43 protein-coding genes (1 of these 43 running past the window's edge) are annotated in these 57671 nt (G+C 40.5%); 31 read left to right on the top strand and 12 right to left on the bottom strand.

Going from position 1 to position 57671, the window contains the following annotated elements; all coding sequences use genetic code 11:
- The 6 genes from HMJ38_RS21115 to HMJ38_RS21090 all read left to right on the top strand — a co-directional run.
- A protein-coding gene (locus tag HMJ38_RS21115; RefSeq protein ID WP_194976428.1) for a class I SAM-dependent methyltransferase crosses the window boundary here: on the top strand, positions 1 to 827 show its 3' portion. 364 nt of this gene lie to the left of the window's left edge; the window shows 827 of its 1191 coding nt (coding positions 365-1191); the start codon falls outside the window, past its left edge; it ends in the stop codon at positions 825 to 827.
- A 228-nt stretch (positions 828 to 1055) separates the two neighbouring features.
- Positions 1056 to 1490: a nucleotidyltransferase substrate binding protein gene (locus HMJ38_RS21110; RefSeq protein WP_194976427.1), complete on the top strand. Its 435-nt coding sequence runs from the start codon at positions 1056 to 1058 to the stop codon at positions 1488 to 1490.
- The gene (locus tag HMJ38_RS21105) at positions 1487 to 1828 is read left to right on the top strand and encodes a nucleotidyltransferase domain-containing protein (protein WP_194976426.1); all 342 of its coding nucleotides are present in this window, start codon (positions 1487 to 1489) and stop codon (positions 1826 to 1828) included. The genes HMJ38_RS21110 and HMJ38_RS21105 overlap by 4 nt, the downstream gene beginning before the upstream one ends.
- Positions 1829 to 1857: 29 nt before the next feature.
- Positions 1858 to 2328 carry a hypothetical protein gene (locus tag HMJ38_RS21100; protein WP_194976425.1) on the top strand — a complete coding sequence of 157 codons (471 nt, stop codon included), beginning with the start codon at positions 1858 to 1860 and terminating at the stop codon, positions 2326 to 2328.
- Positions 2329 to 2727: 399 nt separating this feature from the next.
- Complete coding sequence (locus tag HMJ38_RS21095; RefSeq protein WP_194976424.1) at positions 2728 to 2967, top strand: hypothetical protein; 240 nt, start codon at positions 2728 to 2730, stop codon at positions 2965 to 2967.
- Between the two features lie 6 nt (positions 2968 to 2973).
- On the top strand, positions 2974 to 3378 hold the full coding sequence (locus HMJ38_RS21090) for a putative toxin-antitoxin system toxin component, PIN family (protein ID WP_194976423.1): 405 nt from the start codon (positions 2974 to 2976) through the stop codon (positions 3376 to 3378).
- Between the two features lie 151 nt (positions 3379 to 3529).
- Here the strand turns inward: HMJ38_RS21090 and thrC are convergent, their stop codons facing one another.
- From thrC to thrA, 3 genes are all read right to left on the bottom strand, one after another.
- Positions 3530 to 4849 carry a threonine synthase gene (thrC, locus tag HMJ38_RS21085; RefSeq protein ID WP_194976446.1) on the bottom strand — a complete coding sequence of 440 codons (1320 nt, stop codon included), beginning with the start codon at positions 4847 to 4849 and terminating at the stop codon, positions 3530 to 3532.
- A gap of 404 nt (positions 4850 to 5253) precedes the next feature.
- Positions 5254 to 6186, bottom strand: coding sequence for a homoserine kinase (locus HMJ38_RS21080; RefSeq protein ID WP_194976422.1), 933 nt, complete (start codon positions 6184 to 6186; stop codon positions 5254 to 5256).
- Positions 6186 to 8639: a bifunctional aspartate kinase/homoserine dehydrogenase I gene (gene thrA, locus HMJ38_RS21075; RefSeq protein WP_194976421.1), complete on the bottom strand. Its 2454-nt coding sequence runs from the start codon at positions 8637 to 8639 to the stop codon at positions 6186 to 6188. The genes HMJ38_RS21080 and thrA overlap by 1 nt, the downstream gene beginning before the upstream one ends.
- 577 nt (positions 8640 to 9216) lie before the next feature.
- Here thrA and HMJ38_RS21070 point away from each other — a divergent pair.
- The gene (locus HMJ38_RS21070; RefSeq protein WP_194976420.1) at positions 9217 to 9639 is read left to right on the top strand and encodes an META domain-containing protein; all 423 of its coding nucleotides are present in this window, start codon (positions 9217 to 9219) and stop codon (positions 9637 to 9639) included.
- Between the two features lie 174 nt (positions 9640 to 9813).
- Here HMJ38_RS21070 and HMJ38_RS21065 read toward each other — a convergent pair whose 3' ends face one another.
- The 5 genes from HMJ38_RS21065 to HMJ38_RS21045 all read right to left on the bottom strand — a co-directional run bounded on the left by HMJ38_RS21065 (position 9814) and on the right by HMJ38_RS21045 (position 15312).
- On the bottom strand, positions 9814 to 10416 hold the full coding sequence (locus tag HMJ38_RS21065; protein ID WP_194976419.1) for a DUF2179 domain-containing protein: 603 nt from the start codon (positions 10414 to 10416) through the stop codon (positions 9814 to 9816).
- 89 nt (positions 10417 to 10505) lie between these two features.
- Positions 10506 to 11696 (bottom strand): CynX/NimT family MFS transporter, encoded by a 1191-nt coding sequence (locus HMJ38_RS21060; RefSeq protein WP_228780188.1) that lies wholly within the window; start codon positions 11694 to 11696, stop codon positions 10506 to 10508.
- A gap of 198 nt (positions 11697 to 11894) precedes the next feature.
- Positions 11895 to 12929 (bottom strand): ferrochelatase, encoded by a 1035-nt coding sequence (gene hemH / locus HMJ38_RS21055; protein ID WP_194976418.1) that lies wholly within the window; start codon positions 12927 to 12929, stop codon positions 11895 to 11897.
- A 240-nt stretch (positions 12930 to 13169) separates the two neighbouring features.
- The gene (locus HMJ38_RS21050) at positions 13170 to 14471 is read right to left on the bottom strand and encodes a cation:proton antiporter (protein WP_228780187.1); all 1302 of its coding nucleotides are present in this window, start codon (positions 14469 to 14471) and stop codon (positions 13170 to 13172) included.
- A gap of 10 nt (positions 14472 to 14481) precedes the next feature.
- The gene (locus tag HMJ38_RS21045) at positions 14482 to 15312 is read right to left on the bottom strand and encodes a universal stress protein (protein WP_194976417.1); all 831 of its coding nucleotides are present in this window, start codon (positions 15310 to 15312) and stop codon (positions 14482 to 14484) included.
- 245 nt (positions 15313 to 15557) lie between these two features.
- Between HMJ38_RS21045 and HMJ38_RS21040 the strand changes: the two genes are divergently transcribed.
- Both HMJ38_RS21040 and HMJ38_RS21035 read left to right on the top strand, forming a co-directional pair.
- On the top strand, positions 15558 to 17174 hold the full coding sequence (locus HMJ38_RS21040; protein WP_194976416.1) for a M14 family zinc carboxypeptidase: 1617 nt from the start codon (positions 15558 to 15560) through the stop codon (positions 17172 to 17174).
- Positions 17175 to 17186: 12 nt separating this feature from the next.
- Entirely contained in the window at positions 17187 to 18935 is a 1749-nt protein-coding gene (locus HMJ38_RS21035) for a M14 family metallopeptidase (RefSeq protein ID WP_194976415.1), read from the top strand.
- 194 nt (positions 18936 to 19129) lie between these two features.
- On the opposite strand, the gene HMJ38_RS21030 is transcribed toward HMJ38_RS21035, so the two are convergent.
- The 3 genes from HMJ38_RS21030 to rbfA all read right to left on the bottom strand — a co-directional run bounded on the left by HMJ38_RS21030 (position 19130) and on the right by rbfA (position 23441).
- Positions 19130 to 21193, bottom strand: coding sequence for a S9 family peptidase (locus HMJ38_RS21030; protein ID WP_194976414.1), 2064 nt, complete (start codon positions 21191 to 21193; stop codon positions 19130 to 19132).
- A gap of 627 nt (positions 21194 to 21820) precedes the next feature.
- Entirely contained in the window at positions 21821 to 23044 is a 1224-nt protein-coding gene (locus tag HMJ38_RS21025) for an FtsX-like permease family protein (RefSeq protein WP_228780186.1), read from the bottom strand.
- A 16-nt stretch (positions 23045 to 23060) separates the two neighbouring features.
- Positions 23061 to 23441: a 30S ribosome-binding factor RbfA gene (rbfA, locus tag HMJ38_RS21020; RefSeq protein WP_194976413.1), complete on the bottom strand. Its 381-nt coding sequence runs from the start codon at positions 23439 to 23441 to the stop codon at positions 23061 to 23063.
- A gap of 53 nt (positions 23442 to 23494) precedes the next feature.
- On the opposite strand from rbfA, the gene HMJ38_RS21015 reads away from it, so the two are divergent.
- The 21 genes from HMJ38_RS21015 to HMJ38_RS20915 all read left to right on the top strand — a co-directional run bounded on the left by HMJ38_RS21015 (position 23495) and on the right by HMJ38_RS20915 (position 56812).
- Entirely contained in the window at positions 23495 to 24934 is a 1440-nt protein-coding gene (locus tag HMJ38_RS21015; protein ID WP_317174579.1) for a hypothetical protein, read from the top strand.
- A 199-nt stretch (positions 24935 to 25133) separates the two neighbouring features.
- Complete coding sequence (locus tag HMJ38_RS21010) at positions 25134 to 26540, top strand: tetratricopeptide repeat protein (protein ID WP_194976412.1); 1407 nt, start codon at positions 25134 to 25136, stop codon at positions 26538 to 26540.
- A gap of 244 nt (positions 26541 to 26784) precedes the next feature.
- Positions 26785 to 27396, top strand: coding sequence for a DUF4255 domain-containing protein (locus HMJ38_RS21005; protein WP_194976411.1), 612 nt, complete (start codon positions 26785 to 26787; stop codon positions 27394 to 27396).
- A complete protein-coding gene (locus HMJ38_RS21000; RefSeq protein ID WP_194976410.1) occupies positions 27393 to 28523 on the top strand; it encodes a hypothetical protein in 1131 nt (376 codons plus the stop codon). Before HMJ38_RS21005 ends, HMJ38_RS21000 begins: the two co-directional genes overlap by 4 nt.
- Before the next feature lie 16 nt (positions 28524 to 28539).
- Positions 28540 to 30282, top strand: coding sequence for a phage tail sheath family protein (locus HMJ38_RS20995; RefSeq protein WP_228780185.1), 1743 nt, complete (start codon positions 28540 to 28542; stop codon positions 30280 to 30282).
- Between the two features lie 26 nt (positions 30283 to 30308).
- Positions 30309 to 31751: a phage tail sheath family protein gene (locus HMJ38_RS20990; RefSeq protein WP_194976409.1), complete on the top strand. Its 1443-nt coding sequence runs from the start codon at positions 30309 to 30311 to the stop codon at positions 31749 to 31751.
- 48 nt (positions 31752 to 31799) lie between these two features.
- Complete coding sequence (locus HMJ38_RS20985) at positions 31800 to 32228, top strand: phage tail protein (RefSeq protein ID WP_317174580.1); 429 nt, start codon at positions 31800 to 31802, stop codon at positions 32226 to 32228.
- Between the two features lie 11 nt (positions 32229 to 32239).
- Positions 32240 to 32707, top strand: coding sequence for a phage tail protein (locus tag HMJ38_RS20980; RefSeq protein WP_194976407.1), 468 nt, complete (start codon positions 32240 to 32242; stop codon positions 32705 to 32707).
- 7 nt (positions 32708 to 32714) lie between these two features.
- Positions 32715 to 32870 carry a DUF5908 family protein gene (locus HMJ38_RS20975; protein ID WP_194976406.1) on the top strand — a complete coding sequence of 52 codons (156 nt, stop codon included), beginning with the start codon at positions 32715 to 32717 and terminating at the stop codon, positions 32868 to 32870.
- Between the two features lie 3 nt (positions 32871 to 32873).
- Positions 32874 to 33665 carry a CIS tube protein gene (locus HMJ38_RS20970; protein WP_194976405.1) on the top strand — a complete coding sequence of 264 codons (792 nt, stop codon included), beginning with the start codon at positions 32874 to 32876 and terminating at the stop codon, positions 33663 to 33665.
- Positions 33666 to 33671: 6 nt separating this feature from the next.
- A complete protein-coding gene (gene vgrG, locus HMJ38_RS20965; RefSeq protein WP_194976404.1) occupies positions 33672 to 35438 on the top strand; it encodes a type VI secretion system tip protein VgrG in 1767 nt (588 codons plus the stop codon).
- 5 nt (positions 35439 to 35443) lie between these two features.
- A complete protein-coding gene (locus HMJ38_RS20960; protein WP_194976403.1) occupies positions 35444 to 35734 on the top strand; it encodes a PAAR domain-containing protein in 291 nt (96 codons plus the stop codon).
- 2 nt (positions 35735 to 35736) lie between these two features.
- On the top strand, positions 35737 to 36144 hold the full coding sequence (locus HMJ38_RS20955) for a GPW/gp25 family protein (protein ID WP_194976402.1): 408 nt from the start codon (positions 35737 to 35739) through the stop codon (positions 36142 to 36144).
- Complete coding sequence (locus tag HMJ38_RS20950; RefSeq protein ID WP_194976401.1) at positions 36141 to 39563, top strand: baseplate J/gp47 family protein; 3423 nt, start codon at positions 36141 to 36143, stop codon at positions 39561 to 39563. Before HMJ38_RS20955 ends, HMJ38_RS20950 begins: the two co-directional genes overlap by 4 nt.
- Before the next feature lie 4 nt (positions 39564 to 39567).
- Positions 39568 to 43746, top strand: a complete 4179-nt coding sequence (locus HMJ38_RS20945) for a hypothetical protein (protein WP_194976400.1) — start codon at positions 39568 to 39570, stop codon at positions 43744 to 43746.
- 13 nt (positions 43747 to 43759) lie between these two features.
- On the top strand, positions 43760 to 47755 hold the full coding sequence (locus HMJ38_RS20940; protein WP_194976399.1) for an Ig-like domain-containing protein: 3996 nt from the start codon (positions 43760 to 43762) through the stop codon (positions 47753 to 47755).
- Positions 47755 to 49404 (top strand): contractile injection system tape measure protein, encoded by a 1650-nt coding sequence (locus HMJ38_RS20935; RefSeq protein WP_194976398.1) that lies wholly within the window; start codon positions 47755 to 47757, stop codon positions 49402 to 49404. Before HMJ38_RS20940 ends, HMJ38_RS20935 begins: the two co-directional genes overlap by 1 nt.
- The gene (locus tag HMJ38_RS20930) at positions 49398 to 50744 is read left to right on the top strand and encodes an ATP-binding protein (protein ID WP_194976397.1); all 1347 of its coding nucleotides are present in this window, start codon (positions 49398 to 49400) and stop codon (positions 50742 to 50744) included. The genes HMJ38_RS20935 and HMJ38_RS20930 overlap by 7 nt, the downstream gene beginning before the upstream one ends.
- An 8-nt stretch (positions 50745 to 50752) precedes the next feature.
- Positions 50753 to 52036: an eCIS core domain-containing protein gene (locus HMJ38_RS20925; protein WP_194976396.1), complete on the top strand. Its 1284-nt coding sequence runs from the start codon at positions 50753 to 50755 to the stop codon at positions 52034 to 52036.
- Positions 52037 to 52045: 9 nt separating this feature from the next.
- Positions 52046 to 55762 carry an eCIS core domain-containing protein gene (locus tag HMJ38_RS20920; RefSeq protein ID WP_194976395.1) on the top strand — a complete coding sequence of 1239 codons (3717 nt, stop codon included), beginning with the start codon at positions 52046 to 52048 and terminating at the stop codon, positions 55760 to 55762.
- Positions 55763 to 55819: 57 nt separating this feature from the next.
- Positions 55820 to 56812 carry an SH3 domain-containing protein gene (locus HMJ38_RS20915; protein ID WP_194976394.1) on the top strand — a complete coding sequence of 331 codons (993 nt, stop codon included), beginning with the start codon at positions 55820 to 55822 and terminating at the stop codon, positions 56810 to 56812.
- A 67-nt stretch (positions 56813 to 56879) separates the two neighbouring features.
- Here HMJ38_RS20915 and HMJ38_RS20910 read toward each other — a convergent pair whose 3' ends face one another.
- A complete protein-coding gene (locus HMJ38_RS20910) occupies positions 56880 to 57188 on the bottom strand; it encodes a DUF302 domain-containing protein (protein ID WP_194976393.1) in 309 nt (102 codons plus the stop codon).
- Positions 57189 to 57361: 173 nt separating this feature from the next.
- On the opposite strand from HMJ38_RS20910, the gene HMJ38_RS20905 reads away from it, so the two are divergent.
- Positions 57362 to 57671 (top strand): transposase (locus HMJ38_RS20905; protein WP_228780184.1); only part of this gene is annotated, 310 nt, incomplete at its 3' end.

Here is a 57671-nt window from a genome sequence, read left to right as displayed (position 1 = left end):
AACTGTCAGCAATAGTAGAGTACAACTTTAATCTGCTTCAGTCCGATAAATTTGAAATCATTCGAGGTGATTCTCTGGAATTCCTTTCAAAGTCAGACAAAACTTTTGATCTGATATTTGTGGACCCTGCCAGAAGGGGAAATCACAACCAAAAACTGTATAAACTCGCAGATTGCGAACCCGATATTGTCAGCCAATGGGAGCTTTTGAAATCCAAAGGCAAATCAATTATGGTCAAGGCCTCTCCCATGTTGGATATCAAGCAGGCAATCAACGAAATCCCGGATATACAACAAATATGGGTGGTTTCTGTTAGGAATGAAGTAAAGGAGATATTGCTTTATCGGGAAGAAGGAAAGGTAAGTAAGGAAAGGATTGTTCATGCGGTCGATTTGCAGTCAGTTGGTCCAAAGGAATTTTCTTTTACCTATGAAGAGGAGGAATTGAGTGAAAGCATATTTGGGGAAGTCGGAAAATACCTGATCGAACCCTATTCTTCGATTTTGAAAGCCGGGGCTTTCAGAAGTTTTGGAAAAAGATTTGGATTAAAAAAACTGCATCCCAATTCACATTTATATACCTGCACAGATTTACCCGAAGAAATCCCCGGAAGGATTCTCAGAGTAATCCAAGAAATCAACAATCCCAAGAAAGAACTGAAACAACTCTTTTCAACAGGTAAAGTCAATGTCATTACCCGAAATTACGCTTTATCATCCGATGAACTTAAGAAAAAATACAGGCTTAAGGATGGCGGAGAGAAGTTTTTAATCGGGACGAAGGTGGGGGAGAAGTTTAGGCTTTTTTGTTGCCGTTTAATCGGTTAGGGTTGCTTTGCCCTTGTCAGTATCTCCACTGACGACCCTCAATTTTATCACTAACGCCGTTGTCAGTGTCTCCACTGACGACCTCCTTTTTTACTCAAACCTCCGTTTTCATTCTAACCTTAAAATGAAGTGAGTGAAGACACTCACTTCGGCGCCGGGTCTTACTGAAAGTTGGGTAGAAATTTACATTGATGCTGGTATCTCCTTATATTTATCAAAAACAATCAAATGACTGAAGACATTCGTTGGGAGCAAAGATTCTCAAACTTCAATAAAGCCTTGAATAAACTTTCCCAAGCCGTTGCACTGGCAGGTAAAGAAGAACTTTCAGAATTGGAAGTAGAAGGATTGATACAACGATTTGAGTACACTTATGAATTGGCTTGGAAAACTCTACAGGATTTGATCAAGCAGCAAGGCCTTACTGACATTAACGGTCCTGGACAAGTTTTGACCCAAGCATTTCAAATGGGTCTTATTAATAATGCAGAGAGTTGGAGAAGATTAAAAAAAAGCAGGGAACTCACATCACATACTTATGATAGTGAAACTGCCCAAATCATTGCTGAAGCTATCATCAATGAATATTTTGAGCTGTTTAAGTTTCTTCAGGAGAAATTGGAAAATCAAAGAAGCGGTAGAACTGGAAATTTATTCTCATGAAAACAGGATTATCAAAGGAAGTATGGAATGAAATCACAGAGGTTTTTGAAAAGTTTACCAAAATTAATCAGGTTATCCTTTTTGGGTCACGGGCTATGGGTAATTTCAGGGAAGGCTCAGATATTGACCTGGCAGTAAAAGGAGATCATATTGTACTGAAAGATCTATTGGATATCGAAGTAGCCTTGGAGGACTTGGAATTAATTTACAAAATCGACTTGGTGGATTTCAACAAAATCAACAATCCCGAACTTCAAGCCCATATTGATAGGGTGGGAATGGTTGTATATTCCAAGAAAACGAATGAAATTGGTGCGACTACGATTAAAACCTCTTGATATCAATAATCCAATAAACTATTTTGCTCATGAAAAAGATTCAATATTTGTTCCTTTTAAGCATTGTTCTTCATGGTTGTTCCGTCTCAAACTCTAAGTCTTTGGAAACTCAGACTCCAGAAATAATTAACGAACGCTTTTTTGAACTTTATAGCTCTAAAGGATCCAGTGAAGCTTTAGAGTTTATTTTTTCGACCAATAAATGGATAGATGAAAATCAGACCTCTGAAGTAAAAAATAAACTAAATGATTTAACAAAGCAGTTGGGGCAATATCAAGGAAATGACCTTATTTTCAAAAGAAGCATCGGTGAAAATTATATTTTATTTTCATTTATTGTAAAATATGACCGACAACCTATCAGGTATTTGTTCATTTATTACAAACCAAAGGATAAGTGGCAGTTACAAAATTTCCAATATGATGTCAATTTAGAAACTGAATTAATAGAAGCTGCCAATGCATACAGACTTACTGAGAATTTGCCCGGAAATGAATAAGGAAATTTTTCTTAAAGGCTAAAAAATCAAAAATCATCCCGGATTTCCTTTGCCATTGTCAGTGACGCCGTTGTCAGTGTCTCCACTGACGACCTCCTTTTTTACTCAAACCTCCGTTTTCATTCTAACCTTAAAATGAAGTGAGTGAAGACACTCACTTCGGCAAGAAAACTTCCGCAACTTGCATATAGGGGGATATTCAAATTTGATTATCCTTTAATTCAACTATAATAAAGCCCAAAAAGGTAGTTTCTCAGTTTACTCTTCTGAAATCTTAAGGGATTTTGCGGAGGAGTTTTCAAGGGATAAGTTTGATCCATATATTAGGCTAGACCAAAGGATACTGGCATTGGAAAAAATTTTGCTTAAATTTAAGGGTTGTGACTTAAATCTATTATCATGAAAGTTTTACTCAATATATCCGAAGATGAAATATGGGAGGCTTTACCTGCTGACTGTAGAATAAGTATAGCTGGCAAAGCAGTTAATGCGATATTAAGGGGGGAACTTTATCCTAGTGGCACAGAGCAAATTGAGCTTGCAATCACACTTGCGGAACGGGGAGTAGATGAAAATGTAATCAGCAAAATAACCCGCCTAAAACCAGAAATTTTTGAAGCTTTCATTTCTAAAAAATAATATTCTTTGCTCTTCGTTTTTGATACAAATGTACTTGTTAGTGCTTGTTTGAAGCCTTTGAATATCCCTGCTTTAGCATTAAACCATGCTCAGGAAATTGGACAAATAGTCTTTACAGATGTAACATTGTCTGAATTAAAAGAAGTAATTAGCAGGCCTTTCATTGAAAAGTATCTAACAAAAAATCAAAGCAAATATCGCCTTCAGCAAATTGTAGAGAATGCCTTGATTGTTGAATATTTACCTATTTTAGGTGTCGATTGCCGTGATGAAAAGGATATTAAGTTCTTAGAAGTGGCAATTTCCTCAAAGGTGAAATGTGTTGTTTCAGGTGATAAAGACTTACTCATATTACACCCTTTCCGTGGCATTCCCATCCTGAATGCGGCAGATTTTCTGAAAAGTTTCTGATATCCCTATTTTAGTCGGAACAGTATTATTATTCAAACCCAAGCCTCGCCGATCCTCCTTATATTTATCATACCCATGAAATTGTTCTAAACCCGAAATGAAGTGAGTGAAGATACTCACTTAGGCGTTTTTTTAAATTTATTGACTTAATCTATCTGTGACCATCAGCGAAATCTGTGGTTAAAAACACCCTAAACTCCCCAAAATCATTCCCCATCTCCAAAACCTGCTTTTCACCCTTCATAAACTTCCTCAATCTTTCCGGAATCGGCAAGTCAATGCCCAAGGTTTCATCGACCACGGATTTGAATTTGGCAGGATGGGCGGTTTCAAGAAAAATACCGACATATTCTCCGGGATTCATTTTCATAAAATTTCTCAAACCCAAATATCCCACAGCACCATGGGGATCCATGATATAGCCTGATGCATCTCTGACTTTTATCATGGCATTTTGGGTATCCTGGTCATCAAAGTAAAAACCCTTTACTTTTTCACGGAACTGTTTTTCATCATTGCCATAAAGTGCCAATAGCCTGTAAAAGTTGCTTGGATTACCCACGTCCATGCTATTGCTGATGGTACCGATAGAAGGCTTGGATGCAAAAGGACTTCCTTCCAGGAAGTTTGGTACTACCTTATTAATATTGGTGGAGGCTATAAATTGGGCGATGGGCAAACCCATTCTTTCAGCCAATATCCCTGCTCCTAGGTTACCGAAATTGCCACTGGGAACAGAAACCGCAATTTTCCTATCTGATTTTGGAAGTCTTGATATGGCATAGAAATAATAAAGGCATTGCGGAATCCATCTGGCAACATTGATGGAATTGGCGGAGGTCAACAACATCTTTTCATTGAGTTCTTTATCCAAAAAGGCCTGCTTCACCAATGTCTGACAATCATCAAAAACACCATCCACTTCAATAGAAGTTACATTTTCACCCAAAGTGGTAAACTGCTTTTCCTGCAATTCGCTGACCTTCCCTTTGGGATAAAGCACAATGACTTCCACACCATCTACTTTGAAAAACCCATTGGCCACTGCACTCCCTGTATCCCCTGATGTAGCGACTAAGACCCGAACTTTCCTACTTTCCCCCTCCATCAATATCGACATCAATTTGGAACAAAACCTCGCTCCAAAATCCTTGAAAGCCAGTGTCGGCCCATGGAATAATTCAAGGCTATAAATACCATCTTCAACCTCTACCAATGGCGCATCAAATGCCAAGGTATGATCCACCAATTCCTTGATTTGCTCTTTACTCAATTCATCTCCGAAAAGAGTCCCAATCACCTCATAACCTATTTCCTTAAAGGTCATTTCAGGTAACCTATCAAAAAACTCTTTGGACATCACCGGAATATCAACAGGCATATACAATCCCTGATCCGGTGCAAGTCCTTTGACCACAGCTTCTTTGAGGGTGACGATATGGTTGGGGTTGTTGGTGCTGTAGAAGTTCATAGCGGTTGGGTTAGGATTGGAAAATTGTCTTTCTATAATTAATATCTGTTCTAATTTCTTGGCTCCTCGAGATTTGAACATTTTGTAAATGTTCAGAATTGGTAACGACATTAAGAAGGGTTGCAGACCTCTCCTGACGTCGAGGTGACAAGGTACAGTCCTGATATAGATTCGAATGATTTTTGTAGTTCTAAACCATCAATTTCAAAATCTGTCATTAGTAGGCAGGCATTGATTCTGTTTTCACCTAATTCTTGTTTCTTGGCTCTTCTTTCTCTTCTCTTGGTTCTTGGCTCTTGACTCCCCGATAAAAGCATCGGGACAAGCTTTGGCTCTAAAATCTCGCTTCTCGCTTCTTGTGTCTTAAGTCTTGCGTCTTGTGTCTCAAATCTCAAATCTCACCCCTACCCCAAAACAAACGCCCCCCTATTATTCACCTCCGAAACATAGACATCTGCTCCCAATCCGATGGTGTGGAAGACTTCTTTGGCTTTTTCTCCGGCTTCAAGGGCTATTTCTCCATTTGGAGATAGGACGAAGATGGTAGGCCCGGAACCTGATATCCCGGAACCCAAAGCACCTATTGACTTGATTGCATCCCTTAATTCATAGAAGCCCGGTATCAAAAGTGCCCGGGAAGGTTCAGCGATGACATCTTTCAATGACCTGCTGATCAAGCCAAAATCACTGGTATATAAACCTGCAATAAATCCTGCGATATTTCCGGATTGGACCGTTGATTCCTTTAATGAAATCTGTTTTCTCAATACACTTCTGGAATCAGATGTTCTCAGTTCGATATGCGGATGGACTAAGGTACAATAGATTCCTTTTGGAACTGGCAACTTCACAATGTCCAAAGGCTCATAGCCCCTTATCAACACAAAACCACCCAATATCGAAGGAGCCACGTTGTCGGCATGTGCGGATCCGCAGGCTATTCTCTCTGCCTCCATGGCAAAAGGAACCAATTCCTCTTTGGTAAATGGATCGCCCAACAGTATATTGGCTGCTATCAAAGCCGCCGCTGCACTTGCAGCCGAGGAACCCATCCCCGAACCCAATGCCAACCCTTTTTCCAAATAAATATCAATACCCTGTGAGGATCGTAATCGGTCCAATAATGCCTGAATGGCTACCGAACAGGTATTTTTCTCAGACTCCATTGGCAACTTTCCTCCATCTCCTGTAATTCCAGTGACACAAATTTTCTCTTGTTCATTGAAAGTAACAGTAACTTTGTCCCCCATGCCATCTATGGCAAACCCGAGGATATCAAAGCCACATGAAACATTGGCGACAGTAGCAGGCGCAAAGGCTGTGATGGATCTTGACATTATCTGGAAATATTACCTATTCGTATCACATCGGCAAAAACACCCGCAGCAGTCACATCTGCCCCGGCACCAGGACCACGGATGATCATTGGATAATCATGGTAACGTTCGGTAGTAAACAAGATCATGTTATCAGAGCCCTTAAGGGTATAAAAAGGATGACTGCTATCCAAAGAGTTCAATCCCACTTTCGCTTTTCCGTTTTCCAATGTTGCCATAAACCTGAGTTTTTCACCTTTGGCTTTGGCTTCTTCCAAGATCCCGGCAAATTCTTCATCATGTGTCTTGAGCTTTTCCATAAAATCATCCACATTTTCTATATCCAAGCAATCCTCAGGAACCATGCTTTGGATGGAGATATTATCAAAATGCAGGTCCTGTTCAGCTTCCCTGCCGAGGATGAGTATTTTCCGGCCCACATCCATCCCACTAAGGTCATCTCTCGGATCCGGTTCGGTGTAACCTTTTTCTTTGGCTATTCTGACCACTTCACTGAATGGCGCTCCTTTCTCCAGTTCACTGAATATATAATTCATGGATCCGCTAAGTACGGCCTCAATTTTAAGGACCTTATCTCCACTGAGCATCAAATCCTGCAGGGTACTGATTACAGGAAGGCCAGCGGCCACATTTGTTTCATATAAGAACTTTACCCCTCGCTTGTACGCCAGTTTTTTCAATGCCTTGTAATTTTCAAGGAAACTGGAGTTTGCCTTTTTATTTGGAGTTACGATAGCTATTTTGGCTTCAAGCACATGTTCGTAAATTTCCGCCAATTCTTGACTTGCCGTACAATCCACAAAAACCGTATTTGAAAAATTCATTTCATCCATTTGAGAAATGAATTTTTTAAGATCCATGGGTTTGGCTCCTTTAGCATCTTCAGGTGCCGGGCAATTGTGCAAGTCAAAGCCATCTTCATCAAATGCCATAAACCTTGAATTAGCAATCCCATGGATTTGAATATCCAGATCATTTTCTTTTTGCAATTTTTTTCTTTGTAGGGAGATCATTTTGATCAATGCCTTTCCGATCAACCCAACACCTACTAAAAACACATGCAGCACCTTGTTTTCTGAAAGAAAAAAGGCTTCATGGAGTGCATTGAGCGCTTTCTGCAAATCAGCTTGAGACACCACTACCGAAATGTTCAATTCTGAGCTGCCCTGTGCAATCGCATAGACGTTGACATTGTTTCGACCCAAAGCCTGGAACATCCTGCCACTTGCACCGGGATTGTGTTTCATGTTTTCACCGACAGCTGCTACTACTGCCATGTTGGAAACGACGACCACCGGATCCATTTCTGAGTTTTTAATTTCATAGATAAACTCCTTTTCTATGGCTTCTTTGGCTAGTGGTACCTCTATGGTTTTGATGGCCACACAGATACTGTGCTCCGAAGAGGCTTGGGATATCAGTACCACATTGATACCTGCATCTGCCAATGCTCCAAATATCCTTCTGCTTAATCCAACAACCTCAATCAAACCTGCACCTTCAATATTCAAAAGAGAAATCCCTGACATGGAAGAAATCCCTTTTATCAATTTGCCGCTCGGTGTATCATTATTGATCAAGGTGCCGGGATGCTCGGGTGCGAAAGTATTTTTGATATATATAGGTATCCCCTTCCGCATGGCAGGCTGCATGGTGGCCGGGAAAATTACTTTAGCACCAAAATGAGACAACTCCATTGCCTCACTGTAGGTGAGTTGTGGGATCGTAAAAGCCGAATACACCAACCTTGGATCAGAAGTCATCACGCCGGAAACATCAGTCCATATCTCAAGACATTCCGCATTGAGGGCAGAAGCAAAGATGGCTGCTGTGTAATCTGAGCCACTTCTTCCCAAAGTAGTCGTTTCTCCTTTTTCAGTGGAAGCTATAAAACCTGTAATGACTTTGAGTCCTTCATGCTGATGAAAATAATCCTGAATCAGATCATTGGTGACCGGGAAATCCACCTTGGCATTACCATATCTATTATTGGTTCGGATTACCTCTCTCGCATCCAAGAAATGTGCAGGTAAACCTTCTACTTTTAAGACCTCAGCAAGAATAAAGGCTGATAGTCTTTCCCCAAAACTCCCCACATAATCCAAACTCTTGAGCGAACATTCTTTGATCAAATAAATCCCATGAAATAAATCCTCAAGTTCATTGAAGCGCACTTTCACATAGGTAAGCACAGTGGATTGTTGTTGAATTGGAATCATTTTTCTAACCAGGTCGTAATGCCTGTTTTCAAGAACCTTGATTTCCTCTACATAGGATTTATCACCTTCTTTGGCTTTATGAGCACTTTGAAGTAAAACTTCCGTGACACCTCCCAATGCAGAAAACACCACTGCAATTTCTTCCTGTTGAAACTGGTTTTTCAAAATCTGAAAAACCTTTTGGATATTTTCCTGATTGGCTACTGATGATCCTCCGAATTTTAAGATTTTCATAAAAATTGGTTTTTCTTTTTGGGATATATAATATTTTTCATCGATCCGATCCGGACCTTATGGCAAAGGGTCTATATGTAGGTTGAAGACGGGAATTAACCCGTAATGGTGGTAGAAAAAAAAGTGGTATTGGAAATACCAAAGGCACAGCTTTCAACAGCAAAGGTGCTGAAGAAGTTTTTGATAATGGTGTCATTGGCTGTGAAAAACATAGTCTGTTTTTTTGATGGAACAATCTTAAGGACAATTTCCCGAAAAGCAAAAATGTTTTTGTTGTTTTTTCAAGGTAATTGTCTATTTATTATCATTTAAACAAATGAGTTGGTAAAATTTTAATGCTTTATTAAGAATCAGGTCAAAATATTATTTGGGACAGCGCTCTAAATATAGATGGAATATAAAATATTGATATCAATTACCTATTTCCGTAAACAAAATGTCACCGAGGGGGTTGAAATTCTACAATAAGATTATGATTTGATTAAACAATTGTTTCGATTAAAAATGTAATGTTTTAAATTTTATATTTACTTTAACTTATCATTTTATCCAAAAAGTAACTTAAACAAATTTGATTATGAAAAAATTATCTAGCATTCTGATTCTTACCCTAATTTTAAGTTTCTCTTCCTGTAGTTCGGTTGGTAATTTAAATCCCATGAGCCTTTTGACCGGCAATAATTGGATGTTGAATTCTTTGATGGGCAAAGCACTTGATCCTGCAAAATTTCTAAGCGGAATTCCTTCTTTGAATTTTATGGATGGGGGAAAATTGGCAGGTTCTACAGGTTGCAACGATTTTAATGGTGCGTTCAAATTAGATGGAAAAGGCATAAACCTAGATCCCGGAGCTATGACTAAAAAGGCATGTCAGGGCGGTGGTGAAAGTGAATTCCTCTCAGCTCTGGGTCAGGTCAGTAATTTTAAAGTTAGCAAAGACAAACTGACACTTCTAGACGGTGCCAAGGAATTGATGAGTTTCCTTCCACAGGCTAAATAATTCTCTTTCGAAGAGTTTGAAATTTTGATTACCTGATTAAAATCGGCTTAAAAGCGATTTAATCAGGTATTTTTTTGGATAATATTTCTAGCCTTATTGCTCTAATCTATAAAAAGCTCAAAGTGCAGGATAATATCCTAATATCAATTATCAACAAATATCTATTCTAATCACCTACTTCCTCAACCTGCTCCAAACCTTAGTCGTAAATCTTGGCCGGTCTTCCATCACATTAAGATCATCTTCACTTATCCTTTTGACACTTTCGATGGTATAAAATGCCTTATCATTTAGGGTTCTTACTTTTTCTATATACTTCTGCAAATCTTCTCTTTTCATTACAGTAAACAGTAAGTTGACTTTTCCATATCTTCCTTCAGCACCTACACTTGTAAATCTATAATTTCTGTCTTTCATGTACTCAATCAAATCAGGCATAGGTTCGGGCGTGATTACACGTACCAAAACCCTTCCCAAAGCCAATTTCTCTTCGATCGTCATTCCTACAAATGTTCCCATGGCAAACCCACCTGCATAAGCTACATAGGACATAGGGTTGTTGATATTTTGGAAGATCTGTCCTATGGCCAACAACCAAATCATGGCCTCAAAGAACCCAAGAATTGGAGCCACCTTCTTTTTACCATTAAGGACGAACATGATCCTGAGTGTATTGATGGACACATCCACCACCCGTGCAGAAAAAATCAACAATGGCATAATCAGATAATCAAATACTTCTTTGGGGATACCTAGGGCGGTAAAATATTCTTGCATGACAGGAAGGGTTATTTTTCCTGCAAAGGTAACACCTTCCTTCAATCGAAATAGGAATTACTGGATTATTGGGGATAAATAGGGATCGACTAAATCACCCTTGATTCTCCCGATTTGGCCCCAAAATAAATAAACAACACCGAGCAGATTAGTGTAAGATAAATCAGAAAATCCCAGTTTTGGAAAATATCAAAGGAAATCCCAAAAAGTAATGGGCCCAAGGCTGCCAAATAATATCCGGTAGATTGCACCATTCCTGAAAGTGAAGCGGTTGTTTTTTCATGATCTGTTCTCAATCCAATCAATGTATAAGCCATCGAAACGCTTGAACCCAAACCCAATCCAACAATACCAAGTCCAATATAATTGACCCAGAGTGTCATGGAAAACAAACTTGAAAATCCGACTAAATACATTAGACCCAATATCCAAATAATACCTACTTGATCTCTGAATTTAACTGCGATTATCGGAGCAAAAAAGGAACCGCTCAAACCAATAATCTGCATCAGAGAGACAAGCAGTCCTGCCTCAACAGGAGAAAGCCCCCTAGAAATCATCATGTCCGGCAGCCATGCAATCAAGGTAAAAAACAGCAAAGACTGTACACCCATAAATAGGCTGATGTTCCATGCCAATCTTGATTTCCAGACATTCACCTTAGTATGATTGTCTCTTTTATTTCTATCGACAGGATGGTTTTTCATTTGTGGAAACCAAACCAAAATCCCAATCAGCAAGAGTCCTATCCAAGAAAACAATGACCCTCTCCAGCCCAAACCCAAGTCCAAAGCCAAGGGTGCTGAAATTCCCGAAGCAATTGCGGCAAACATGGTCATTCCGGTGGTATATACAGCTGTAACCAATCCTATTTTAGAGGGTAACATGTTTTTAATAAATGGAATCAGCAAAACATTGCAGATTACTATACCAATTCCCGTCAAGCCTGTTCCCAGAAATAGTAGGAAGGAACCACCCAAAATCCTTACAACCGTTCCTATTGTTAGTAAAATAAGTGCAAATAAAATAGCCTTTGAATTACCCAATCTTTTCCCAATAGCTGCAGAGAAAAGTGAAAATGTCGCAAATGTCAAAAGAGGCAGCGTAGTGAGAAATCCTGCCCAGCCATTGGAAAGGCCAAGATCTTCCCGTATAAGGGGAATCAAGGGACCAATCGCGGTGATGGAGGGCCGTAGATTGAAAGAAACCAACAATATCCCCAATATCAGGAACCAGGTTTTTTGGTAAAATGACGGGGGGAGAGTAGACAGGTTTTTCAAGTTTGTGGTTGTGAGGATGAGTGCCGGGAAGCGAGAAGCGAGAGTTTAGAGTCGAGAGATGAGAATTTAGAAACAAGAAAACAACAAGAAGGGAGAAAGGATAAAGGGGGAAAACGGCAATTGAGGGATGATTTTTCAATTTTAAAATGTTTCAATTTTAAAATTAAATCCCCTCCCTTCTTTCCAACCTTAAACCTCTTACGAATTCTGTTCTACCAAATCCTTGACACAGGCAACCCAAGTATCACCTGAATTCAGACTTGGGACAAGATCCCATTTTTCACCGCCCAATTCCTCGAATTCTTCCTTATACTCTTCACCTACCTCCACCGTGGTTTCCAAGCAATCCGCTACAAAGGCAGGTGAGAAAACGAGTACTTTTTTCACTCCTTTTGAAGCTAATTCCTTGATCACATCTTCTGTGTAAGGTTTAATCCAAGGATCTTTGCCCAATCGGGACTGGAAACAGGTCATTACCTTATCATTCGGAAGCTGTAGTTTTTCGGCCAATAATCGGGTGGTATAAAAACATTGCCCTCTATAACAGAATTGGTTTTTCTTGGTATAATTACCGCAACATTTATCACTCAATTGGCAATAACCATCGACAGAACCTTTCCTGATCTGTCTTTCGGGCAAGCCGTGATAAGAAAATAAAAACATGTCATATTCTGACTTTTCCATCATTTCCTTACCCAATTCAGTCCATGCCTCCAAGAAAAGAGGATGCTCCACAAAATTGTTGATAAAAGTAATATTGGGAATAATCTGCCATTCCTTTGCAAGTTCCATTACTTTGTCCACTACCGAACCGTTGGTGGCTGATGCATATTGGGGGAATAATGGCAGCACAATAATCTTACTGACATTGGCACCATTGAGTTTTTTCAGCCCCTCTTCGATACTTGGTGTCTGATAGCGCATCCCCATGGCGACGACATATTTTTCAGGGTCCAATTTCTGTATCAGTTTATCACGTAAGTCTTCCGTGTGAAAAAGCAAAGGAGAACCCCTATCTGTCCATAGTTTGCGGTATTCTTTGGCTGATTTGGGCGCCCGAAACGGAGCAATGATCAAATTGACCAACATCCACCTTGGAATAAATGGAAAATCAATTACCCTCCAATCCATCAAAAATTCTCTCAGGTATTTCCTGACGTCGGCTGTGGCTGTGCTGTCAGGTGTTCCTAAATTGACCAATAAAACTCCGATTTTTGATTTGTTTTTACTCATGATGGACATTAAACGATTCTTTTCTCTTATCAGAACCAAAAATACACCCTTTGGTTAGATTTCAACAATTGATATATGTGAATGGGGATAGAAAGTTTCGATAATGGCGAATGACTGCTGATAAATCGCTGACGAAAGCCAATAAATTTCAATCTCCTACCTATAGTAGCCATGGGTATCAATGCGTACCTACATTCAAAACTTCACATGAATTAAAATAGCCCATAAAATTATTTTTTTTTAACCACTTTCTTCTGACTTAGGCTCATTCTTGTGATAATCTATCTTGGGACTCTCGCTGTCCGATCCGACTTTGCTGGGTTTCAATGCCCATTTCATCAATGGCCCACTAGTCATACTGGTAATAATTGCCATGACAACAAGGGCAACAAAGAGTTTTTCATCGATCAGGCCATTTTCCAAAGCTATCAATCCAAGAATGATTTCCATGGCTCCCCGAGCATTCATCCCAAATCCGACCGCCAAAGATTCTTTGATGTTGAACCCACCCCTGTAAGCACCATATCCACTTCCTACAATTTTACCCGCAAATGAAATGACTAATACAGCCAATGTCAGCATTAATTCGAAATTGGTAAAGAAATTGATTTTCAATCCAATGGAAACAAAAAATAAAGGAGCAAAAATATTATTGATAAACTGATGGACAATCTCCTTTGCCCGTTCGGACATATGTTCTGAATCACCCAATGCCACTCCCAACAAAAATGCCCCGAAAATAGCATGGATTCCCAACCATTCTGTAAATGCCGCAGCTAAAAAGCAAAAAGCCATAGATAAAGACAAAACCCCACCGGGCCAAGCCAATTTCTTATTGACCCAAGGCAACACTTTATTGATAATTATTTTACCTAATGTCAACATGAAAAAAGTAAAGACGAGTGTGATACCGATAGTTTGAAAAAGGGATAAATTACTTCCTTTACCCATAAAGGATAAAATCACCGAAAATATCAACCATCCAATGATGTCATTGACCATGGCAGAGGCTACAATCAACATACCCATTTTGGTCTTAAACAGATTCAAATCCATCAATATTCTAACCACTACCGGCAAAGCAGTAATGGACATGGCTGTACCCATAAAAAGCGAAAACAACAATTTGTCTCCTTCTGCCAACCCGAAAAAGGAAGAAAAATAATAGGGAAATACAAAACCCAAAGCAAATGGCACAATCAAACCCAAAAGGGAGATACTCAAAGCAGATTTACCTTGCGACCAAACCAAATGCAATTCCACTTCTAATCCAGCTATAAAAAGCAGCAATACCACAGCGATCTGCACGAATCCATCCAATGCAAGATTGGCACTAGGATTGGACATAAATAGGTATTCGTGAAAATCCGGGACAAATGTACCAAGGATAGTCGGCCCCAATAATATACCCGCCAAAAGTTCCCCTACCACAGCTGGCTGCCTGAATCTTTGGGCTATTTCTGCAAAAATTCTGGCCAACAGCAGCATAGCTGCAAGTTGCAGAAATAGATTGACTACATCTTGATGTGTTAAATTTTCCATGTAGTCTTTTTTACTTTTTTAGGATCAATAGGTTACAAGGCAAATCACTTAAAATATCCTCCAAATCATGGGGAAACAACCTATCAAAAAATCCTAATTTCCCCTCATCTCCAACAATCAATAAATCCGCTTTGGTGTCAGTGGCAAATCTTGCCAATTCTACTGCCCATTTACCACAAGTGATTTTAATGCTTACTTTAAGGTCCCCTTTGTCCACTGTTTTTAAAATATTTTCGACATAAGCCACTTCTTCAGCCACCAGTTTTCTTCTGGTGTTTGAAATTTCTTCCTCTCCTCCCTCTCCAGCTGTAGCCATCTGAAACCCGTACATTTTAATCTCATTGACTATAAACACCTGTTTGGCCCGATCATATTTGCACCAATCCAGACCTTTTTCTATAACGAAGGGTGTTTGATCCTGCTGCGTGCCATTGATGACAACCCTTTGAAAAGGTGTAGGTTTTTCTAAAGGATCTACCAAAATCAAAACTGAGCACTTTGCTTTTCGGATAATTTTCCTGGCTATGGAACCTATATAATATTTGAAAAAACCTTCAGTCTTCAGGGCTCCAGCCACTAAAAAGTCAACATTTTCTTCCATGCAAGTCTGGATAATTTTGTTGGCAGGATTCCCTTTTTGCCAGATGGTTTTAATTTTACTCTCATTAAGACTGTGTTTGGCAAGCAATTGTTGTAGATTATTTTCCAACTCAGGACTTTTTTCACCAACATGGATCAACAGCAGTTCCGCGCTGAAAATATCTTTGAGTCTTTTGGCTTCACAAATCAAAGCCTCAAGTCTTGGAGAGAAGGCTATGGCTAAAGCAATTTTTGTAAACATGGCGTGGTCTATTGTGAATATGTAAAATACCAAAATTTTTAGCTCCCAAGTATTATAAAGTCTTTTGTTTTTTCAATAGTCTTTGCATTGCTCCCACTTATCCATGCTTAATACCTTTTAAAATCCATGAAACCTGATAACCTAAAGGCTATTTAAATAACCATGTATTTTTTGTAACATCGCCTTGGTAAATGAGGACAATTCAGCCAACCGTCTTCAAAAAAACTAAACCTAATATATACTTTATGAATAAAATGTTTCTATCAATGGTTGCTGGTGCGGGGATGCTTTTTTCCGTTCACTCAACTACCTGCGCCCAAAGCGATTATCCCACGCTCAGCCAGGTGACACAAAGACTTCAGGCCATTTCAGGCAGTGGGAGTTCAGCCAAACTCAGTTCCCTTACAAAAACAGAAGGAGGAAAGGACATCTGGGTGGTCAAGATCGGAAAAGGAGATCTGGACAACAAGCCTGCCATTGCTGTGGTAGGAGGTGCAGAAGGCTTTCATGTTCTGAGTGTTGAATTGGCAGTTCAGTTTGCCGAAAGACTTGTAAAAGACCACTCAATGGCTTTGGACAATAATACTTTTTATGTTTTTCCCAACATGTCACCCGATGCCTATGAACAATATCATGCTGCATTGAAATATGAGAGAAGAGGAAACGCAGCAAAAATTGACCATGACCGAGATGGAATAGTGAGTGAAGACGGTTATGAAGACCTTAATAAGGATGGTCTGATCACGATGATGCGTGTGGAAAGCCCCATGGGAAATTATAAATCCCATGACAAAGATGAACGGGTAATGGTCAAAGCTGATGTAGCAAAAGGTCAGAAAGGGACTTACTTGCTTTATCCTGAAAGTCGTGACAATGACAAGGATGGGAAATTTGGTGAAGACCTTGTGGAAGGAATAGCTTTCAACAAAAGTCTCACTTACAAATTCCCTATCTTCACCCCACTTGCAGGTGACTTTGCTGTATCCCAAGCTGAAAGCAGGGCATTGTTGGATTACTTATTTGAGCAATGGAATATTTTTGCCTTTGTGACCTTTAGCCCGGCTAACAACCTTTCATCTCCTCTGAAATATAATGCTGGGGATGCCAAAAAGAGAATCATCACTTCCATGTTGGAAAAGGATGTCGCCATCAATGGTATGGTTTCAGGGATGTATAATGAGTCAGTCTCCCAAAAAGCCTTTAATCAAACAAATCAGGGTACTGATGGGGACTTTTTTCAGTGGGTATATTTCCATTTTGGAAGATTAAGTTTCAGTACGCCCGGATGGTGGATTCCTGAAGTGAAGGGTGAAGATGGCAAGTCAGAAAGCAATGCAGAAGTAAATTTCCTTGCCTATGCGGCACAGGAGGGAATCAACAATGCATTTGTTCCTTGGACATCAGTCAATCATCCTGACTTTCCAAACCAAAAAGTAGAAGTAGGTGGCATAAGACCTTTTGTCATGTACAATCCTCCATTTGACAAAGTAAATGAAATTGCCCAAGATCATACAGATTTCATATTGAAGATAGCGGCTATGAGTCCAAAACTGGAGTTTCACAACCTGCAAACAGAAAAACTTGGCAATGGACTTACTAGAATCACAGCTGATCTATTCAACAATTCAGCTTTACCAACCCATTCCGAAATGGGTGAAAAATCGCGTTGGTTGAGAAAAATCAGGGTAGACATCAACAGAGATGCCACAGACCTGATTTCAGGCGACAAGATCAAATTGATCAACAAATTGGGGGCCTATGAAAAAACCACTCTTACTTGGATTGTCAAAGGTTCAGGTGCTGTGGACATCAAAGCAGGTGCCGCCCATACCGGTATCGCAACTCTCAATGTGAAACTCTAAACCGACACAACAATGAAAATCAAAAACTGGATATATACAGCAGCCTTAGGAGTCGCTATCAGCTTCGCGGGCATACAGGAGACAGAAGCCCAAGTAGCACAGGACAGGTATTTCCGTGCATTGGGAACTCCACACAACCCCAAGGTTCAGGTTTCCTGGAACAGGTACCACACCAACCTTGCTTTGGAAGAAATCATGAAGGACATGGCCAAAAAACACCCAAACTTGGTCAAACTACAAAGTATCGGCAAATCATTTCAAGGAAATGATATTTGGGTACTTACTATCACCGACTTCAATGTCGGTAAAGAAAATGAAAAGCCCGCCATGTGGATTGATGGAAACATTCACTCCAATGAAATACAGGGAACTGAATTTACCCTTTACGCTGCATGGTACCTTTCTGAGATGTATGGTGAATTGGAGTTTATCACAGAACTATTGAAAGATAAAACTTTCTATATCGCGCCAACCATCAACCCTGATGCACATGATTATTTTATCAAGGAAGCAAATAACCAAAACTCCCCAAGATCAGGAATGATCATTACTGATAATGACGGTGATGGCGAATTTGGAGAAGATCCTTTCGACGATTTGAATGGAGATGGCCATATCACTTTTATGATCAGAAAATCTCCTACAGGAAGATATGTAAAAGATCAAATGGATCCCAGAAAGCTCATACCTGTAGCAGCAGATCAGAAAGGTGAATATGAGATGTTGGGCTATGAAGGAATAGACAGAGACGGTGACGGTATGGTCAATGAGGATGGTATCGGCTACTATGATCCCAACAGGGATTGGGGTTGGAACTGGCAACCGGATTATGTGCAAAGAGGTGCATTGAGATATCCTTTCTCAGTACCTGAAAACAGGGCTGTGGTAGAATTTGTAATGGATCATCCTAACATTGCCGGTGCTCAGAGTTACCACAATTATGGAGGTATGATACTGAGAGGTCCTGGTGCAGAAGAAGATTTGGGAACATACAATCAGACTGATATACGTATCTATGATGCCATTGCCAAAAAAGGAGAGGAGTTTATGCCAGGTTATAAGTACTTGGTCGTTTACAAGGACCTTTATTCTGTCTTTGGAGGACAATTGGATTGGTTTTATGGGGGAAGGGGAATTTTCACTTATTCAAATGAATTGATGACCTCTTATTTGTACTTTCATCAGAATGCCGGCAGAGGCAATCAGGATGAGCAAATGAAGGTGGATCAATACCTGACTTTTGGTGACGCCTTCGTGAACTGGGAAGAATATGATCATCCGCAGTACGGGAGAATTGAAGTCGGCGGTTTTAAGAAAAACTTTGGAAGACTTCACCCTGGATTCCTGATGGAACAAGATGCCCACAGAAACTCTGCCTTTACTATTCTACATGCTTATCACACTCCAAAACTGAGTGTATCAGAAGTGAATGAAAAAGACTTAGGTGGTGGGGTAAAAGAAATCACAGCTACTATTTATAATGAAAGGTTGATTCCAACCCATTCCAGTCAAGACTTGAAATACAAAATAGAAAGACCGGATTACATCAGTATTTCAGGAGCAAAAGTTCTGGCAGGCTTTGTAGTGGAAAATGAAGATTTCAACAAACTGTCCGAGCAAAAAGTCAATCCAGAAAAAATCTCTGTGGCCAATATCCCCGGCATGGGAGCAGTCAAAGTGCGTTGGATTGTGACCGGAGGCAACAATTACAGCATCAATGTGGATTCAGCCAAAGGCGGTAAGGCTAGCTGGAAGAAATGATTTATGAAAAAAAATTTTAATTCTAAAAAGGAGGGCGATTGTCCTCCTTTTTTCTTTAGGGACTGGATCTAAACCTGTTTTAATAAACAAAGTTCTTATTGCTTCCAGAACCCTGTGATCCTTTTCATTCTCTATCAGTGTCCTCAATTCCTGTTTGATTCCTCTTGTTTCCATAGCAATCATAAAGATAAACCCTAGTCCTCCAAAGGCATCTCAATCTCCTCTCCCCAAACATACTTCCCAAACCACTGCCAATTGTGCCACATGGCAGCTAATCTTTCTTTCGGTTTGGTGATGCCGTGTCCAAATTCCTTATAGACAATCAATTCAGCAGGAACACCCTGATCTCTCAAGCCTTGGAGCAATTCATAGGCATTTGGAATTGGAACCCTTTTATCGAATTCTCCATGTTGGATCAGAGTCGGCGTAACCGCTTTTTTGATCGTAGTCATGGGTGAAGTCTTTCTATAAATCTCCTCATTATCCCATGGATTGGCTTTAAGGTATTGGATTGTAAAGGGGTGAATATCAGTGTTGACATAATAAGTCATCCAATTGGAAATCCCTGCCCCAACACTGACTGCTTTGAATCTATCGGTATTGGTGGTCAGAAAAGCAGAAATATAACCACCTTGACTCCATCCCATGACTCCCATTTTACTGGTGTCTATCAAACCTTTGGCACTGAGAAAATCCACTCCTGTCATCACATCCCAAGCATCTCCTACACCCAAATTTTCAACATTCAAAGATCTGAAAGCTTCTCCATAACCTGCAGATCCACGATAGTTTGGCCTAAGTACCAAAGCACCTTTTTCAAGCCACTGCAAGATTGGATAAACATATCCCGGAACAGGTTGAGGTGTATCAATACCTGTAGGTCCACCATGAATGACCACCATTAAAGGATATTTTTTGGTAGAATCATAGTCAGAAGGTTTGTGAAGCACTCCTTCTATCAGGCTTCCATCTACACTTCGCCAGACTACCAATTCACTTTGTGCTACTTTCCAATTAGCTATCTGTTTACTCATTTGAGATATATTTATTGGGGTAGGTTTTTGTGTATTATTGGCAATCCATATTTCATTCAGTTGATTCCCATTTCGTGCATTAAGCGCCATTTTCTCACCACTTTTTGAAAAAGAAAATCCATTGACCAGTTCGGGCATCCCTGTTAACATGCTAAAAGATCCATCCTTGGGCTCAATCCGGTATACAGGTCTCAAAGTTTTTTTCCAAAAAGTACCATAAATCCCCTTACTGTTCCAATTCAGGTTGGAAGGGTTTTCATCCAATTTTGAAGCTAGTTGTACAGGCTTTTTATCTTCAATAGCCATTCTAAAAATTTTGGTATTTTTATAAAAATTCGATACAGTATCATCCAAATTGCTGACATACAGAATCTGTTTAGAATCGGGCGACCAAGCTTGAAACCTATCACCCCCAGAATTTGCAACTACTATCTCCAAATCCTTTGTTTCCATATCAAATACAGATATATCTGATTTCATCGATGACATAATCATAGGGTCAGGTTGATGGTTGATGGCCAACAATTTGCCATTGGGAGAAATTTCAAAAGATGTAATGGTAAAATCCCCACTTGTAAGTCTCCTGGATTTTGGCTTTTCTATACAGTTTGCAGATGTCTGCAAAGAATCCGATTTTTCGTGACATGGCAATTCAGAAGGATTGGGGAATTTGGCATCAAAATCAATTTCCCATATATGGGACATGACAAAGTCCTTGTCATCTATCTCAAAAGCACCGTATCGTTTCTTTCTTTCTTTAATCGACTCAGACTCCTTTTCTGATTTCAATAGAAATAATCTTTTGCCGTCAGGATGCCATTGAAAGGAACTTATGCTTTCTTCCTCTTCGGTAATGGGAAATGCCTCTCCCCCTGAAAGCCTTAAAGCATAAACTTGTACTTTACTTCCCCTATCTGATAAAAATGCCAGCCATTTTCCATCAGGTGAAAATACCGGGGAAGTACTGCTGTTTTTGGGATTATTGGTCAATTGATATGGTTCACTATTACTTCTTGCCAGCCATATTTCGGTATCAAAACGATTTTCAATCCAATCAGCGGTCTGAACAGTATAAGCAATCATTCCTCCCTCAGGCGAAATGACAACTTCTCCTGCATTACGCAAGGATATAACTTCCTCAAAGCGCGGTGATTTTTTTTGTTGTTGAGAAAAAACCAAAAATGTTGGTGCAAAAACCATAATTGTCAAATAGAACAATTTCATAAAATCATGTGGTTTAGGGATATGAAAGGAAATAAAGATTCCAATTTAACAATCAGAATCAAAATTTCATACTAAAATACCATTTCCAAATCATCAAATAACAGTTCTTAGAAAGGATTGATTTTAACGAATCGGTAAAATATTTATAATAAAATTAAATTATATGTAATTTTTTAATTGTTTTATTGAATTTATTTTAATGTAATGAATGTTTTGTTAACTTTGAATCATCAACAAAGACAAAAGGTCTTTAAACATTGTAGGATGTTGAAATTGGCAGACATGCCCTCCGGTCTCGGGGGTGGGGTCAACAGCATAAAGCAAACATGGAGCTCGTGTTTCGCCTAACTGCCCCGTGGAGGTTCGAATCCTTCTCCTACAGCTCTTATAAATGGAAATACAACAGGTGTTTCTTAAATTTTGAAAAATTTTATACTGTAGGATGTTGAAACTGGCAGACATGCCCTCCGGTCTCGGGGGTGGGGTCAACGGCATAAAGCAAACATGGAGCTCGTGTTTCGCCTAACCGCCCCGTGGAGGTTCGAATCCTTCTCCTACAGCTGGTTATTTTGGGTTTATTGTTAATTGACTAAAGCTGTGAGATTTTATCCCACGGCTTTTTTATTTTTATAGGTCAATGGATTTGACTCTCGAAGCAATTAAAGCTGGTCTAAAAGAAGCCAAGAAGGTAATGGTAATCACGGAAACTGAGGTCCATAAAAAATCCCACCATACCATTTTAACAGGATAACTCTCTATAATAGAGGAGGCGATTCCCAAGGATACCAAACCATATTGATCTTGTACCCAACAGGCCAGAAATCCTAGTGTAAGTCCGATAGTGGCCCCCGTTAAAGCAATAATGGCTCCTTGCTTGAGGTAAATTTTCTGTATTAACCATTGCTTTGCCCCTAATGCAATTAAAATTGCTGTATCTCTTTTCTTTTCAATGGCCATCATGGACAAAGAAAAGAAAATATTAAAGGAAGCGACAGCGAGTATAAATGTCAATGTCAAAAACACAAACAGTTTTTCAACTTTGATGGTCCTAAGGATTTGGGCGTGCTGTTCATCAGTATCTTTCACTTGGAACTCATCCCCCAAAAAAGTTGAAATCTTCTTCTTGATACTTTGAATATTATATCCTTCTTTCACTTTCACCTCAAGTGCAGTTCTTTTTTGACCATAATTGAGTAAAGAACTGACAAATGAAAGTGGAGCGATGATATAATTGTCATCAAAATCCTTCTCTATACTGAAAAATGCTTCCGGTTTGATGATTGCCCTACTGTACATTTGGTTGGGGTTTATGGTGCCTGCATTTCTAGGAGCTTTGGGGTAGAATACCTGCAACAGATCAAAATGGTTATCAAGATCCACTGAAAGAAAAAAACCAACTCCCCTACCGATAATCGCCCCCGGCTGGCTTTCAGTCCCAAGATTAAGATCACCCCAAATGTACCCTTTCTCGAACCTCCCTTGCTGTAAATAATTGTCTGAAACCCCTTTTATCCTTGCCAAATGTTGATTTTCTCTATATTTAAACAAGGCATTGTCTTCTATTACTTCCGTAAGAACCTCTACCCCTTCTATATTTTGGATACCCGACAACCAATCATCAGAAACTGTAAAGGACTTGCCTTTGGTTGCTTCAATTTTGAGTTCTGCATCAAAAGAAGCATAAAGCCCTCTTACCAAGTCTTCCAATCCATTAAAGACAGACAATACAATAATGAGGGACATAGTGCCTACTGCCACACCTATCATGGATATTCTTGAGAGGATGGTAATGAAATTCCGCTTCTTTTTACTGCGGAAATATCGATAGGCTATAAAAAAAGAAAGGTTCAACTATCCAAAAATTTAATTAATCTTCTTCTTCATCTTCTTCTTCCGAGTCTTCCGGAATATCAAGAGAATTGATCACTTTATCCATATGCTGGGCATATGAAGCGGACTCATCCATAAAAAAGGCCAATTCCGGGACAATCCTAACTGATTTGCCAATTCTGTTGCCCAAATGCTTTCTCAATTCACCTTTTTTCTCTTCAATTATTTGAAAGGTCACTTTATCCTTGTCCAATAAAAAACTGAGGTAAATCCTCGCAACACTCAAATCAGGACTTATCAAAACCCTAGAAACCGTGATAAAGGCGTTCCCAATGATATGTTTTCCTTCTTTTTGAAAAATTTCACCCATTTCCTTTTGGATGAGTTTGTTGAATTTCTGTTGTCTTTTGCTTTCCATTTTTTTATTAATTGTGACAAATTTAGTGAATTAAATGTGGAACACTTAATTTCGTGGGTCCTGTTTGTGCCACCTATAGAATTATCCTGAACTTGCTGAGCTTTTTCCGTATCAACGACCCTTCCCGACTCATTGTTATTATAGTTTTATTACTGCTTTTGAGCAGTGTTTATATATGGGTACTGCAGGTCCCTTTACTTCAACCTGAAATGATTTGGTTGTTGATCGGAGAGAGAATGGCTGATGGCAAACACATGTATCTCGATATCATAGATGACACTGGTCCATTATCCGCGGGAGTGTATTGGATCTGCCATTTGATTTTTGGTAAAAATGTGATGGTGTATAAGTTTTTGGCCATGTTGGTTGTCCTGTTTCAGATTGTCTATATCAACAACCTTTATATCAGATACAAATCTTTTGAGGAAAACACCTATATCCCTTCCATTGTCATGGTGATTTTATTTCACCTGTCTTTTGATATGATCACGTTATCCCCTGCTTTGATGGGCAGTACTTTTATTATGCTTGCCCTTGGACAACTTTTTTCTCAGACAGTCCTACAAAAGGAAGGTTCAGACTCCATTCTCTTAGTGGGAATATTCGGCGGGATCGCAGCTTGTTTTCATTTTCCTTTGATTACTTTTCTTCCCTTTTTATTGGTGGCAGGGATAGTTGTCAGCGGTTTTTCATTCCGACAATTGACATTGGCATTTGTCAGTTATCTGCTTCCACTGACATTTTGTGCTATTTATTACTTTTGGATTGATGGCCTTTTCGCTTTTTTTGACCAGTTTATTATTTCTCCACGAGAAATTGAAAGCTATACCCATGTATCCTACAGGGATTTGGCAATTCTGTTTTCTGTTCCTTTATTTTTCACAGCGCTTGGATTTTTTGTGGGATTGATTGTCAAATCCCAAACGGTAAACCAACAAAAACAACTTCAATTGACACTGATATTTTTGATTTTTGCAGTTGGTTCATTATTGCTGACAAACAGAAGAACTCCCTATCAGTTAATAGTCATCATTCCCGGACTGGCATATTTCATCACCTTCCTTTTTGTAGCATTCAAAAAAGGGAAGCCCATTAAAATTCTTGCCGCCTTATTTGTTTTTGGAATCCCAATCATGGGATATACTTGGACCTTCCTACAGATCAGCTCAGGCAAAATCAATTCGTACGCTATTGAGATTTCAGAAAATCATAGCATAACAGAGGGTAAAAAAGTATTGGTTTTAGGAGAAGACCTTGGTTATTACCACAAGGCTTCCTTGACTACGCCCTACCTGAATTACAGACTATCAAAGATCAATCTCCAAGACCATACAAGCCTTGAAAGGACTGCACTGATCTTTCAGAATTTTATGGATGAAAAGCCTGATGTAATTGTGGATGAGGATGGGGTTTTTGAGGGGCTTTTGAAAATTTTCCCACCTCTCGAAAACAAATATCAAAAAACTAAAATTGGAATTTATTCAATAAAATAGGCAATGACTTTGGTCAGATAAATCCTTTTAATGATCATTTATCACATCATTTGAATGGCTTTATAAATAAAAATCAAGGTTCATCTATCAACTTTTTCCTAAAGAAAAATTTTATCATTTATTTGATTATCAATTAGCTATAAGTTAAATTTAATTCCTTTTAAAAATTTTTCCCTCTATTTAATTTGAGCTGTCAGTTATGGAAAATCTTTTCCAAGTTTGGGATTGCCTGACTTATACAGAAAAAGAGCAGATTATTGAGCTCAACCGCATCATCCATCCTAATGAGGTTAAAAAGCAAATGCTCCTGGAATTATTGAGCAAGCATGGTAAGATAGACGATCGGTTGTTTGCAAAACTGATTTACAATAAGTCCCCTGATTCAGCCTATTCACAATTAAAAAAACGGCTCATTGAAGACCTTTTGGGATATATCATCCTTTTCAGCCAAAGCAAATATCCCACACATCTCAGAAAATGGAAGGATTGTCAGGTCATGTTACTTGAAAGTCAATGTCTCTTCACTAGAGGAAAAGAACAAATGGCCAAGAAAATGCTGGAAAAAGCCTATAAAGAATCAGAAAAAAATGAGTTTTATCATTTGATGTTAGGAGCTTTTGAGACAGAACAGAAAATGTGCAAATCTGAAAAAACGATTATTCCGAAAGATCAAAATTTAGCATCCATTGCCAAAGAATATAGTGACCTGTTAACGACCCAGGCAGAAGTAACCAAACAGGAAAAAGAATGTAGGACTTATTTTATCGAAAATAATGAAGCAGAAATAATCCATAAAAACCCAACCCATATCAGAAACCTGTTTTGGGAAAAAGTTGCAAATATCCAGCATGATATTCATTTGCGCAATTTCGAGGATGCACTAAATGAGATCAATGAATCCAAGAGTTTGATTTCTGACAATACAGTCCTAAATCACCCCATTCACACCTGGGAAATCCATAAACTCTGTAACAGGATTTTAATGCTGCAAAAAGATTATTACAATGCCCTGATCGAGGCAGAAAAAATGGTCAATATCCCTGGAATACACGTAGATCAAAAAACAGAATCAGAAGAAAAAATCTGGTATGCACTATTTCATTTGGGATATTATGACAAAGCGAGATGTTTGCTTTTGAAAAAAATAAAAGAATTCAAAAATATAGAATGGGAGCAAAAAAAATGGAATTACCTGCTCTCCTACCTTACATACAAAGAAAACTCACATAAATCAGCCCTCAAATTAGTCCATGAATGTCAAAAATCCCTGAAACCCATTCCAGAATACTCAGCTGGATCTAGAATTTTAGAGGCCATGATTCTCATAGATGAAAATGAGTGGGATTGGCTGGAATACAGAATGGAGAACTTTAGAAAGCTGATATATAAGTTCCGATGCAATTCCAGACAAAGATTGGAAAGTTGCTACCACCTTATTAAATGGCTGCAAAGAAATTTTTCCAAACCTGACATAAATAGCCTCCAAAAATGTGGCCATTTTAACTTATTGAAATCCGAAGAAAACATGTACTGTTGGAATCCTTTGGATTATGAGCTAATCCGGGTAGATGATTGGGTGGAAAAAAAGGTTATGATATTCAAATAACAAAAATAATATCAATTTTCTCATTCAGATTACTATTTATTCATTTGATTACTTGATAGTTAGCAAAAATGAGCATGAATAATCAGTGTGAACCAAGTGCAATTTTTTCCTTTTGACCCTGTACCATCTTGACTAATTTTAATTGATCTTTAAATAGTATGATTTTTACTTCTAATCATACAGTTAAAGTTTAATTATTATCAGAATTATCTATCCTCTCTCATTATTTTTAATTCTCCCAAACATGATCCATTCAGCTTTGGAATTTCTGACTTTTGAACTCAATGACTATATCCGTCTCAGAATTGGAGAGTCTGATCAAAGACGGGTCTACCTTTCAAGTGTTGCATCTGAAACAGGTGGAATTATGATTCCCGAAAAATCCCTTGGACTTTCCCTAATAAACATCGAGGAAGAAAGATTTCATAAGGATCAGATTTCGACCAAAATAAGCATGGCCGGAAAAGTTGAAAAAATCAACCCTGAGATAAAACTCAACCTATACATCCTGATAACTGCCAATTTTCAAAATCAGCCCGGGGGCGAATCCTCAACTGATTACATTGAAGGTTTGAAGCAGCTTTCCTATGTCATTTCATTTTTCCAATCCAAGAATGTTTTCACATCGGACAATTCTCCAAGTTTGGCATCTTTTGACTTGAACCTTAGGAAGCTTGTTGTCGAACTATATTCCTATTCATTTGAACAGCTATATAACTTTTGGTCCGTAGTAGGGGCCAAATATATGCCATCGGTTCTTTACAAAGTAAGGATTCTTACCATTCAGGAAAATGCGGTACAAGGATCTGATATCCCAATTGAGAAAATCAGACTGCAACACAACCATAAGTCATGAATATCCTCTACAGCCATTTATTCCATATACAATTGGCCCACGATTATTACCGTGGTAGTCTTGCACGAGGCGTGGATATTTTCCCAAGTCATGAGACTGCCCGATTAATGAAAAATGGAAGGATTTTATTACGTAATATTCCTTCAGGAGTAGTGGCATTATACAGAACCGAAGATGATGAAATCACCCCGGAAATACCCTTGGGAGGTGATGTCAGATTTTCTTTTTTCATCGGCCTAGAAAATCCCCTAAACTTTTTGAACATCACCGATTTGGACATTACTCCGGAAAACAGATTTCAGGCAGGAAAAATACCCTATTTCACCAATGAACCTTCAAACCCCTCAGATGATAATCTTCATCCAGAGACCCTGTCATTTTCCTTTATGGATGGGTTTGTAGATAAACTTTTCAACTATAGACTTCAACATGAAGATGACTCAGTGACTTTGAAAATTTTCAATCCAAGCGGCAATCAGGTATCCCATGGCAAAGATGCTGAGGGTATTGAATACCCTTTGGACTATATAATTCAAAAAAATGAAGACACCGGAGACTTTAGGCTCCAGATTGACCTTAGAGGAAAGCCGAGCGGCAAATACAGGATCTTGATCAGGAATGTAGGAGATACAGAAGATATAGAGGAAAAAAACCTTTGGATAGATTCACAGCCAAAAGGGAAAAATGTATTTGGGATTATTGAACTTATCTATCCTGAAAGTTCAAATATTCTGTATGGCACTAAAGAATACTTCAGCCTGTCATTTAGAAGAAAAAATACCGTTTGGCAATACTTTGTAGTCAACAAAAATGGCCGGATTGACCTTGAAGCCTTTGATTTGAACATCAGTGATCTTGGGAATCAACCTGATACACCATACGGAACCTATGTTTTTCAAAGAGTAGGTGATGAGCCCCATGAAAGTATAAGAATCAATGATATGGACACCGTCATTTTCAGATCGCAGACACCGATTCCATATTTTGAAGAACCGAAACTGAATCTGCAGTTAGAGAGATTGCCGGACAGTGATCCCGTAATAATTCATTTACCCAATCCATCACACAGTGGACTTGTAAAAGAAATTGAAGGTCAATTGGCCTCAGAAATATATGTATTTATCTAAGCTGAAATAAAAAACTATGGCAGATTACAAAACCCCAGGGGTATATATTAGAGAAATATCCACCCTTCCTGCATCCGTCGCTCCGGTTGCCACTGCTATCCCGGCCTTTGTAGGCTACACGAGGAGAAGTATCAGAAATGGTGAAATCATTGAGCCACTCAAGCCTGTAAGAGTTACCTCCATGCTGGAATTTCTAGAGATTTTCGGTGAAGCTTTTAGCGAAAATTATGAGATTGTCCTGACAGGGTCTTCTACTGATTTTGAAGATACCAATATCGCTGTTAATGTTGATTCGGGTTTTTCTCCCTATTTACTCAACTACCAGTTAAGAATGTTTTTTGACAATGGTGGAGGTCCATGTTATATAGTATCTGTCGGGAATTTTGAATTGGAACCCGAGCCAAGTGATATTGATGTAGATGATTTGTTGGATGGAATCTATGCATTGGAAGAAGAAGATGAACCTACATTGTTACTTGTCCCTGAAGCTGTTTGGTTAGGAACGGCAGGTCGAAGAAGTATTCATGACCAGTTGCTGGCCCAATGCGCAAAGCTCCAAGATCGATTTGCCATTATGGATGTGTTGACTGACCCCAACCGAACTGTCATGCAGGATGGCGAGGCATTTAGGAATGAGGTGGGATCAAGTGACCTGAAATATGGCGCCGCCTACTATCCTGCCTTGAAAACCTTTTTATCCAGGGAATTTGATGAAGAACAGATATTCATCACTGATAATCGTCCTTTATCCAATTCCGGTCCTTTCGATGGCAGTACTTTGGATTCGCTGAGTTTTGGGGAAAATTTTGCGGTAGGTAAAATCATCATTACCAATAATGCCAACATGGATGGAGATGCATTCACTATCGGTGGTGACACTTTTATAGAGGGAACTCACTTTGACCGGGCACCCGGAGATGGCGCAGTGGCCGGAACTGCCGAGGCACTCTTTAATGCAATTGTTGAAGCCAATAATACGAATTATTCCATTGAAAGAGATGGAGCAGTTTTGACCATAGTTGCTACCGCTGAAGGTGAGGATGGAGAGGATGTCATATTTTCATACAACCCAAATGGAAGCCCTGGTGCAAGGATTACAGGGGATGGCTTTTTGGCCTTAACGGAGCCCGATAAGGAACTATACAATGAGATCATAAAAAAATTAAAATCAAATACCCTCAACCTATACCCATCAGCTTCTGTAGCCGGGATTTATGCCAGAGTCGACAGACAACGGGGAGTTTGGAAAGCACCTGCAAATGTCGATGTGAGGGGAATCAAACAACCTCTAAAGCTAGTCAGTCATGAAGAGCAGGAAAACCTCAATGTGGACGCAACCTCGGGAAAATCCATCAATGCCATCAGAGCATTCCAGGGCAAAGGAAATCTAGTATGGGGTGCTCGAACACTTGCTGGAAACGACAATGAGTGGCGATATATCCCTGTAAGGCGGCTTTATATTTTCATTGAGGAATCCGTGAAAAAAGCAACTGAATTTGTGGTGTTTGAACCCAATGAAGCAAATACTTGGCTTAGGGTCAAAACCATGATTGAAAACTTCCTAGCAGGTCTTTGGAGAGAAGGAGCTCTAGCAGGTGCCAAAACAGAGGATGCCTTTTTTGTGAAAATCGGTCTAGGGCAGACCATGACGGCTTTGGATATTCTCGAAGGAAGGCTAAATATAGAGATCGGTCTGGCGGCTGTAAGACCGGCGGAATTTATCATCCTGAAGTTTTCACATAAACTTCAGGAGTCCTAAACAATAATCAACAAAAAAATACAACCATGTCAAACTATAAAACCCCAGGTGTATATATCAGAGAGATATCCACTCTCCCTGCATCAATAGCCGCAGTGGAGACTGCCATCCCGGCATTTATTGGATATACAGCCATCGCTGAGAAAGAAGGTGAATCCCTGAATTTGGTTCCCACCCGAATCAGTTCCATGCTCGAATATGAGAGTTATTATGGTGGTCCGAACAATGAATCCATCATCATTGAAGTTGAAGATACCTATGATGGGCAAGATACCCAACCGGCTGTCATGATTGATCGGAAAGTTACCGTTTCCCACCCTACTGCCATTTCGGAATACAAAATGTACTACAGTATGCGGTTGTTCTTTGCCAACGGGGGCGGTCCTTGTTATATCATATCAGTTGGTACTTATTCAAATCCCGTGGCACCAGGTTCTGATGCACCTCCGGCAAACCTTCTTGGGGGTCTATCAATCCTGGAAAAAGTAGATGAACCTACGCTTATCGTGTTTCCGGATTATATGGATATGGATGTATATGCAGGAGTCTATAATGCTGCGCTGGCACAGTGTGAAAAATTAAAGGATCGATTTGTCATTATGGATCTGAAAGGTGCATCCGGTGATCCCTTTGAGGATGCAGATGACTTTCGAAATACAGGGATAGGCATGAGTGATCTGAAGTATGGGGCAGTATATTACCCTGATCTAAAAAGCGCCTTGAATTATGGGTTTGATCCAACCATACAAGTCAATATCTCTATTAACTATATTGGTTCGGGGACCCCGACAGGGCTACCCGCGGACAGTACACCTGCCCTAAATTCTTTGGAATCTTCCAATCCTTCCTTATTCCGCACTATCCATGCCGAAATAAGAAAAATATATATTGATGTTCCTCCTTCCGGAGCTGTTGCTGGTGTTTTTGCCAGAGTTGATAGTCAAAGGGGCGTGTGGAAAGCTCCTGCAAATGTAGATATAAGAGGTATTATTGGTCCGGTCTTTAAAATCAGCCATGAAGAACAGGCTAACCTAAACGTCGACCCATCCTCCGGAAAGTCCATCAATGTAATCAGGACCTTTACAGGCAAAGGAACGCTCATCTGGGGGGCAAGAACCCTAGCAGGAAATGACAATGAATGGAGATATGTGCCGGTGCGCAGGCTGTTCATTTTTATTGAGGAATCCATCAAAAAAGCAACAGAATTTGTCGTCTTCGAACCCAATGATGCCAATACATGGCTTAGGGTCAAAACGATGATAGAGAATTTTCTCACGGGACTTTGGAGGGATGGAGCACTTGCAGGTGCCAAGCCTGACGATGCATTCTTTGTCAATGTAGGGCTTGGTGTCACCATGTCGCCCATTGATATACTGGAGGGTAGATTAATTGTTGAAATTGGAATTGCCGCGGTTAGGCCTGCCGAATTCATCATCCTCAAATTCTCCCATAAGCTTCAGGAATCCTAATTTATTTATGTTATAAAAACAATAATTTAAAAAACCAAAACCATGGCAATCGCATATCCAATATCGGTCTTTCACTTCCAGGTAGAATGGGGTGGAACCAGAATCGGCTTTACAGAAGTCTCCGGTCTATCAATTGAAATTCAGGCTATAGATTACAGAGAAGGCAGCAGTCTGGAATACCAGGTCTCCAAAATGCCCGGTATCCCACAATATTCCAATATCACACTCAAAAGAGGCGTCTTTCGTGCAGACAATGAGTTTTTTCAGTGGCTCAATACTGTCAAAATGAACAATATCGAAAGAAGAGATATCACCATTAGTCTGCTGAATGAAGAACATGAACCTGTTATGGTCTGGAAAGTAAAAAGCGCATGGCCATGCAAGGTTGAAGGGCCTTCCCTCAATTCGACCGGCAATGAAGTTGCCATAGAGACAGTTGAACTTTGTCATGAAGGATTAAGCATAGAAACTACCTAATCCCTGATTTCATGGCAATGTTCCACCCGCCAACCGGCTTTCACTTTCTTGTGAGATTTGAGAATTTAAATTTCACCTATCCGGGAATTCCTGATGTAGGGTTTCAGGAAGTTTCAGGTTTGGATGTCGAATTTGGCATAGAAGAATATTCCGAGGGAGGAGAAAACAGGTTCAAACACAAGCTACCAAATCCTGTCAGTTATCCCAACCTCACGCTTAAACGAGGTTTGTTGATAGGATCCCAAATGGCAAAATGGTTCAAAGAATCAGTGGAAGGATTTCAGTTTGGCACTGAAAATATTACGGTTGTACTGTTGAATCCCGAACATCTTCCGCTACAGGCCTGGAACTTTGTACATGCCTGGCCGGTCAAATGGTCCATTGGCGCATTCAATGCCCAGGAAAATAACCTGGTAATCGAAAACATAGAGTTTGCATACCAATACTATAGACGGATTGACCCTTCAGGCCTTATCTAAATTCAATATGCCAATTATCATCAAAGAATTGATTGTCCGAACTACTGTCACCTCTGCCAATGAAAACAGCAAAGGAAGCAGTAAGAAAAATGCTACAGAAAATGCCTTGATCGAAGGCCTAAATGCATTGGCCAAATTGATCAAGGATAAAAATGAAAGGTAAAAGATGGCACTGAAAGATTTGTTTTCTCCAATGGGAGGTCTTGAAAAGCTGAAAATAACAGCTTTCACAGATGATACCTACGAGGTTTCCACGGAAACCTATGTGGTTATGTACAATCCAACCACATTCAGCCAGCAATTCAAATCCAAATGGATTCCTGAAACTGGGCTAGTAGATGGCAAACAATATCAATTCAGAACTATAGAATCCGATGCGGTTGCATTTGAATTTCTATTTGATGCCAGCCTTGCATCTCCTCCGGGAGATGATGTACCTGGTGATGTCAACCTCGACTACCTGGGAGCGAACAACGGCATCAACAGAGATTCAATCAGCAACAACAAAACCTCAGCTTATGCGCTGATCAAAGAAGATAGACATGTAGACAGGGCCATAAAGCGGTTTCTTCATGTTACCCAAAACATCCAATCTGAAACCCACAAACCCAACTATCTTCAAATCAATTGGGGTGCCTACGAATTCAGGGGAGTATTGGCAGATTGCACTATTAATTACAAACTCTTCAATTCCGCAGGACTGCCCATCAGGGCGACCATTTCGGCAAACTTTGATCAGACACTTTCCCGGCAGGAACAGGCTGCTGAAGCAGCCAAAAACTCTCCTGACATGACTCACAAAAGAACCGTAATGGCAGGCGATACACTTCCGATTATGTGTCAACGGATATATGGCAAGCCCGGATTATACATGGAAATCGCCAGAGTCAATCTATTGAAAAACTTCAGAAATCTGGAACAGGGACAGGAATTGATTTTCCCTCCTATTAAAAAATAAAACACGATGCCTATAGTACCTGTCAGTCGCACCATTCCCACCCAGTCAAATCCTACTTTGGCTACCTTCAAGATTTTTTCCGAAGGCGAACAATTGCCTGATTCCATAGGGGTAAGCTTGGTGGCAGTGACCAAAAACATCAATAAAATCAGTTCGGCCAGATTGGTCATCCATGATGGTGACCTGGCAGAAGAAGACTTTTTCCTCAGTAGCGGGAACATGTTTTTGCCAGGTAAGGAAATAGAAATAAAGGCTGGCTATAACAATCTGGAGGATACCATTTTTAAAGGAATAATCATCAGGCACGGTTTGGAATATAAAGCTGATCAAGCTTCCAAATTAGTGTTGGAACTAAAGGACAAAGCCATCAAAATGACAGTTGGCCGAAAGAACAAATACTTTTTTGAGACCACCGATTCGGACATTATCGAAGAACTTATCGGCAGCTATGGAATAGATGCTGAGGTGGAGGGAACCAATACCAACCATGCTGAGATGGTTCAATATTTTATTTCAGATTGGGATTTTTTGGTTTCCAGGGCTGAAGTCAACGGAATGTTGGTATTCAATGATGATGGGAAAATCACAGTGAAAAAACCTGATTTTAGCATAGAATCACAGCTTAATCTGGTATTTGGTGACAATGTCCTGGAATTTGACGGGCAAATTGATGCGAGGGATCAATTCTCAAATGTGACCGGTAAAACCTGGAATTTCATCAATCAGGAAGTCAACGAAAAAGAATCCGAAGAGCCGGGATTTGAAGAGCCGGGAAATATTTCAGGACGGGACTTGGCAGATGTGATCGGGTTGGCCGGTTTCCCACTTCAGCACACAGGCCACATTACAGATGATGAATTACAAAACTGGTCAGACGCAAAATTGCTGAGAAGCAGGCTTTCAAAAATACAGGGAAGATTAAAAATCATAGGTTTTGCGGACATCAAGCCGGGCAGTTTGATCAATCTTGGCGGTTTTGGCACAAGGTTCAATGGCAAGTGCTATGTGTCCGGCGTATACCACGAAATGTCCACAGAAATCAAATGGTATACTTACCTGGATATAGGATTGTCACAAAAAACGCTATTCGAGCAATATGATGATGTGCTTGATATTCCTGCTTCAGGATTGGTGGCACCTATTCGGGGTCTGCATCAGGGCATTGTCACCACCATTCAGGATGATCCGGATGGTGAAGGTCGGGTAAAAGTAAAAATACCCCTTATCAGCCTGGACGAAGAAGGAATATGGGCAAGATTGTCCACACTTGATGCCGGGGAGGGAGAAAGGGGAACATTTTTTTACCCCGAAGTAGGAGATGAGGTAATCGTGGGTTTTTTTAATGAAGACCCCCGTGATCCTGTCATCCTCGGGAAGATGCACAGCAGCTCAAAACCTACTCCCTTAGAACCCCAAGATGATAATTTCCAAAAAGGTATTTTCACCAAAGGCAAATCCAAATTGGTCTTTGATGATGAAGTGAAAAGCATCACGCTTGAAACTGAAAGTGAAAATAAAATCATCATTTCTGAAGAAAAGGGAGGTGTATCAATTGAAGATGAAAATGGCAATAAGATCACACTGAATTCGGATGGTATCAGCTTGGAAAGTGCAAAGGACATCATCCTAAAGGCAAGTGGCGACATCAAAATAGAAGGAATGAATGTCAGCGCAAAAGCAGACGCTGAATTCAAAGGCGAAGGAGGAGGAGGGGCTGAGCTTTCATCCAGTGCGATGACAGTGGTCAAAGGTTCATTGGTTCAAATCAATTAACAATTATGGGACAACCGGCAGCAAGAATCAACGATATGCATATTTGCCCTATGGTCACAGGGACAGTGCCTCACGTAGGCGGGCCAATACTTCCACCGGGAGAACCTACAGTACTGATAGGGGGAATGCCTGCTGCAAGAGTAGGCGACATGGCTACCTGTACAGGTCCACCTGACAGTATTATAGCAGGATCCGCCACGGTGTTGATTGGAGGAATGCCTGCAGCCCGAATGGGGGATTCTACCGCCCATGGAGGTAGCATCATATTGGGAGAATTTACGGTATTAATAGGATAATCATGGCTGATGAAAAATCATTTTTGGGAAGAGGCTGGGCATTTCCGGTAAGTTTTGACAAAGGAGCAAATAATGTAGCCTTGGCCGCTGAGGAAGAGGATATCCGACAAAGCCTTATCATCCTCCTCAATACCAGTGTGAGGGAAAGAGTCATGCTGCCCGAATATGGTGCCAATATGGAAAACCTCCTTTTTGAATCCATCAATGTGACCACCGCAAGCATCATCATCAACAGGATTAAACGGGCCATTTTATTCCATGAACCAAGAGTCAAAGTAGATGAGATTGACATGAGGCCACTTCCGAAAGAAGGCAAAATCGAGGTCTCTGTAGATTATAATATCATTGCTACCAATAACAGAAGGAATTTAGTTTTCCCTTTCTATTTAAATGAAGCAACCAACCTATGAGTGAAGGAAACTGTCATAGCAATCCATTCCCAACAGGTGAAGGAACCAGTCGCCAACAACGCAGACTGGAATCTTTGATTCCTTCCTATGTCCAAGTCGACGAAAGAAAAATCGAAGACTTGCAACGTTTTGCCTTGGCATATTCAGAAGAGATTAGTTTTTTTAACAGGGAAAACCTGAAAAATGGAGATTGGGTCAGTTTCTTCGAACAAAAGATTGACGAGGAAGGATATACCGAACCACACTTTGCACTTTGGATGGCATTTCTAAGGTTGTTCAGAATCCAACAGCAGGAACTGAACAAAATCACGCAAAGACATTTGGACTTCTACTACCGGGAAGTTTTGAAGCTTCAGGAAAAAGATCCTGTCCCCGACCAGGTATATATCATTTTTGAACTGGCCAAACATGTCTACCAACACTTGGTGAAAAAGGGAACTGCTCTCAAAGCGGGAAAAGATGATCTTGGAAAAGACAGGTCATACCTTTTGAAAAGGGATCTTGTGGCGAACAAAGCCAAAATTGGTAAAATAAAAGCCTTATACAGGGATTTAGAAGGAAGATTATATGCTTCTCCCATAGCAAACTCAGAAGATGGACTTGGTGCAGAATTGGAGGATTTGGAAAAGAAATGGAAAACATTCGGACAGACCTCTTCAAACCATCCCGCTGCTGACAGAGAAGAGGCCAACATTGGTTTTGCCATTGCCTCACCAATATTGTTGCTGAAAGAAGGGAGAAGAGAAATAACACTGAAAATCAATTTCGAAAGACCCAATACGATCCATATTGATGAAATATTCAGAATACCGATTTACAGGGTGTTTGAGGTAGAATTCAGCGGAGAAGACTCTTGGATCAAAGCCATGCATTGGGAGGAAGAAGAAGACATGGACATTTTGGAATCGAGGGTGCTTCATTTTCTCAACCATATTAGTTCCTGGGAAGATATCGTAGGTCGTTACCCCGGGAGGGGACCCGTTTATGATGATCCCCGAACCGGTTTCAGTGCCAGTCCCCAAGGGTATGAAATAGGTGAAATCACTGCAAAAAACATCTTGAGAAGGAGAGAGGAAATTTCAAGCTTCACCAATATTGGACAAGTCAGGGCTGTCAGAGGTGTGGGCGTTGACAAAATCAATGACCTGATATATACTTTTGGAAGAAACCCTTACGCATACTTCAGCGAGAAACCTGACGGATCCATTGAGTTGGTGATCAGAGTAAAAATCAACCGGGAACAAGAACCTATTGTCGGGTACGATCGAGAAGTGTTGGAGGAAAGATTTGAGACCGCTCATCCTATCATGAAAGTAAACTTTGTGAAAGGTCTTGACCAATCCTATTATCCCGCATTGAGCCAACTTAAGATCAAAAGTGCTGATCTAAATGTCTATGTAAGAGAGCTAAAACAACTTGTTTTACAAAATGACAATGCAACCCTTCCTATAGGGAAAAATATCCTGCCTTTTGGAAACCGGCCCTCCATAGGTTCCAGCCTTTATATCGGCAGTCAAGAGGTTTTCAGTAAACAACTCGATGACCTCCAACTTCATTTGACCTGGCATGGACTTCCGGAAAGTTTCGACGACCATTATGAACATTATACTCCGGAAGGAAGCCCTCAAAACAGAAACAATGATGATTTCACAGTCAATATCGATATCCTGAATAAAAAATCATGGTCTTCCTTGGTTTCAGATGAGGAGATATTTTCAAGCGTTTCTGGTACAAATAATCTATTGGACAGTCATTCCATCAGCCTTAATGGGGTTGATTTTTCTCCCTACAAAAGAGATTGGAATTTGGAAGAATTTGTATCGTGGAATCCCGATAGCAGAAATGGTTTTATAAGATTGACCCTTTCAGGCTCCGATTTTGGCCATAGGAATTTTCCGCTTGCTTATACCAAAGCGGCTATCGAAGCAGCGAAACCTGAAGCAGTTGTAGCTAATATCAACTTCCCTAAAGAACCTTACACCCCAGAATTAAAATCGGTTTCACTGGATTATGAATCCTCAGTGGATTTGATGAGTTCGGAATCTGGGTCCGAACAGTTTTTCCATATTGAGGCATTTGGACTTTCCAAAAGAGAAATCCAAGAAGCATATCTCTTCCCCCAATATCCAAATGAAGGTAATCTATTCCTCGGAATTTCAGATTTTTCGCCAGGCCAGAATCTATCCGTACTTTTCAAAGTGGCCGAGGGAAGTGCCAACCCTGAAAAAAAACCTTTACCTATCCAATGGAGCTATTTGTCCAATAATAACTGGGTACCTTTTGACAAATTCAATATTCTCTCAGATGGAACCAGCGGACTGCTCCGGTCAGGAATCATCCAATTTGCAATTCCCAAGAATGCCACTGATAAGAACACCAAGTTACCAGATAACCTGCATTGGATAAAAGCTTCCGTAGCAAGGGATTCCGATGCTATTTCGGATTTGATTGGGATATACGCCCAGGCAGTTTCAGCTGTTTTTTCAGACAATCAAAATGACCCCGAGCATTATAAGAATGCCCTTTCGGCAGAAACCATCTCAAAACTCAAAACAGGAGATCCCGGGATTTCCAAACTGCAACAACCCTACTCTTCTTTTGGCGGCAATGCAAAAGAGGAAAAAAGCAGGTTCTACACGAGAATCTCCGAAAGACTAAGGCACAAAAACAGGGCAGTCACAAGATGGGATTATGAACATCTTGTTTTGGAAGAATTCCCGGATGTGTACAAGGTAAAAACCCTCAACCATACCAAATATACCGGAGACCTCAGTAAATATTCGGCATTAGCTCCTTTACATGTGACTACGGTGATAGTCTCCAATGTGATGAATAAAAACGCCGTTGATCCTCTAAGGCCTAAAACAAGTTTGATCAGACTGATGGAGATTTCTGATTTTTTGAAAAAGATCAATTCACCCTGTGTAGAACTCCATGTTGTAAACCCTCTCTATGAGGAAATAAAAGTAAGTACAAATGTGAAGTTTCTGCAAGGTTTTGACAATGGGTTTTATGGAAAGCAATTGGAGGATGATTTAAAAGCTTTCCTTTCCCCATGGGCATTTGAAGGAGAAAGTGAAATTGAGTTTGGAGGCAAAATCCACTTTTCGGTGATTTTGAATTTCATTGAAAAGAGACCTTATGTGGATTATGTCACCTGTTTTGACATGTACCATATCATCAAAAATCCAGTAACCGGAGAAATTAATAGTAAAATCAGAGTAGAGGAAGCCGTAGCCAGTACGGGTGTGTCCATATTGGGATCAGTAGGGAAATTGGGCAATTATGGGGATCATAACATCAATGTCCTTGAAACAGATGACTGCGAATGCGAAGACAACGAAGTCCGACCGATAGCAACAATAGCGAGCACCGATGATGATGGATGTTGTGAAGGTGAAAATACTTTTGAAACCTAAATCTATGGAAGAACCATTGACCATATCGAATAAGGAAAGTTTAGCCAAAAGCCAGGATTTTGAATTTCTGAGAACGGAAGCTTTGCAATACCTTCAAAGTATCTCAGGCAAGATCTGGACTGACTACAATTCGCATGATCCCGGGGTGACAATCTTGGAAGCGCTGTGCTATGCGCTCACCGATTTGGGCTACAGGAGTTCCTTCCCAATCAAGGATTTGCTTGCCCCAAGGCCTGATGAAAACTCCCCCTACCCACAATTTTTTACAGCAGCGCAGATTCTCCCAAATGGCCCGGTCACTTTTCAGGATTACCGGAAAATAATGATTGATACTGAGGTGGTTTCCGACGAAGACGATGGCTGCAAATATGCCGGAGTCAAAAATGCATGGATTGAGAAGAAAAAAAAACCTGAGGTAGATGTATTTGTCAATCGAAAAAAAGGCCAATTAGATTACAGCCCTGAACCCCTTACTGAAGAGCCTCTTGATCTAAAAATATTGTACAGCATATTGCTGGAATTTGACAACTGTGATGTTTTCGGGGATCTCAATGACAATAGCCTTCGCAGGTCAATTACGGTAGATGAACATCCTGAATTGAGTGGACTGGTCATCGACATTTTGATGGAATTCCCGCGCTGGGATAATCCTGACATTGACTGGGCAGACAGAACTGCCATTTGGCAAGCCTCTATAAATACCAAACTCTTTTTCCAAAACCTCCCCTCCATTTACACGCTTGAATACAGCATCAATGAAGATAAAACTATAGAGATAACGGGCACTAAAAGAACTCCCGAAGGCCTGGGGTCCATAGACGATCTTGAATCCATCACGGATCTGATCAATAACTATATTGGCGTGTTGGATGATGGATTGGTGGCATTTTACCAAAGAAAGATTGCGAAAATTGAAGAGATTTTGGATTTGGTCAAATCCAAAATACAGGCAAAAAGAAATCTCTGTGAGGACTTTATTGAATTCAATGCCCTGCGGGTAGAGGAGATTTTGGTCTGTGCTGATATTGAGTTGCTGCCTGAAGCACCAATAGAAGAAACAGAGGCCAAAATCTATTATGAGATTGCCAATTTTCTTTCTCCAACAGTCTTTTTTTACACGAGAGAGGAGATGTTGCAAAAAAACCAACCAGAGGGCATTCAGGTATTGTCTGTAAAGAAGTCTGAAAACAAATTTGTCATTGGGGAATATGCTAATAGTTCGATAGAAAAAAACAGTTCACTGGTTTTTAAAGGTTCTTCCGAAAATGAAGGCAGCTATAGCGTAGTCAGGATATTGCCATCTGAAGAAAGCAAAAATCAATGGGAGATTCTGGTAAAAGAGCCAATTTCCACAGACATCGTACAGGAAGAGGACCGTTTGTTTAAAGTGGGACAGGTTAATGTACCTCAAATCCCCACCGAAAAATTGTATGAGGGACCAATATTAAAACATGGTTTTATCGATGAAGAAGAATTGATCAAGGCCGATAGAAGAAAAAAACTTCATGTCTCTGACCTTATTCAGATCATCATGGGGATTCCGGGTGTGGCGGCAGTCAAAAGTATCCAAATCGCCAACAAACCTCAGGACAATGAGTCAGGTAATATTCCTTCCAAAAGCGTAAAATGGTGCCTTCACCTGGCATTTGAACAAAACTATGTTCCAAGGTTGAATATAGACCTTTCCAAAATAACCTATTATAAGGAACAGCTTCCCTTCATCGCCAGAAAACTTACGGTAAAGGACCTTCTTGATGAAATGAGAAGGAAGGAAAGACCCCAGAAAATCAGGTATCCTGCCATGGATATACTTCCTCCAAGAGGCACTTACATGGATCCCGAAAAATACATCAGCGTCCAAAATGAATTCCCTTTGGTGTATGGCATTGGTGAAGCAGGGCTAATGCCACCTACACAGGGCAGACCTGATGAAGCGAGGGCAAGACAATTGAAGGGCTATTTGATGGTATTTGACCAGTTGATGGCCAATTTCCTCTCCCAATTGGGGCATGTCCGGGATCTGTTTTCCATGGATCCCCAAATGGATGCATTTGGAAACTTCCTGATCAATAAGACATACTTTTCGCAATCTTTACTTGACATAGTTCCAAACGCCCATGACCTCTATCAGGACACAGTGTCACACGGGCAACATTTACAGGAAATCACAGAATCCAGTGAACAGTTCCAGAAAAGAAGAAATAGGTTTCTTGATCACTTGATCGCAAGATTTGCCGAGAAATTCACGGATTATGACCGGCTCACCAGAAGGCTTCTTGGAGAAGAGGGCGGAGGAAGATTACTGACCGACAAGTTATTTTTTCTTCAAAAATACCCATGGATCAGTGCCAATCGGGCAAAGGCATTTGATTACCACAACCCACATCTTTTTTGGACGCAGGAAAACAGCTCCGGTCTGGAAAAAAGAACTGCATTGATGATGGGGGTCAGAGAAAAAACAGCCGAAAAACTCTTTTTCAGCAATCACTTTAATGCAATAGAAGATATCAGCGGATGGTCTTGGAATGTAGAAAATGATACAAATGAAATCCTGATTGAAAGTTCTGAAGTTTTTGATTCCGAGGCGGATACCAAATCCAACATTGAAAAGGCAATTATTTCAGGATTGTTTTCCAAGCATTTTGAGATTCAGGAAACAGAAGGTGTCTTTCGATTTGTATTACTTGGCGAAACAATACCCTTAGCCGAAAGTACCATTTCCGACTTTGCTGATGAAGCTACGGCACAGGCTGTCATCGATGAAGTGATAGCTATTTTCCAATCAGAATTCTTCAATAACCCTCAATCCAACCTCAAAAATCTTACGCCGGGATTGATGAATTATCTCAACTATTCCATTGAGATAGATGAAGCTGCTTCCCCTCCTACTTTTAGACTGGTTTACCGATTTTACAGCCAACCCTTCAATACTGACCCTGAGTTTTTGATTTTGGAAGGTGAATACAGTGAGGAAGCCATTGAAGGTGTCGATGAAGCTTACCTTACCCAAAGGGCAGAAGAACGAATGCGGGAATTGGTTTGGCGAATGGCTTTCCATGCTGGCAGCAGACGTGGTTACATTTTGGATCCTGCCCCCTTTAGTTCCCCATATCACTTCCATATCAAGAGCCCTTTTGATGGTGTCTTATTGGCAAGCAGCACTGAATTTGATTTCAATCAAAGTTTGGTAGATGATTGGCAGGCCGGAAGCAACAAAACTTTTTCCATTGTATGCGCAAATGGAACAAGTTCAGAATTTGAAATATTAAATCTGGAGGCAATCGGCCCGAATGTTCAAATTGAATTGAATGATACCCCGGCATCAGGTGCCAATACAGGTCTTTGGAAAGTAGAGGAAACGCTGACCATCCTTGAAGTTAACTTGATAGATAAAACCATCTTATTTGAAGGTAACCTTTTGCAAAAAATCGCCAAAGGGGATTCCCTTACAATTTCCTGGGAAGATATCGGTGAAACCCGGACCAATCAGCTTACTGTTTTGGAGATCAGGATAGAAGATGGAAATACACTCGTTTTCCTGGAACAGATATTAAGAACCGAATTTATAGAAGGAAGTATAGTTCTGCCAAAGGAATACAGAATAATGGGGCTATCAGGATCTACGATTACTGTATTGGGCGGAATGGAAGAAATTGCCATCAGTAATATGATTGCATTTTTTAGAGACACTTTTCTTAGCTGTGAAGGTATGCATCTGATTGAGCATATCCTTTTAAGGCCCAAAAACAATAGCCCCGAGATTACAGACAAACTTCTGACCATCAACCTCGATGAAACGTGTGAATGTGCCCTTGAAGATCCCTACACCTGCATGGCACATGTGGTACTCCCTTATTGGCCCGGGAGGTTTACCAATACCGATTTTAGAAAGCTTCTGGAAAACAAACTGAGGGCAGAAGCACCCGCACATGTTTTCCTGACCATCTGTTGGGTCAGTTTCCACCACATGGACGCATTTGAGCAAGCATATAAAAATTGGCTTTGGGAAAAATTAAAAGAACCCAAAAATCAGGAAAACATATCCCAAGCCCTCCAAATATTGATTGAAGTTCTGGAATCCCTTAGAAACATATATCCGGTTGGCACCTTGCATGATTGTGATGAAGATGAAAACCTGGAAAATTCCATAATCCTCAACAACTCTGCTTTAGGAGAAATATAAAAACAACACAGCCATGAGTAACGTCATCAAAAATTATCCCATATTCGAAGGCAGTCAGGTACTTACTAGCTCCCAACTCAATCAAATGGCGGCCTACCTTGATCAGCAAGGCCGTCTGACACGCTCCAAGTTGATAGGAATAGGTATAGTCTGTGGGTTGGAAGTTTCCTTTCGCAGCAACAATATCCTCATTTCCAAAGGAATTGGTATCAGCTCTGAAGGATTCCTGATGAGCCTTGGGGAATCCCGATGTACCCATTATCGTGAATACCAATTGCCCGAAGGGGTCAACTACAGGCCATTTGGATATCCTGATCAGGATGTGACTTTATATGAACTTCTACAACAGGTACCTGAAGATGATACAGGAGTAAATCCATTGACCCCTCCACTCAACTTTTTAAGAGATAAATTTGTACTGCTTTTTCTGGAAATTTTTGATCAGGATCTAAAGTCCTGCCTGGGCAATTCCTGTGATGACAGGGGAAAAGACAGGATTTTTACAATCAGAAAACTCATGGTGACCAAGGAACACCTCGACCGCATATTGGAAAGGTCTTCCAATGTCCCGGTAGCTTATCCTTCCAAATCAAATCTTACCAAACTTAACATTCCGAGGGTACTTTTTGACCCTACCAATCCTCATAGCCAAAATTACAGGGATTTTTCAAACCATTATAAAAACAGAATTTATCCGGATTTTTTCAGAGAGATTCTTGGAGCCTTAGAGCAGAGTTATGTAGCGTTGGAAGGCTTGTTGTCCATTTCCTATAACTTCAGAAACCCAATAACCGCAGATCTCATCACCAATCTCAGAAATACCTGGGTTAGCTATCTAGAGGAAGATGGCAGTGATCTGGATCAACTCAAAGGCATCCAATACTTTTATGGCTTTTTGAAAGACCTTGCATTGGCGTATGAGGAATTCAGACAGCATGCAATGGAAATAGAAGGCATTTGCTGTGCAGACAGCTCCCTCTTTCCCAAACACCTGATGCTCGGCAAGGCTATTCCTTTTGAAGCAACACCCGAGGAAACAACCGACTACCGCCATGGTTTTGTACAGCCTCCGGTTTTCAACCTTCAAAAATCCCTGATCGAAAAAGTAGTTTCCCTGCACCATCGCTTAGTAATGATGGTAGAGAAGTTTGACCTCAACCAGTTTGTCAACAGAGAAGAGACGGACTATCCTATCAAGATTGTCCCCAGTCTTGAGAAGAGCGAAAGCTTTAGCAAGAGAAGCATCCCCTATTACTACAATATTAAAGAGCGGAGTGAATTGGTACTTCATGGCCATTTGGAAAAACATTGGGATTATGATTTTTGGAAGAATGAAGGACGGCCTCAGAACATTGATATTCCGGGTTATAACAATCAGGCTGAAAATAGCGATACCCAAAGATCTGAATTAGAAACACCTTTATATTATGATATTGACAGATTTGGGTTTTTCAGAATTGAGGGTCATTTGGGAAAACCCCGAAACCAAGTCTTGGATCAGATCAGTCAATTAAGGACTCGGTTCAATCTATCCTTTAGGGTAAAATCCCTGCATTTAGATGACAGCTACACCGGCCCTGAAATGGAATTAGGCTGCGGATTCAATGATCTGCAGGAGGAATACAGGGTTCAAAGATCCATTGTGGTGGCTACAATTGAGGATTTGGAAGAAATATACAGGTTTTTGGAAGAAATGGAGGTGATTGAAAGGGATGTTGAAGCGGATTTTGACCTTTTGGAAAGATTGAGGGAAATTTTAGAATTGATCAGGGAAATCAGTAATCGCTTACCGGATTGCCTTGAGGACCTGGATTTTGAAAGCTTTCAGGATGCATATAAAGAGTCTCTACAGGCCATCATTGATCTGATTTTGATAGACGCCAGACTACTGGACAGCATCAATGTAGATGCTGAAAGTGCCGAAAGGGAACTGCCGATCATCAATGGAATGCTGCATAGATTATCGCCTATTCTGTTCCGGTTTTTGGATTTATGGTTTTTCACCAAATTCCTTCGGCTACACTATAGCTATTACCGAAGGTTATATTATCAGAGAAGGGCAACTCTCTTTTCCGCATATCTTCAACAAAACCCGGGAATGGAACACTTGGCAGGAGTACCCAAGAGTGGGACTTTTGTAGTAGTGTTTGAGGGTGACAACCAACAGGTAATCGGGGATTTTGCACTGCCTTACCAGTGCTGTGACAATGAAGGCTGTACTCCACCTTGCAATGAGGAAGAGGAAACAGGCTATAGGCCATCACCTTTTGCACGGCCTGATTATGCCATTACCTTGATGAATATCGCCATTGAAATAGGGGTTCATCTCAATGACAGGGGGCTGTTTGGAAATGATTGGCAATTCTCAGGAGATGGAAGTTCCGCAGAAGGGGGAAGTATTGAGCAAATTGACAGTGGCTTCAGATACCAACCTCCAAGTGATTTTAGTGGAGTTGATTTTTTCTTTTATTCCATTACCGACAGGGTTTCCGGCGACTCCGACAGGGGTAAAGTGACCATTTTGGTCAAGGACCCGCAAGGACGGACCGGTTGTTATAGCATCGAAATTTTGACTACTTGGGGAATTGGATTTGTAAACGGCGCTTTGGAACACCGGGGGGTGAGTCCAGACAGATTCAATTCAAATGAAGAACGGATTGAGCATTTGCTAGGTCTTCTTGCCGAAACCAGAGGGTTTACCGAAGATGAGGTTTTTGGAAGTATTTTGGAAGACCCAAGTGCAAGGGTGTCACTGCTTCGAGCCATTGGCATCGATCCATCAATCATGGATTATGAACAAATGGGTGAGGAAATTTTCAGGTACCAGAGGGATAATTGTGGTACCGATTCCGAGCCAAGATGTAGGGTTACCAGAGTTACCGGACAGATTTTAGACCCAGATGGACAAGGACTTCCGGGAGCGAGTATTATTGTAATAGGATCAAGCCGGGGCACAGTTTCGGACGTGGAAGGTAGGTTCACCATCGATTTAGGAAGTCCGGGCCAGACGTTGGTATTTTCTTTTATTGGATTCACTACCCAGGAAATAGACATATGCAATCAGGAAAACATTGAAGTGATTATGGAATCTGTTTCCCAGCCGGATTTGAGGTGCTACACCGCGGAGATACTGAGAAGTTGGGAAGAAAATAATATGATACAGGCATTGGAAAGAACCCCATATCGCGTATCTGAAGAGAACTTAAGAAGGGATAGATTTTATGAAGCATTTGAAGAAGCTTTGGCTGGAACAGGTGGCTTTCCTAGAACAGTTCTCCAATTAGGAATAGATTCCAGTCCTGAACCATGGTTGATTTTATTGGAAATCTTGGGTGTATCCATCGACTCTACGGAAAGGGGTGCAATATTGGAGGCATTTTTAGGTTATCAAAACCGCAATTGTGGACCTGCTTCTGATCCCTTTGTGAGTAATTGCTATCCAGTAGAAATCCTTCAGTGTTGGGGTTTAAGGAATATTCAATTGGCAATTCCAGAATTCAGGTTCTTAAATGAGAACGCTGAAGATATCAACAATTACCTGCTATTGACAGCAACCCTATCAAGAATTGGGGGCTTTCCAGACAGTTTATTGGAATCCATCACAGAAAATAGCCAAGCCGCATGGTTGGTATTAACAAACTGTATTGGTGTAAGATTAAGTCCAAATGCCAACCCTCAGGCAATCAGACGGGCCATATTAGCATATCAAGCTGAAAACTGCCGTGATAATGCTCGGAGAGAGAATTTGATCATAGTACCAGATTCACGAATTACCGAGAATGAAAGATCAAGGATTGAGGAAGATAGAATTACCCGGGGAGATATTAGGCTTGATCTAGGCGATTTTACCCTTGAGAATCCTTCGGCAGGAAGAGTTGCTTTGACCGAAAGAGAGTTGGGTTTGCTGACCAATAATACGCTCAGGGAAATAGCATCTGACTTAAACCGAAATGTAAGGTCATCTGATAATAAAGACACACTGATCAACAACATACTTAACCGTAGGTAATGGATGGAAGTTTTGCGCATATCATCCAAAAACAGGTTTTTGAGACTTCATTTAGATCAAAAGATGAGGCACTTAAAAACCAACACGGCTTGGTAGAAATATTTCAACGCAGTCTTGTCCCCCTCATGACGGGTATTTTTGATAAATTGATCCCACCCGATCAAATGTACCTGATAGACAAAATTGACATCGATTTGGGTACCATTAGATTGGAAAAATTTGAGGAAAATCTGGGGGAAAAATTGGAAAAGTTGCTTGTAGAGGCAGTTTTGTCCAAAATCCATGAAATAAAGAATACCAGCGTTTCAAAATCCAAATCTACGCTTTCAACGTCCTTGAAAAACCTGTCTGATAGTGGGGTTTCTGTAAGTTTACAGGATGCCAAAATTGAGGCATTTCTGTTTTTTCTTCAAAAAGGCTATAGACCTTGGTGGGCTTCAAACTACAATCCCAAACAGGGAAAGGGCAGTTTATCGGAATTGTTATCTGAATCAGGGATTCTGTTGAGGAAGCATCTTTTTGATTTATTAAGTATAGAAACAGTTAGAAAAAGATTGCTTAATAATTTCCCCAATTCTGATTTAGAGGCACTAATTGGAATCGAACAGATTAAAAACTTCTTGGATAAATTATCCTTGGATTTTGAAAGAATAGGAAAAAAAATTGGGCATCCTTTAAAAGGAAAAACCAAAATTATCCATTCTCTTTGGACAGTTTTTTTTGGGTTCGTCAGCAAACAAACAAAGATTACAGAAAGGCTATTACTTGCAAAGAAAAAGAGAAGTACATCAACAAAGGAATATTCGGTTTTAACCAATACCCAGCTCACAGAATCGGAAAAATCAAGCCTGATATCCGAGATTATTGAGGTGTGGATTCAGCCACTATTCAATCAAAAGAAAGATCCAAACCTCAAAAAAGAAGATGACCCGCTTAATTTATTTTTCAGATACTTAGAAGCTGAACCTCGGTATTCTTCAACTGAATTGAAGCGATATTTTGGAAATAATTTGAGTAACTGGAAAAAGAATTGGCAATCAGGTGCAATTTTTCAAAAACCAAAACCAACGCTTGCCAATGACAAAAACCAGATTATCAATAAATCACCAAAATTAGCCCAACAAATCGCATCCGATCAACTAGAGAAAAACCAATCCTATGAAATTCCGAATGCAGGTCTTGTAATCCTTACTCCATTTTTGCCCCATTTTTTCAAGGGTTTGGGATTGGTCCATGAAAAAGAATTTATCAATGAAGCAGCTCAAAACAGGGCTTTATTATTGACCCAATACCTTATAGATCAAAAGACAAGCTTTGATGAAATTGATTTGTTATTGAATAAGACGATTTGCGGCTTTGAATGGTCAGAAGCTGTTGAACTTAGCTTTGACCCAACCAAAGAAGAAATAGAAGAAGCCGATCATTTGCTCAAAAATGCGGTAACTTCTTGGAAAGCCCTGAAAAGCACTTCAGTCGATGGGTTTCGAAAAGCTTTTCTATTGAGACCCGGCATGATTGAAGAGAAAGAACGGCACTTCTCCGTCCGGACTGAAAGAATCACCATTGATGTTCTCCTTGACAAGCTTCCATGGGGAATTTCACTTATCAAATTTCCCTGGATGCCTAAACCCCTGTATGTAGAATGGTAGATCTCAAACAAAATGCGGATGATATCCAACAGGAAATTGACTGGCTTAGGGAAATCCTAAAGACACGCTCCATTATGAACAGCAAGCAGCCTGGAAAATACAATGATGTTTTGGACATTCCGCCTCCTGATTTGTCAAATAGCAAATCGGCCTATGCGCAATTTGTGAAGCAGCATGGACTGGACATTTTGGAAAGGTTTCTGGTCATCATTGCTTCCGTTCCCCATATCAAACCGGAACTTCTGGATATGTTTATGGCCAAAAACAGTCAAACCCACCAAGTTTACACCGAGTTTGGTGGAAAGCAGGGAAAATCCCATAATGGCTTTATTCCTACTGGTGTTACCATTTTATTTATCCTTGCTGGATGCGATCTCAAAAAGAGGTTTGAATATTCCAAGCTTTTTGATCCGGAGAACATTCTTTTTAAATCCCAAATCCTCAAACTCGGGGAAGTAGAACCTGATGAACCTTTCTTAAATGGTACACTTACAATTTCCAAGGAGTCTTTGGATATCATCACCACAGGCCAACAAAGAAAACCAACTTTCAGCAATGAATTTCCCGCCCAACTGCTCACCACCCAAATGGACTGGGAGGATTTGGTACTCCCGCCCACCACATCCAAACAACTGGCAGAAATAGAAACCTGGCTTCAATTCAAAGACCAATTGATGGAAGATTGGGGAATGGGAAAAATACTCAAACCCGGGTACAAGGCACTGTTCTATGGCCCGCCTGGAACCGGAAAGACTTTAACTGCTAACTTATTGGGCAAAAAAGTGGGGATAGACGTTTACAGAATCGACCTTTCCAAGCTGGTATCCAAATACATTGGAGAAACTGAGAAAAATCTTTCCAAGATATTCAACAGGGCCGAGAACAAGAATTGGATCTTGTTTTTTGATGAGGCTGACGCACTGTTTGGCAAGAGAACCTCCGTTTCTGATGCCCATGACAGGTATGCCAATCAGGAGGTATCTTATCTCTTGCAGCGCATTGAAGACTATAATGGCCTGGTCATATTGGCCTCTAATCTTAAAAACAATCTTGACGATGCTTTTATGCGGCGGTTTCAGACTTCCATCCATTTCCCCATTCCACGGGCGGAAGAACGCAGGAAGATCTGGGAAAAGAGTTTTCCAAAAGCGGCCAAGTTGGAGTCCCGGATCAATTTACAGGATTTAGCAAAAAACTATGAACTGGCAGGAGGATCCATCATCAATGTGGTACAGCACAGTGCTTTAGTAGCACTCAAAAGAGGCAATGGAACCATCCATTTGGAGGATATCAATGAGGGAGTGCGGAGAGAATATTATAAGGCAGGTAGGACAATGTAAATCCAGTCATGATGGTATATAAAAGAAAAAAAAAGAAAGGATGGGGATTCAAAAACCAACTCGAACCGGAAGTTTGGAAAAAAGGCGACCGATTTGAAAAAGAAGCGGATGAAGTTGCTGATGGGGTAGTGAAAATGGACTCATATAAAAAAAAACCAGAATCAATGACAACTTTGAAAGATGAAGATCAGATTCAAATGAAGCCATTGGAGAATCCTGAAATAATGATGGCACCTGAATTGTCCTCCGAAAGCAATTCCGGCAATTCATTGGGCCAATTTGGTCAGCCACTGGGAATACAGGACAAAGAAACTATGGAAGATGCGATGGGTTCGGATTTTTCCAATGTTAGAATACACAATGACAAAAATGCCACATTGTTGAGTCAATCTTTTGGGGCAAGGGCATTTACTTACAAAAACCACATTTATTTTAATGAAGGTGAATACCAACCCAATTCAACAAAAGGCAAACACCTGTTAGCCCATGAACTGACCCATGTAGTCAAACAGGGTTCAGCAAAAAACAATGCTGTACCGACAATTCAAAAACAGGAGGTCGAGAGACCGTCTGTAGTAACCTCTGCCCCTGTCCTCAATCAAGCTGGAAGTTTGGCTACTGGACTTGGTGCTGGATTTGTAATCGGTTGGGCATTTGATGCACTGAGGGATTCGATCAATAGCATGCCCATAGTTCCAGTCGAAAGACAGGATATTGAAAGCTTTTTCGCCCAAGTATCCTCCGGAAGGAGATTAAGACCTATGGATATCTTGAGAACAAGGTTGGGGAGCCACGTCAGAAATTACAGAACCCATAGAGCTCAGATACAATTTATAGTCATGGAAAGGGCAAGGTCTATCGATTCGAATTTGAATGTTGCTCAAAGAATCGATGCCATAAATGCTTTTTTCAACGAGTTTCAAACCTACCACAACGAAACCTTGGAAAGCAGTTTTAATATTGACCTCGCCTTGACATTAAGAAGCCATCTCCAAAGGAATATACAGTCTGCATCCTCGCTACTAAGTCATCTTGAAGCAGGATATGGGATAAACTATATGTTTTATACAGCCAATTTGAGTATTGAAGAAATCGTAGCCATTCAGGGAAATGTAGCCCACTATTTAGGAATCAACAGAGAAACTTTGGCGAATCTGGAACAACTTCAAGCCATATACAATGAGGCAGTCTCACAAAATGAAAATATCCTGAGGATGATCAGACAGGCACGATGGAGGGGAAGATTCTCAGAAACACCCATTGCCGAAAGCGACTCACCTTATGACGATTGATAATTTATCATGGCATTGGCACTTGACATATCGACTTCTAATTACCCAAAGCCACAAAAGGCCCCAGGGAGAATCAATGTCCAGCCAACATTAAAAGTCGGTGCAGTCAATGATAAATACGAACAGGAAGCGAATTCGGTAGCCGACAAAGTCATTCAATGGAACGGACCTCAAGAACCGTCTGTAAGTTCTACTCCTCCTAATCCCATACAAATGGCGCCCCTTTTGGAAGAAGGGATCCAAATGAGTACCGAAGAGGAAGAAATGGTGCAAATGATGCCAGGAGGTGAATCCTTGTTTATGGGAACCGGGGCGGAGGAGGAGGAAACTATAAAAATGAAGCCTATTGTCCAATCCAATGCTGGAGGGATGCAGCTCAATTCCAACACTTCATCCCAAATACTGGCAAAGAAAGGAGGCGGTAGTTCACTGCCAAAATCCGTTGGAACAGAAATGGGCTATAAGATCGGGGCTGATTTCTCGGGAGTCAGGGTTCACAATGATTCCACCGCAGCCAGCATTTCCGATCAAATAGGTGCCAAAGCTTTCACACATGGAAATGATGTTTTTTTCAACCAAGGCCAATTCCAGCCCCACACCAATGAAGGTAAACACCTGATCGCCCATGAACTTACCCATACCGTTCAGCAAGGGGCTGTTGTACGGATGAGCCCTCAGCAACCTATTAGTCAAACAGAACCAAAAGTCCAAAGATTGCCTTGGGCTGCCCGTGAGGGTTTGGCTAGATTTTCCAACTTCATTCCAGGATATGGACTTATGACCTTAATCATTGGATATGATCCTATTGCAGGGAGAAATGTGGAAAGAAATGGCCCGAACCTATTGCAAGGGCTTTTGGGACTTATACCGGTATTTGGGACACTCCTATTCAACAAACTTTCGGAATTGAATATTATAGAAAATGCTTTTTCGTGGGTACAGGCAGAAATGTCATCTTTAAATCTTTCTGCAGCAAGGCTAGATAGTACTTTACAACAGGCATGGGATGAAATGAGTATACTTTCCGGTTGGGATGCGAACATCAGGATACTGGAAAGAACTTTTGGGCAACTGTTCCGGGATATTGTCAGCTTTGCAGGAAGAGTTAAAGATAAAGTCTTTGAATTGATCAAAGATGCTTTGATGGCAGGCTTAAGGTTACTTGCTGACAGATTCCCGGGATATCCATTGCTGACCAAGCTTTTGGGCAGTGATCCATTAACAGGAGAAGAGGTCACTTCCACAACTGCTGAAAAAATCGAAGATTTTCTGATCCTGATTGGAAAAGAAAAAGAACTTGAAAAAATGAAGGAGGAGGGCACCCTTCAGGAAACCGCAGCATGGATAGACACTGAATTGGCCAATCTCAATTTTAGTTTTGCTGAAATCAAAAGTTTATTTGAATCCGCTTGGAATGCTTTTTCATTGGATGATTTGAGAAATCCTCTAGTCGCTTTTACCAGAACCATCGCCATTTTTGAACCCTTTACCACACGCGTTTTTGTACTTGCGGTCAATGTGGCTATCAAAGTTTTAGAGATCATCAAGAAAGCATTGATGTCCCAACTTTCGGAATTTGCCCGTGAACAACAAGGCTTCCATTTGATGACCGTCATTCTTGGTCAAGACCCTTTCACGGATGAAGTGGTAGAAAGAAACCCGGAAAATGTGATCCGTGGTTTTATGGGATTGTTACCCGGAGGGGAGGAACAGTTTCAACAAATGAAACAAACAGGGGCTATTGAACAGACCACTTCCAGAATTGATGCCGCAGTGGAGGAACTTGGATTTACTGTGCAGTATATCGTTGGATTGTTCATTGGATTGTGGGATTCGTTTACCATAGATGATGTATTCAATCCTTTCGGGGCATTTGTCAGGATCATTGAAACCCTATCATCGCCTATCTTACGTCTATTTGATTTCATTGTAAGGATTGTCAGGATAATCGTCGAGGTTTTGTTGGTAATCATGAATTTCCCCATTGACACCATCAACAGTATTATTGCCAATGCTGCCCAGGCATTTGAAGATATCAAGAATGATCCCATTGGTTTTATAAAAAACCTACTGCGTGCCGTCAAACAAGGCTTTGTTCAGTTTTTTGAAAACATTCTTAACCATTTGTTGGGAGGGTTAAGGGACTGGCTTTTCGGAGAATTGGCTACAGCGGGCATTGACCCACCAACAGACATGAGCTTTCAATCCATCCTGGATTTTGTATTGAATGTGCTTGGTATTACTATGGAAAATATCTGGAGCAGACTGGCATTAAAAATTGGACAAGAGCGTGTGGATCAGATAAGGGGGGCATTGGACAGACTTTCCGGGATTTGGACTTTTATCAAAGATGTGTGGGAAAGAGGTCCAATTGCCATTTGGGAGTACGTGCAGGAACAGTTGAGCAACTTATGGAATATGGTAGTTGAACAGGTGAAAAATTGGACCATCACACGTATCATCCAACAAGTCACCGCGAGGATACTTTCCATGCTGGATCCTTCAGGAATAATGGCCGTTGTGAATAGTTTTATTGCCTTTTATCGAGCTGTCCAATCTTTCATCGAAAAGCTTCGTGCGATGCTTGAGATTGTAAACTCATTTGTAGCAGGGGTGGCAAATATAGCAAGAGGAAGCATAGGAGATGCAGCCAATTACCTAGAAAATGCAATGGCAAGGGCTATTCCGGTCATCATAGGTTTTCTGGCAAACCAAGTTGGACTGAGAGGCCTTGGAGAGAAAGTAGGAGAAATGATTGAAGCCCTTCGGGAAAAAGTAAATGCTGCGATTGATTGGTTGATTGATAAGGCACTGTCAGCCGGTGGTGCATTGATGCAAATGGGAAGGGATGCGGCAGATTCAATCTTGGGCTGGTTAGGATTTAGGAAAAGGTTCACTTTAGCCAATGGGGAGCAGCATGAAGTATTCTTCCAAGATGAATCAGAGGAAGCTGATATCATGGTAGCCAGTAGAGACCCTAAGACACTCAAGAAAATATTGGCGGACAAAGAATGGAATGGAAAGTCCATCAGTTCGAATTATTTGAAAAAGCTACAGGCTCACTCCAAAAAAATAGATGAAAATAGACATGGTCAGGGAATAAATAAAGGCGAAATCATTAAAGAGGAATTCGGAAAAATAGTTGATATACTTCAAAAAATTGGAGGAGTTCCAATTCCCAGCACTACTATTCCGGAGAAAAATACCATAGGAAGCGGGAAATATCTGATGGGGGCACATTTAAATGCAACCACATTAAGCCTCGATCCCGGCGGGTATGCCGGAAGTGAACCTTCCATCAAAACCGGTCTAGGGGAAGTCTTAAAAGCCAAATATCCAAATTATATTGTTGAGGGTCACTTGTTGAATCACAAGCTTCACGGCCCTGGAAATACCGGATGGAACCTTACTCCTATTTCCAAAAAGACAAATTCAAATATGAATAAAATTTTGGAGAGAAAGGCTAAGAATGCTGTCCTCTCAGAAGGTTCGATAGTACAATATGAAGTAGAGGTAAGATATAAAAATACTTTAGATGAATCTAAAGTAGAACTTGAGCCTGAGAAATACATAGCAGATAAATTAATCCTAAAATTAAAAGAACTTGAATACGGAGAAGATGGAGAATGGAAATCAAAACCTGAAGCAGATCAACCTGGCTGGGCCAAAGAAGCTTCAAAAGAAATCCCTCATGATACCAGCACCATACCTAATTTTGAGGAGTGAAATAAAAATTGATTATAAACCAGAATTAAATTATGATAATCCTCTAATTTTTATCCCATGCATACCAGATACGGCTTTACCAAAATGAATCTAGCTGAATTCAGTCCTTGGCTACAACAGCAAAGGCTCGGCAGAACAATCCTTAAAATCCAACAACACCATACTTGGAATCCAAACTACTCCCTATTTAATGGTCATAACCATTTTGAAAGACAGCAGGCTATGAAAAACCACCACGTAGCCCACAACGGTTGGCAGAATATTGGGCAACATTTCACAATTTTTCCAGATGGTTCCATACTCACAGGTAGATCTTTGGAAACAACACCTGCCTGTATCTTCGGACAGAATGCGGGTTCTATTTGTATTGAAAGCTTTGGGAATTTTGATCAAGGCGGAGATGTCATGAGACCGGAACAACGTACCGCCATCATTCAGGTCACTGCGTTGCTCTGCAAAAAATTCAACCTGCCGATCAATGAATTCAGCATCATTTACCACCACTGGTTCGACCTGGCCACAGGTGAGAGAAAAGAAAGTCCTGTCAATTCCAAGTCTTGTCCCGGTTCCGGATTTTTTGGGGGAAACAGTATAGCAGACTGTGTCAATAATTTCCTTCCTTTGATTTCCCAAGCTCTTAATAATTATCATCCCGGTGATTCCACCAATCATGTGTCCAAATATGTTGTAGTGACTGCAAGCCGATTAAATATAAGGAAAGGGCCAAGTACGGCTTTTCCCCCAGCTTCAGATAGAGCTCCAATTGAACGAGGTTCAATAATCAGAGTGTATGATGAAAACGGAGATTGGCTAAAAATATCAAACAGTAAATCTCATTGGGTTTTTGGCAGGTTCACACAAGAAGTCGTCCGGGCCTCAGTGAATGCGCAGGTATTAAGGGTTAGAAATGGTCCCGGAACTAACTTCGCAATCCTCGGAACAATACCCAAAGGGGAAGAGGTGTTTGTTCTTGAAGAAAGCAATGCATGGTGCAAAATTGATTTTGATGACAAATGGTTAAGTAGGAATTTTTTAGATTTCCATTTATAGGATTTGGGAAATAGAGATTGACGGTAAATTGCAACCAAATAAATTAAATGCAATTTTCTCTACTCTTTCAGCGGATCGCCTCATCGGTAATTTTCTCCAGAACTGCTTCCATTTTGGTAAGCACCTCTCTTTGATTGTCTAGCTGGTAGGTATATATTAGACGGTTAGGGTTTTCATAGGCCACTCGGGTGATATTGCCTTCCCTATACACCAAAATTTTCAAGGGCAGCTCTATGGCTACTTGGGGATTTTCCTGCATGAGCTTCGTCCCCACTTCGGAATTGCCAAAGATCAATACATCTGTCGGATTGAGGTCCATATTTACTTTGCCGGCTGCCTCTGCGTGATCAATATGCTGAACCAGATTAAGACCCATATCACTGATGCCGGATTTAAGTTGGGCTTCTTGAGAATCCTTTAAGATACTGATTTTCAGTCAATAACTTAACAAAAACATAACATAAAAACCCCGAATTTGGCTGTTTTTAGCTTTTTCCGGGGTTTTCTTTTTTGTATTTTAAGGTTGCAGACTTAAATACAATTAAAGTTATGATTCAGCTTCCTCTTTTCAAAGACTTCGACGGATATTCTCCAAAATATCATTTTTTCAAGAATTCATTGTTGGGCCAGATACATGATTCCATCCCCTGGGATGATCTTGTTTCCTGTCTTCCCGAAGAACGCTCGGGAAGAGGTGCCCCAAGCTGGTTTGGCGGCAAGGGCATGTTTGCACTCATGTTTCTGAAGGCCTATCTCAACACCAGTGACAGGCAATTGTTGGAGCGCTACAACACAGACTGGGCGTTACAGTATTTTTGCGGCAAAGTACTGGCCGAAAACCAGCATATCAGAGACATGA

The organism is Aquiflexum lacus (assembly GCF_015476655.1).
Classification (GTDB): Bacteria; Bacteroidota; Bacteroidia; order Cytophagales; family Cyclobacteriaceae; genus Aquiflexum; species Aquiflexum lacus.
This window is presented reverse-complemented; position numbering and strand designations above follow the sequence as displayed.

What these genes read in the sequence shown, in the direction of transcription:
- rbfA (WP_194976413.1), bottom strand. Translation starts at nt 23,441, where the DNA reads ATGGAAAGCAAAAGACAACAGAAATTCAACAAACTCATCCAAAAGGAA.
- HMJ38_RS21000 (WP_194976410.1), top strand. Translation starts at nt 27,393, where the DNA reads ATGAATATCCTCTACAGCCATTTATTCCATATACAATTGGCCCACGAT.
- hemH (WP_194976418.1), bottom strand. Translation starts at nt 12,929, where the DNA reads ATGAGTAAAAACAAATCAAAAATCGGAGTTTTATTGGTCAATTTAGGA.
- HMJ38_RS21080 (WP_194976422.1), bottom strand. Translation starts at nt 6,186, where the DNA reads ATGTCAAGATCCATCACAGCCTTTGCGCCTGCTACTGTCGCCAATGTT.
- HMJ38_RS21070 (WP_194976420.1), top strand. Translation starts at nt 9,217, where the DNA reads ATGAAAAAATTATCTAGCATTCTGATTCTTACCCTAATTTTAAGTTTC.
- thrA (WP_194976421.1), bottom strand. Translation starts at nt 8,639, where the DNA reads ATGAAAATCTTAAAATTCGGAGGATCATCAGTAGCCAATCAGGAAAAT.
- HMJ38_RS21105 (WP_194976426.1), top strand. Translation starts at nt 1,487, where the DNA reads ATGAAAACAGGATTATCAAAGGAAGTATGGAATGAAATCACAGAGGTT.
- HMJ38_RS20960 (WP_194976403.1), top strand. Translation starts at nt 35,444, where the DNA reads ATGGGACAACCGGCAGCAAGAATCAACGATATGCATATTTGCCCTATG.
- HMJ38_RS20910 (WP_194976393.1), bottom strand. Translation starts at nt 57,188, where the DNA reads ATGGGTCTTAATCTGGTTCAGCATATTGATCACGCAGAGGCAGCCGGC.
- HMJ38_RS20920 (WP_194976395.1), top strand. Translation starts at nt 52,046, where the DNA reads ATGGCATTGGCACTTGACATATCGACTTCTAATTACCCAAAGCCACAA.
- HMJ38_RS21095 (WP_194976424.1), top strand. Translation starts at nt 2,728, where the DNA reads ATGAAAGTTTTACTCAATATATCCGAAGATGAAATATGGGAGGCTTTA.
- HMJ38_RS21045 (WP_194976417.1), bottom strand. Translation starts at nt 15,312, where the DNA reads ATGTTTACAAAAATTGCTTTAGCCATAGCCTTCTCTCCAAGACTTGAG.
- HMJ38_RS20955 (WP_194976402.1), top strand. Translation starts at nt 35,737, where the DNA reads ATGGCTGATGAAAAATCATTTTTGGGAAGAGGCTGGGCATTTCCGGTA.
- HMJ38_RS20945 (WP_194976400.1), top strand. Translation starts at nt 39,568, where the DNA reads ATGGAAGAACCATTGACCATATCGAATAAGGAAAGTTTAGCCAAAAGC.
- HMJ38_RS20950 (WP_194976401.1), top strand. Translation starts at nt 36,141, where the DNA reads ATGAGTGAAGGAAACTGTCATAGCAATCCATTCCCAACAGGTGAAGGA.
- HMJ38_RS21040 (WP_194976416.1), top strand. Translation starts at nt 15,558, where the DNA reads ATGAATAAAATGTTTCTATCAATGGTTGCTGGTGCGGGGATGCTTTTT.
- HMJ38_RS21065 (WP_194976419.1), bottom strand. Translation starts at nt 10,416, where the DNA reads ATGCAAGAATATTTTACCGCCCTAGGTATCCCCAAAGAAGTATTTGAT.
- HMJ38_RS21100 (WP_194976425.1), top strand. Translation starts at nt 1,858, where the DNA reads ATGAAAAAGATTCAATATTTGTTCCTTTTAAGCATTGTTCTTCATGGT.
- HMJ38_RS21110 (WP_194976427.1), top strand. Translation starts at nt 1,056, where the DNA reads ATGACTGAAGACATTCGTTGGGAGCAAAGATTCTCAAACTTCAATAAA.
- HMJ38_RS20975 (WP_194976406.1), top strand. Translation starts at nt 32,715, where the DNA reads ATGCCAATTATCATCAAAGAATTGATTGTCCGAACTACTGTCACCTCT.
- HMJ38_RS20995 (WP_228780185.1), top strand. Translation starts at nt 28,540, where the DNA reads ATGGCAGATTACAAAACCCCAGGGGTATATATTAGAGAAATATCCACC.
- HMJ38_RS21035 (WP_194976415.1), top strand. Translation starts at nt 17,187, where the DNA reads ATGAAAATCAAAAACTGGATATATACAGCAGCCTTAGGAGTCGCTATC.
- HMJ38_RS20980 (WP_194976407.1), top strand. Translation starts at nt 32,240, where the DNA reads ATGGCAATGTTCCACCCGCCAACCGGCTTTCACTTTCTTGTGAGATTT.
- HMJ38_RS21010 (WP_194976412.1), top strand. Translation starts at nt 25,134, where the DNA reads ATGGAAAATCTTTTCCAAGTTTGGGATTGCCTGACTTATACAGAAAAA.
- HMJ38_RS20940 (WP_194976399.1), top strand. Translation starts at nt 43,760, where the DNA reads ATGAGTAACGTCATCAAAAATTATCCCATATTCGAAGGCAGTCAGGTA.
- HMJ38_RS20990 (WP_194976409.1), top strand. Translation starts at nt 30,309, where the DNA reads ATGTCAAACTATAAAACCCCAGGTGTATATATCAGAGAGATATCCACT.
- HMJ38_RS20935 (WP_194976398.1), top strand. Translation starts at nt 47,755, where the DNA reads ATGGATGGAAGTTTTGCGCATATCATCCAAAAACAGGTTTTTGAGACT.
- HMJ38_RS21005 (WP_194976411.1), top strand. Translation starts at nt 26,785, where the DNA reads ATGATCCATTCAGCTTTGGAATTTCTGACTTTTGAACTCAATGACTAT.
- HMJ38_RS20915 (WP_194976394.1), top strand. Translation starts at nt 55,820, where the DNA reads ATGCATACCAGATACGGCTTTACCAAAATGAATCTAGCTGAATTCAGT.
- HMJ38_RS21030 (WP_194976414.1), bottom strand. Translation starts at nt 21,193, where the DNA reads ATGAAATTGTTCTATTTGACAATTATGGTTTTTGCACCAACATTTTTG.
- HMJ38_RS20925 (WP_194976396.1), top strand. Translation starts at nt 50,753, where the DNA reads ATGATGGTATATAAAAGAAAAAAAAAGAAAGGATGGGGATTCAAAAAC.
- vgrG (WP_194976404.1), top strand. Translation starts at nt 33,672, where the DNA reads ATGCCTATAGTACCTGTCAGTCGCACCATTCCCACCCAGTCAAATCCT.
- thrC (WP_194976446.1), bottom strand. Translation starts at nt 4,849, where the DNA reads ATGAACTTCTACAGCACCAACAACCCCAACCATATCGTCACCCTCAAA.
- HMJ38_RS21050 (WP_228780187.1), bottom strand. Translation starts at nt 14,471, where the DNA reads ATGGAAAATTTAACACATCAAGATGTAGTCAATCTATTTCTGCAACTT.
- HMJ38_RS20970 (WP_194976405.1), top strand. Translation starts at nt 32,874, where the DNA reads ATGGCACTGAAAGATTTGTTTTCTCCAATGGGAGGTCTTGAAAAGCTG.
- HMJ38_RS20930 (WP_194976397.1), top strand. Translation starts at nt 49,398, where the DNA reads ATGGTAGATCTCAAACAAAATGCGGATGATATCCAACAGGAAATTGAC.